The sequence below is a fragment of the Cupriavidus alkaliphilus genome (assembly GCF_014191175.1).
GTDB lineage: Bacteria > Pseudomonadota > Gammaproteobacteria > Burkholderiales > Burkholderiaceae > Cupriavidus > Cupriavidus alkaliphilus.
The window spans coordinates 166,812-222,400 of record NZ_JACHWE010000006.1; the positions used below are offsets into that span (position 1 = coordinate 166,812).

At 69.1% G+C, this 55,589-nt stretch carries 51 protein-coding genes (2 of these 51 cut by a window edge); 20 read left to right on the plus strand and 31 right to left on the minus strand.

Annotation, left to right across the window (positions count from 1 at the left end; all coding sequences use genetic code 11):
- The 11 genes from FHX60_RS20935 to FHX60_RS20985 form a co-directional block, all read right to left on the minus strand.
- On the minus strand, positions 1–749 hold the 5' portion of the coding sequence (locus FHX60_RS20935) for a TerC family protein (protein WP_183284485.1). Its footprint begins 268 nt before the window's first position; 749 of the gene's 1,017 nt are visible here — the first part of the coding sequence; its start codon is at positions 747–749; its stop codon lies beyond the left edge, outside the window.
- A 75-nt stretch (positions 750–824) separates the two neighbouring features.
- Positions 825–3,707 (minus strand): AMP-binding protein, encoded by a 2,883-nt coding sequence (locus FHX60_RS20940; protein WP_183284486.1) that lies wholly within the window; start codon positions 3,705–3,707, stop codon positions 825–827.
- A gap of 204 nt (positions 3,708–3,911) precedes the next feature.
- Positions 3,912–4,469: a molybdopterin-guanine dinucleotide biosynthesis protein B gene (gene mobB / locus FHX60_RS20945; RefSeq protein WP_183284487.1), complete on the minus strand. Its 558-nt coding sequence runs from the start codon at positions 4,467–4,469 to the stop codon at positions 3,912–3,914.
- Positions 4,466–5,182, minus strand: coding sequence for a carbonic anhydrase (locus FHX60_RS20950; protein WP_112775843.1), 717 nt, complete (start codon positions 5,180–5,182; stop codon positions 4,466–4,468). The genes mobB and FHX60_RS20950 overlap by 4 nt, the downstream gene beginning before the upstream one ends.
- A gap of 15 nt (positions 5,183–5,197) precedes the next feature.
- Positions 5,198–5,950, minus strand: coding sequence for a peptidylprolyl isomerase (locus tag FHX60_RS20955; RefSeq protein WP_183284488.1), 753 nt, complete (start codon positions 5,948–5,950; stop codon positions 5,198–5,200).
- A gap of 27 nt (positions 5,951–5,977) precedes the next feature.
- Positions 5,978–6,661: a respiratory nitrate reductase subunit gamma gene (gene narI, locus FHX60_RS20960; protein ID WP_112775845.1), complete on the minus strand. Its 684-nt coding sequence runs from the start codon at positions 6,659–6,661 to the stop codon at positions 5,978–5,980.
- A gap of 192 nt (positions 6,662–6,853) precedes the next feature.
- Positions 6,854–7,519 (minus strand): nitrate reductase molybdenum cofactor assembly chaperone, encoded by a 666-nt coding sequence (narJ, locus tag FHX60_RS20965; RefSeq protein WP_112775846.1) that lies wholly within the window; start codon positions 7,517–7,519, stop codon positions 6,854–6,856.
- A gap of 27 nt (positions 7,520–7,546) precedes the next feature.
- The gene (gene narH, locus FHX60_RS20970; RefSeq protein WP_183284489.1) at positions 7,547–9,097 is read right to left on the minus strand and encodes a nitrate reductase subunit beta; all 1,551 of its coding nucleotides are present in this window, start codon (positions 9,095–9,097) and stop codon (positions 7,547–7,549) included.
- Entirely contained in the window at positions 9,094–12,831 is a 3,738-nt protein-coding gene (locus FHX60_RS20975; RefSeq protein ID WP_092314357.1) for a nitrate reductase subunit alpha, read from the minus strand. Before FHX60_RS20975 ends, narH begins: the two co-directional genes overlap by 4 nt.
- Positions 12,832–13,020: 189 nt before the next feature.
- Positions 13,021–14,406: a NarK family nitrate/nitrite MFS transporter gene (locus FHX60_RS20980; RefSeq protein WP_183284490.1), complete on the minus strand. Its 1,386-nt coding sequence runs from the start codon at positions 14,404–14,406 to the stop codon at positions 13,021–13,023.
- A 54-nt stretch (positions 14,407–14,460) separates the two neighbouring features.
- Positions 14,461–15,741 carry an MFS transporter gene (locus tag FHX60_RS20985; protein ID WP_183284491.1) on the minus strand — a complete coding sequence of 427 codons (1,281 nt, stop codon included), beginning with the start codon at positions 15,739–15,741 and terminating at the stop codon, positions 14,461–14,463.
- Between the two features lie 234 nt (positions 15,742–15,975).
- Between FHX60_RS20985 and FHX60_RS20990 the strand changes: the two genes are divergently transcribed.
- Positions 15,976–17,202 carry an NnrS family protein gene (locus FHX60_RS20990; protein WP_183284492.1) on the plus strand — a complete coding sequence of 409 codons (1,227 nt, stop codon included), beginning with the start codon at positions 15,976–15,978 and terminating at the stop codon, positions 17,200–17,202.
- A 17-nt stretch (positions 17,203–17,219) separates the two neighbouring features.
- Here the strand turns inward: FHX60_RS20990 and FHX60_RS20995 are convergent, their stop codons facing one another.
- Positions 17,220–18,446, minus strand: coding sequence for an MFS transporter (locus tag FHX60_RS20995; RefSeq protein WP_183284493.1), 1,227 nt, complete (start codon positions 18,444–18,446; stop codon positions 17,220–17,222).
- 106 nt (positions 18,447–18,552) lie between these two features.
- Between FHX60_RS20995 and FHX60_RS21000 the strand changes: the two genes are divergently transcribed.
- The gene (locus tag FHX60_RS21000; protein ID WP_092314347.1) at positions 18,553–19,473 is read left to right on the plus strand and encodes a LysR family transcriptional regulator; all 921 of its coding nucleotides are present in this window, start codon (positions 18,553–18,555) and stop codon (positions 19,471–19,473) included.
- 13 nt (positions 19,474–19,486) lie between these two features.
- Here FHX60_RS21000 and FHX60_RS21005 read toward each other — a convergent pair whose 3' ends face one another.
- A complete protein-coding gene (locus FHX60_RS21005) occupies positions 19,487–20,509 on the minus strand; it encodes an AraC family transcriptional regulator (RefSeq protein WP_260164324.1) in 1,023 nt (340 codons plus the stop codon).
- Positions 20,510–20,957: 448 nt separating this feature from the next.
- Between FHX60_RS21005 and FHX60_RS21010 the strand changes: the two genes are divergently transcribed.
- Positions 20,958–21,623 carry a hypothetical protein gene (locus FHX60_RS21010; protein ID WP_260164326.1) on the plus strand — a complete coding sequence of 222 codons (666 nt, stop codon included), beginning with the start codon at positions 20,958–20,960 and terminating at the stop codon, positions 21,621–21,623.
- A gap of 86 nt (positions 21,624–21,709) precedes the next feature.
- On the opposite strand, the gene FHX60_RS21015 is transcribed toward FHX60_RS21010, so the two are convergent.
- Positions 21,710–22,018, minus strand: a complete 309-nt coding sequence (locus tag FHX60_RS21015; protein ID WP_092314341.1) for an H-NS histone family protein — start codon at positions 22,016–22,018, stop codon at positions 21,710–21,712.
- Between the two features lie 327 nt (positions 22,019–22,345).
- On the opposite strand from FHX60_RS21015, the gene FHX60_RS21020 reads away from it, so the two are divergent.
- Positions 22,346–22,756 (plus strand): VOC family protein, encoded by a 411-nt coding sequence (locus FHX60_RS21020; RefSeq protein WP_112775853.1) that lies wholly within the window; start codon positions 22,346–22,348, stop codon positions 22,754–22,756.
- Positions 22,757–22,902: 146 nt separating this feature from the next.
- On the opposite strand, the gene FHX60_RS21025 is transcribed toward FHX60_RS21020, so the two are convergent.
- Positions 22,903–24,306 (minus strand): NCS2 family permease, encoded by a 1,404-nt coding sequence (locus FHX60_RS21025; RefSeq protein WP_112775854.1) that lies wholly within the window; start codon positions 24,304–24,306, stop codon positions 22,903–22,905.
- Positions 24,307–24,773: 467 nt separating this feature from the next.
- Here FHX60_RS21025 and FHX60_RS21030 point away from each other — a divergent pair, with 467 nt between their 5' ends.
- Complete coding sequence (locus FHX60_RS21030) at positions 24,774–24,983, plus strand: hypothetical protein (RefSeq protein ID WP_092314335.1); 210 nt, start codon at positions 24,774–24,776, stop codon at positions 24,981–24,983.
- Between the two features lie 15 nt (positions 24,984–24,998).
- Here FHX60_RS21030 and FHX60_RS21035 read toward each other — a convergent pair whose 3' ends face one another.
- On the minus strand, positions 24,999–25,622 hold the full coding sequence (locus FHX60_RS21035) for an N-acetyltransferase (RefSeq protein WP_183284494.1): 624 nt from the start codon (positions 25,620–25,622) through the stop codon (positions 24,999–25,001).
- Between the two features lie 577 nt (positions 25,623–26,199).
- Here FHX60_RS21035 and FHX60_RS21040 point away from each other — a divergent pair.
- The 3 genes from FHX60_RS21040 (at position 26,200) to FHX60_RS21050 (ending at position 28,795) form a co-directional block, all read left to right on the plus strand.
- On the plus strand, positions 26,200–27,372 hold the full coding sequence (locus FHX60_RS21040; protein WP_183284495.1) for a beta propeller repeat protein: 1,173 nt from the start codon (positions 26,200–26,202) through the stop codon (positions 27,370–27,372).
- 28 nt (positions 27,373–27,400) lie between these two features.
- Positions 27,401–27,661: a MoaD/ThiS family protein gene (locus tag FHX60_RS21045; protein WP_183284496.1), complete on the plus strand. Its 261-nt coding sequence runs from the start codon at positions 27,401–27,403 to the stop codon at positions 27,659–27,661.
- Between the two features lie 141 nt (positions 27,662–27,802).
- Positions 27,803–28,795, plus strand: a complete 993-nt coding sequence (locus FHX60_RS21050; protein ID WP_183284497.1) for a chemotaxis protein — start codon at positions 27,803–27,805, stop codon at positions 28,793–28,795.
- Positions 28,796–29,127: 332 nt separating this feature from the next.
- Here FHX60_RS21050 and FHX60_RS21055 read toward each other — a convergent pair whose 3' ends face one another.
- On the minus strand, positions 29,128–29,784 hold the full coding sequence (locus FHX60_RS21055; protein ID WP_183284498.1) for a peroxiredoxin: 657 nt from the start codon (positions 29,782–29,784) through the stop codon (positions 29,128–29,130).
- 103 nt (positions 29,785–29,887) lie between these two features.
- On the minus strand, positions 29,888–30,325 hold the full coding sequence (locus FHX60_RS21060) for a universal stress protein (protein WP_112775859.1): 438 nt from the start codon (positions 30,323–30,325) through the stop codon (positions 29,888–29,890).
- Between the two features lie 216 nt (positions 30,326–30,541).
- Between FHX60_RS21060 and FHX60_RS21065 the strand changes: the two genes are divergently transcribed.
- Positions 30,542–32,227 carry a SulP family inorganic anion transporter gene (locus FHX60_RS21065; RefSeq protein ID WP_183284499.1) on the plus strand — a complete coding sequence of 562 codons (1,686 nt, stop codon included), beginning with the start codon at positions 30,542–30,544 and terminating at the stop codon, positions 32,225–32,227.
- A 1-nt stretch (position 32,228) separates the two neighbouring features.
- Here FHX60_RS21065 and FHX60_RS21070 read toward each other — a convergent pair whose 3' ends face one another.
- The 7 genes from FHX60_RS21070 to FHX60_RS21100 form a co-directional block, all read right to left on the minus strand.
- Positions 32,229–32,423: a ribbon-helix-helix protein gene (locus FHX60_RS21070; protein ID WP_183284500.1), complete on the minus strand. Its 195-nt coding sequence runs from the start codon at positions 32,421–32,423 to the stop codon at positions 32,229–32,231.
- 279 nt (positions 32,424–32,702) lie between these two features.
- Positions 32,703–33,821, minus strand: coding sequence for a dihydrolipoamide acetyltransferase family protein (locus FHX60_RS21075; protein WP_183284501.1), 1,119 nt, complete (start codon positions 33,819–33,821; stop codon positions 32,703–32,705).
- A gap of 45 nt (positions 33,822–33,866) precedes the next feature.
- Complete coding sequence (locus FHX60_RS21080) at positions 33,867–34,844, minus strand: alpha-ketoacid dehydrogenase subunit beta (protein ID WP_112775863.1); 978 nt, start codon at positions 34,842–34,844, stop codon at positions 33,867–33,869.
- 69 nt (positions 34,845–34,913) lie between these two features.
- Positions 34,914–35,999, minus strand: coding sequence for a pyruvate dehydrogenase (acetyl-transferring) E1 component subunit alpha (pdhA, locus tag FHX60_RS21085; protein ID WP_092314313.1), 1,086 nt, complete (start codon positions 35,997–35,999; stop codon positions 34,914–34,916).
- 212 nt (positions 36,000–36,211) lie between these two features.
- Complete coding sequence (locus FHX60_RS21090; protein WP_183284502.1) at positions 36,212–37,120, minus strand: LysR family transcriptional regulator; 909 nt, start codon at positions 37,118–37,120, stop codon at positions 36,212–36,214.
- An 80-nt stretch (positions 37,121–37,200) separates the two neighbouring features.
- Positions 37,201–37,974, minus strand: coding sequence for an SDR family oxidoreductase (locus FHX60_RS21095; protein ID WP_112775865.1), 774 nt, complete (start codon positions 37,972–37,974; stop codon positions 37,201–37,203).
- A 118-nt stretch (positions 37,975–38,092) separates the two neighbouring features.
- Positions 38,093–38,914 (minus strand): MetQ/NlpA family ABC transporter substrate-binding protein, encoded by an 822-nt coding sequence (locus FHX60_RS21100; protein ID WP_183284503.1) that lies wholly within the window; start codon positions 38,912–38,914, stop codon positions 38,093–38,095.
- Positions 38,915–39,098: 184 nt separating this feature from the next.
- Here FHX60_RS21100 and FHX60_RS21105 point away from each other — a divergent pair, with 184 nt between their 5' ends.
- Genes FHX60_RS21105 through FHX60_RS21115 form a run of 3 tightly spaced genes read left to right on the plus strand, consistent with a single transcriptional unit; the run spans position 39,099 to position 41,725 of the window.
- Positions 39,099–39,467, plus strand: coding sequence for a hypothetical protein (locus FHX60_RS21105; RefSeq protein WP_183284504.1), 369 nt, complete (start codon positions 39,099–39,101; stop codon positions 39,465–39,467).
- A gap of 54 nt (positions 39,468–39,521) precedes the next feature.
- Positions 39,522–40,751, plus strand: coding sequence for a cardiolipin synthase ClsB (clsB, locus tag FHX60_RS21110; RefSeq protein ID WP_183284505.1), 1,230 nt, complete (start codon positions 39,522–39,524; stop codon positions 40,749–40,751).
- Positions 40,748–41,725, plus strand: coding sequence for a lysylphosphatidylglycerol synthase domain-containing protein (locus FHX60_RS21115; RefSeq protein ID WP_112775869.1), 978 nt, complete (start codon positions 40,748–40,750; stop codon positions 41,723–41,725). Before clsB ends, FHX60_RS21115 begins: the two co-directional genes overlap by 4 nt.
- A gap of 82 nt (positions 41,726–41,807) precedes the next feature.
- On the opposite strand, the gene FHX60_RS21120 is transcribed toward FHX60_RS21115, so the two are convergent.
- Complete coding sequence (locus tag FHX60_RS21120) at positions 41,808–43,082, minus strand: O-acetylhomoserine aminocarboxypropyltransferase/cysteine synthase family protein (protein WP_112775870.1); 1,275 nt, start codon at positions 43,080–43,082, stop codon at positions 41,808–41,810.
- Positions 43,083–43,453: 371 nt separating this feature from the next.
- On the opposite strand from FHX60_RS21120, the gene FHX60_RS21125 reads away from it, so the two are divergent.
- From FHX60_RS21125 to FHX60_RS21145, 5 genes are all read left to right on the plus strand, one after another.
- Positions 43,454–44,383, plus strand: a complete 930-nt coding sequence (locus FHX60_RS21125) for a TauD/TfdA dioxygenase family protein (RefSeq protein ID WP_260164336.1) — start codon at positions 43,454–43,456, stop codon at positions 44,381–44,383.
- A 79-nt stretch (positions 44,384–44,462) separates the two neighbouring features.
- Positions 44,463–45,473: an ABC transporter substrate-binding protein gene (locus tag FHX60_RS21130; protein ID WP_183284507.1), complete on the plus strand. Its 1,011-nt coding sequence runs from the start codon at positions 44,463–44,465 to the stop codon at positions 45,471–45,473.
- A 2-nt stretch (positions 45,474–45,475) separates the two neighbouring features.
- The gene (locus FHX60_RS21135; RefSeq protein ID WP_183284508.1) at positions 45,476–46,312 is read left to right on the plus strand and encodes an ABC transporter ATP-binding protein; all 837 of its coding nucleotides are present in this window, start codon (positions 45,476–45,478) and stop codon (positions 46,310–46,312) included.
- Positions 46,313–46,327: 15 nt separating this feature from the next.
- The gene (locus FHX60_RS21140) at positions 46,328–47,209 is read left to right on the plus strand and encodes an ABC transporter permease (RefSeq protein ID WP_183284509.1); all 882 of its coding nucleotides are present in this window, start codon (positions 46,328–46,330) and stop codon (positions 47,207–47,209) included.
- A 61-nt stretch (positions 47,210–47,270) separates the two neighbouring features.
- Complete coding sequence (locus tag FHX60_RS21145; RefSeq protein WP_183284510.1) at positions 47,271–48,041, plus strand: class I SAM-dependent methyltransferase; 771 nt, start codon at positions 47,271–47,273, stop codon at positions 48,039–48,041.
- 2 nt (positions 48,042–48,043) lie between these two features.
- Here the strand turns inward: FHX60_RS21145 and FHX60_RS21150 are convergent, their stop codons facing one another.
- Together FHX60_RS21150 and FHX60_RS21155 are read right to left on the minus strand one after the other, a co-directional pair.
- Complete coding sequence (locus tag FHX60_RS21150) at positions 48,044–48,409, minus strand: helix-turn-helix domain-containing protein (protein WP_183284511.1); 366 nt, start codon at positions 48,407–48,409, stop codon at positions 48,044–48,046.
- Positions 48,410–48,585: 176 nt separating this feature from the next.
- Complete coding sequence (locus FHX60_RS21155) at positions 48,586–48,819, minus strand: IclR family transcriptional regulator (RefSeq protein WP_232344686.1); 234 nt, start codon at positions 48,817–48,819, stop codon at positions 48,586–48,588.
- A gap of 416 nt (positions 48,820–49,235) precedes the next feature.
- On the opposite strand from FHX60_RS21155, the gene FHX60_RS21160 reads away from it, so the two are divergent.
- Positions 49,236–49,985, plus strand: a complete 750-nt coding sequence (locus FHX60_RS21160; RefSeq protein WP_092314285.1) for an IclR family transcriptional regulator — start codon at positions 49,236–49,238, stop codon at positions 49,983–49,985.
- A gap of 211 nt (positions 49,986–50,196) precedes the next feature.
- Positions 50,197–51,456, plus strand: a complete 1,260-nt coding sequence (locus tag FHX60_RS21165) for a GGDEF domain-containing protein (RefSeq protein WP_183284512.1) — start codon at positions 50,197–50,199, stop codon at positions 51,454–51,456.
- 33 nt (positions 51,457–51,489) lie between these two features.
- Here the strand turns inward: FHX60_RS21165 and FHX60_RS21170 are convergent, their stop codons facing one another.
- Both FHX60_RS21170 and FHX60_RS21175 read right to left on the minus strand, forming a co-directional pair.
- Positions 51,490–52,353, minus strand: coding sequence for a citryl-CoA lyase (locus FHX60_RS21170; RefSeq protein ID WP_183284513.1), 864 nt, complete (start codon positions 52,351–52,353; stop codon positions 51,490–51,492).
- Complete coding sequence (locus FHX60_RS21175; RefSeq protein WP_112775877.1) at positions 52,350–53,549, minus strand: CaiB/BaiF CoA transferase family protein; 1,200 nt, start codon at positions 53,547–53,549, stop codon at positions 52,350–52,352. The genes FHX60_RS21170 and FHX60_RS21175 overlap by 4 nt, the downstream gene beginning before the upstream one ends.
- A 229-nt stretch (positions 53,550–53,778) precedes the next feature.
- Here FHX60_RS21175 and FHX60_RS21180 point away from each other — a divergent pair, with 229 nt between their 5' ends.
- A complete protein-coding gene (locus FHX60_RS21180) occupies positions 53,779–55,044 on the plus strand; it encodes an Hsp70 family protein (RefSeq protein ID WP_183284514.1) in 1,266 nt (421 codons plus the stop codon).
- A gap of 41 nt (positions 55,045–55,085) precedes the next feature.
- Here FHX60_RS21180 and FHX60_RS21185 read toward each other — a convergent pair whose 3' ends face one another.
- Positions 55,086–55,589 carry the 3' portion of a phosphorylase gene (locus tag FHX60_RS21185; RefSeq protein ID WP_183284515.1) on the minus strand. The gene runs 189 nt beyond the window's last position, so 504 of the gene's 693 nt are visible here — the last part of the coding sequence; the start codon falls outside the window, past its right edge — the gene reads right to left on this strand; it ends in the stop codon at positions 55,086–55,088.

A 55,589-nucleotide genomic window follows, 5' to 3' on the forward strand; every position in this document is an offset into this window, starting at 1 on the left:
GCCCGCAGGCCCATGATCGCGAAGATGTTGGACGTGAAGACAATGAACGGATCGGTGGTCACGGCGAAGATCGCCGGGATGCTGTCGACCGCGAACACCAGGTCGGTAGCCTCGACCATCAGTACCACCACGAACATCGGGGTGGCATGACGCAGCCCGTCGATGCGCACGAAGAAGCGTTCGCCGTGGTACGACGAGGTGATCCGCATATGCGCGCACAGGAAGCGCACGATGGGATTGCGCGAGAGGTCGGGCGCGTGCCTGGAAATGAACAGCATCTTGATGCCGGTGATGACGAGGAACACGCCGAACACATAGAGGATCCAGGCGAACTGGCTGATCAGCCATACCCCCACCAGGATCATGGCGGCGCGCATCAGGATGGCGCCAAGCACGCCGAGCAGCAGCACGCGGCGCTGCAGTTCCGGCGGCACGGCGAAATAGCTGAAGATCATCGCAAACACGAACATGTTGTCGACCGACAGCGACAGCTCGATCAGGTAGCCGGTGTAGAACTCCAGCACCTTGCGATAGGCCGCGTCGTGCCCGGCGTCCTCGGCCACCACCCACCACAGCGCCAGGCCGAACAGCGTGGCCAGCGTCATCCAGGTCAGGGTCCATCCCAGCGCCTCGCGCGAGGAGACCCGGTGCGCGTGCCGCCCGCCAAGCACGAATATGTCCACCAGCAGGGTGCCCAGCACCAGGACGAAAAATCCAGCCCACATCGGGGCGGTGGCAAAGGTCTCCATTGCCTTATGGTGAGACGGCGAGTGAGACGGCGGGTGGGATGGCCGGCGGCTGGCGCCAGGTCCGGCCGGCGGGGATCATGGCAGCGGCCGCGCGAGGCGCCGCGCGACCTGCGCCTTCCCGCGCAGCGCGTCGGGTTCGCCGCAGTAGTGCAGGATTTCAGCGCGGGCCGCATTGCGCAGCCGCATTGCGGCCGACCAGTCCTGACCGTCAGGCGGCAGGGGCCGGCCGATGACGACGCTGACCGGTCCCCGGCGCGGCAGCCACTGGCCGTCGCGCAGCACCGAGCGGGTGCCCCGCAGCGCAACGGGAACCACCGGGGCGCCGGCACGGGCAGCGGCGACGAAGGCGCCGGAGCGGAAACGTTGCAGCCCGGACTCGCGACCGAAGGTGCCTTCCGGGAACAGCAGCACCGAGCGCCCGGCGCGCACCGCCGCGACCAGCCGCTCGATGGCCTCGGATTCACGCACGTTGTCGAAGCGGTCGATAAAGTCGGCCCCGATGCTGGACAGGTAGGCGGCCGGGATGCGTTGCGTTTGCAGCTCGCGCTTGGCCACGACACACACCGGCAGCGGGAGTGCGGCAACCAGCACGATGCCGTCCAGGTAGCTGGCATGGTTCGATACCAGCACGCAGGCGCGATGGCGCGGCAGGTGCTCCAACCCCTGCACGAACCATGGGACGGCGGCCAGCCGCAGCAGCAGCCGGGCGGCGTGGTGGCTGAGCGCCCATCCCATGGCTGGCCGGTGCATTGCCACCGATGCCAGGCACGTCACGGGCGCCATCGCGGCGAACAACAGCCACGCATACAGCGAATACGACAGGCCGGCAGCGGCATGCCGGCCGCGCCGCAGCTGCGGCAGCAGCGCCTGCCAGCCGAAGCGCGCGATCTGCAGCCACGGTGCGGCTTGGCCATGGCCGGTGCCGCCATGCTCGAACCGCTCGCGGCAAGCGGCGCGCCGGATCTTGCCGCTCGACGTCTTCAGGATGGTGTGCGGCGGCACCAGTACGACATGGTCCGGCGGCATGCCGAGTATATCGAGCGCGGTCTTCAGCGCCTGCCGTTGCAGCGCGCTGCGCGCGGCCTGGTCCGTTGCCGAGGTTTCCGCCATCACGACGATATGCTCGGTGCCGGTGTCCGGATCGGGGCTGCCGAACACCGCGACGCAGCCCTTGCGGATCCCGGGAATGGCGCCGATGGCCTGCTCCACTTCGTAGGGATAGAGATTGCGGCCGCCGCGAACGATGGTTTCCTTGGCGCGCCCGGTGACGTAGAGCTCGCCGTCGGCGATATAGCCATAGTCGCCGGTGTTGAGCCAGCCGTGGTCGAAGAGCTTGCGCGTCTGCACCGGGTTGCGGAAATAGCCGCTGGTGGCCGAGGGCCCGCGGAACTGCAGCAGGCCCTCCCGCCGCTCGGGCAGTTCGCAGCCGCTGGCGTCGACGATGCGGATATCGTGGCCGGGCAGTGGCCGGCCGCACGAAGGGATCTCCAGCACATCGCGTTCGGCTGCCACGTCCTGTCGGTCCGCCGCGGCGGGAATGGCGCGCGATGTGTGTACGAATGCGGCGCGGTCGATGCGGTCGGCAGTCAAGGCGCGTCCCGGCGGCGGGAACGTCAGGCCCACCGATGCCTCCGCCAGCCCGTAGACCGGCGCCGCCGCCTGTGCGCGCAGGCCATGCGGGGCAAAGCGCGCTGCGAACTTGCGCATGGTCTGCAGGCTCACGGGCTCGGCGCCGTTGAAGGCGAAACGCCAGCTCGACAGGTCCAGCCCCGCCAGGTCCGCGTGTGCCAGCCTGTGCAGGCACAGTTCATAAGCGAAATTGGGCCCGCCCGACAGCGTGCCCCGGTACTTGTGGATCGCCCAGAGCCAGCGCTCGGGCCGTGCCAGGAACGTCAGCGGCGACATCACCACCAGCGGGAAGGCATAGTACAGGCTGCCCAGCCAGGCGCCGATCAGGCCCATATCGTGATACAGGGGCAGCCAGCTGACAAAGACGTCGCGCGAGTCGACCGACAGTGCCATGCCCATGGCGCGCAGGTTGGCCAGCAGGTTGGCATGCGTCAGCACCACGCCCTTGGGCGAGCCGGTGCTGCCCGAGGTGTACTGCAGCAGCGCGATGTCATGCGCGCCCGGCATCGCATTAACGGGCGCGGCGGCGGTGTCCTCCACTTCCTGAGGCGTCAGCACGCTATGCAGCGTGCCGGTGCTGGCCTTGAGCAGGGTGGCGAGCGGCCGGGCTTCGGCCACCGTGATCAGGATCGGCGCCTGCGCGTTGGCCAAGATGCCGGCGTGGCGCTGCAAGTGGTCGCCGATCTGCGCCAGCCGCACTGGCGGGTAGAGCGGCACGGGTATCCCGCCTGCCATCAGGATGCCGGTAAAGCAATAGAAATACTCCGCGCTGGTTGGCAGCATCAGCGCCACGGTGGTACCGGCGCGCACGCCGCGCGCGGCCAGGCCGGCGGCGACGCTGCCGGCGCGCCGGTGCAGTTGCGCAAAGGTGATCGACGTCTCTTCGCCTTCGCCGCCATGCAGGATGATGTGAGTATGGTCAGGGTGGCGGTGCAGGTGCCAGTGCAGCACGTCCGTGACCGTGGCGGCGCCTTCCGGCGCCTGCGCCGCGGCTTCTGCCGATGCCGGGCTGGCCGGCCCGGCGGCCCCGTCCTCGGCGCCGGGCGGCAGGTCCCTGGCGGCGAGCACGGCGCGCAGCAGCGCGCGCGGCGTGTCCGCCTGGGCCAGTACCTGCTCCGGCAGGCTGACGCCGAAACGCTGCTCGATGCGGGTCAGCAGTTCGGCGCGCGTCAGGCTGTCGAAGCCCAGGTCGGCTTCGAGCGCGCTGTCCATCGAGGCGCCGGTCGGTGCACCGGATTCGGCCTGCGGCCGCATAGCGGTAGACATCTCCCCCACGATGCCGAGCAAGGCATCCTCGTAGTTCTGCCGCGGGGGCGAGTCCTCGTTCATTCGCTTATTGCTGGGGGTCCGCGCGCATCCGTGGCTGCCGCCTGCCGCGCAGGGGCAGGCGGCAGCACCGACGGCGACGGTACTGGCACCCCTAAAGATAGGCGGCGTGCGGAAATTGTCGAGTTGGGTGGCGGGGCGGGCACTGGCGCCGGCGCTCCGGCCAGGCACAGGCGCGCCATCCTGCACAGGCCGTCGGGGCCGCCGTCAGATGGCGATCATCTCCATCGCTTTGAGGAAAGCGCCAGGGTCGAGCGGATCCGCCTGGTCGCGGTCGCGCAGGGCGAGGATGAACTGCCCCACTCGCGCGGTATGGTCCAGCGGCAGGCAGGGCAGCAAGGTGTCGAGCCGCGCATCGGTAGCCACCGCAACGATCGAAGGATCGCAGGGATAGTAGGGTGCACGTCCATGCGCCGGGCGATACACCTCGATGCGCGGAATATCCTCGCTGCGGAAGCCTTCGACCAGCGTGATGTCCGCAGGCCGCAGCCGCGCCACCTGCTCAGCAAGCGTCGGCTCGGCTTCGTTGGCCAGCTCGCGCACGATGGCGTAGCGATAGGGCGAGGCCACCATTACTTCCGTGGCACCGGCTGCGCGAAAGCGCGCGCTGTCCTTGCCGGGGGGCTCGAGTTCCAGCGGATGATGGCTGTGCTTGATCACGTTGACGGTCAGGCCGTGGGCGCGAAACCACGGCAGCAGCGCGGTAATCAGCGTGGTCTTGCCGCTGCCCGAGGTGCCGGCGATGCCGAAGATAAAGGGATTCATGTTGTGACGGATTCGGTTGGTGCGGCGGGTGCGGCGCTGGCTGGCAAAGGACATACCAGCGGCAGGAAGGCATCGGCGCGCTGCGAATAGGCCAGCAGCGCGCCGGCCTGGAGATCGAAATACCAGCCGTGCAGCGTCAGCGCGCCAGCTTCCAGGGCGCGCCGCACGAACGGGAAGGTCTGCAGGTTGCGCAGCGACACCAGGATCGCCGCCTGCTCGCAGGCGCGCTGGCGCTGCGCGGCGCTGGCCCCGGCGAGGGTTTCCTCCACCTGCCGCCGCGCCGGCGCGGCGATGCGGACCCACGCGCCAAGGTAGTCCGGATCCTCGCCCTCGTCGGGCGCATGGTCGCCGGCGTCGGCCGGCTGCGCCAGCAGCGCGCGGATGCCGCCGCAGCCGCCGTGGCCCATCACGATGATGCGGGCCACGCGCAGCTGCTGCACCGCGAACTGGATCGCCGCGGACACGCCGTGCAGGCTGCCCTCTTGGCGGCCGGTGCAAGGGGGCACCAGGTTGCCGATATTGCGCACGGTAAACAGCTCGCCCGGATCGCAGCCGAGCAGCAGGCCGGGGTCGACGCGCGAGTCGCTGCAGCCGATCAGCAGCGTCGGCGGACGCTGGCCGGTGCGCAGGCTGTCGAACAGCCCGGGCTCGTCGTCGAAATAGCGTTGCTGGAAGCGTTCGAAACCCTTGAGCAGATGTTCGATGTGATGCACGGCCGCCTCCGCTCGCTATTGCACCAGCGGGCTGTCGGCGCCCTCGAGCTCGATGCCTTCGATGCGCGCGCGGCCGATCAGCAGGCTGGCGTACTGCTTCCAGGCGCGGTCGCGCGCCGCGGCGCCGAGGGCGCGCGCGATCTCGCCGCGCACCGCCTCGAACGGCAGGCGCGTGCCCGGGCAACGCTCGAGGATGCGCACGATATGCAGGCCATAACGGGTTTCAAGCAACTGCGGCAGCACGCCGTCCTGCTGCGCCGCGAACAGTGCGCGCTCGAACTCCGGCGCGGTTTCGCCGCGGAACACGCGGCCCAGCCGGCCGCCGTTGGCGCCGCTGGGGCAATTGGACAGCGCGCTGGCATGATGAGCAAAGCTCGCGGGATCGCCGCGCACCAGCGCCAGCGTCTGCGCCGCGACCTCGCGCAGCGCGTCGAGCGGCACCCGCGGCGTGATCTGGAACAGGATATGGTCGGCTTCCACCCATTCGCCTTCGCGGAAGCGCTCGGGGTGGCTGTCGTAGTGGCGGCGGCAGCTGGCTTCGTCGGCTTCGGGCGTGGCGGCCTCGCGCGCCAGCAGCGTCTGCGCCAGCGCGTCGTCATCCATGGCTTCGGCGTCCAGGCCGGTGCGCGCGGCTTCGGCCCGCATCAGCAGGCGCAGGATCGCCGAGATGGTGGCCAGCCGCGCCGGGTTGGCGGCGTCGTGATGGTGGTCCAGTTCGCGCTCGATATCGGCGTCGCGCAGTTCCACGCCGTTGACGGTGACAGGCATCGGATTCTCCTTGTGCGCTTGCGGCGCTCAGCGGCTGCGCACCAGCTGCCAGGCGCGGCCGAGGTAGCCGAGCGAGGCAAAGCCGCTCCACACATGCACCAGCCGCGTGAACGGGAAGATCACGAACAGGGTCATGCCCATGAACAGGTGCGCCTTGAACAGCAGCGGGGCGTCGGCGATAAAGCCGGCGGCGTCGCCGCGCAGCGTGACGATGTGCTGTGCCCAGTTCATCAGCTGCACCATCATGTGGCCGTCCATATGGCCAGCCGATTCAAAGATGGTGGACAGGCCCAGCAGCAGCGTCACCAGCAGCCACAGCAGCAGCACCTTGTCGCCGGTGCGGGTCACCGCGGACACGCGCGCGTTGCTCAGCCGGCGGTGCAGCAGGATCAGCAGGCCGGCCAGGCACATGGTGCCCATCACGCCGCCGGCGGCCATCGCCACGCCCTGCTTGAAGCCGTGCGAGACGCCCAGCGCGTCCCACACCGCCACCGGAGTCAGCAGGCCCACCAGGTGGCCGAAGAACAGGCCCAGGATGCCGACATGGAACAGGATGTTGCCGGTGCGCAGGTTGCCGCGATACAGCACCTGCGAGCTGTCGGTCTTCCAGGTGTATTGCTCGCGCTCGAAGCGGGCCAGGCTGCCGAACAGGAAGATGGCAAGCGCGATGTACGGGTAGATGCCGAAGAGGAATTGGTGGAGGGTTGCCATGGTGTGAGCTCGTTGAGAGGATTGGGCTGGCTGGGCGCCGTCTATGCCTGCTGTTTTCCCCTCTCCCCGCAGGGGAGAGGGTAGGGTGAGGGGTGGTTTAAGCACCGGCGTTTCATTGAAGCTCCCGCCCCCACCCCCGCCCCTCTCCCGCACGCGAGAGAGGGGCGCAAAGAGTCGGCTCGCGTAAGCACTTCAGCAAGGCGCCGGCACCGGCGCCGTGCCACGCGGGTAGAACTTCACCGCCTGCGGCCCGGTGTGCGGGGCCAGCAGCGGCTCCACGCCATCGGCGCCCGGGCCGAAGGTTTCCAGCGCCTCGTCCATGTCCCGCACCGGCGGCTCCTGCTGCGCTTGCGGCTGCACGTCGGTGAGCGTGCGCAGCACGGCGAACGCGCCGGCGTAGGGACTCTGGTTGCGCGCGAGCCGGTCGCCGATCGCGGCCAGCACGTGGATGGCTTCGCCCAGCAGCTGCTCGGCGCGTGCCTCGTTGCCGTCGCCCGCGAGCGCGCCGAGGAACTCCAGGAACAGCGGCACGTAGTCGGGCAGCTCGGACGCCGCGGGTTCGAAGCCCGCGCGCCGGTACTCGTCGATCAGGTCGACCATGGCCTGGCCGCGGTCGCGGCTTTCGCCGTGTACATGCTCGAACAGGTGCAGCGAGTGCGCCGGGTTGCGGTCGAAGGTGGCGACATAGTTTTCCTGCAGCGTGATCAGCGTCTCGCTGCGCAGCAGGCCGGTCACCGGCGCCAGCAGTGCGCGCGCCTGCGGCCATTCGCCCAGCGCGGCGTCGATCTCGGGCAGCGCGTCGAGCAGTTCCTGCTCGGGATAGCCGAGCAGCGCGCTGAGGATGGGATAGAGGGGCATGTTGTTCTCCGGTTCGTTCGCGGGCGTTCAGCTCATCACGGCCTTCTTGCGCGACCTGGGCATGTCGACGAAATGCACGCTGCCTTGCGGCTTCTTGCCGAACAGCGCACCGTCCGAAGTGCCGCCCGAGCAGCCGTTGCCGAAGGTGAAGCCGCAGCTGGCCTTGTCGTTGAAGCTGTCCTCGACCATCTCCTTGTGCGAGGACGGGATCACGAAGCGGTCCTCGTAGTTGGCGATGGCCATGGTCTTGTACATGTCCTCGACCTGCGCGGGCGTCAGGCCCACCTGCTTCAGCACGTCGAGGTCCTGCACGCCGTCCACCACCTGCGAGCGCTTGTAGGCGCGCATCGCCAGCATGCGGTCCAGTGCCGACAGCACCGGCATCACGTCGCCCGCGGTCAGCAGGTTGGCCAGGTACTTGACCGGGATGCGCAGGCTCTTGACGTCGGGGATGATGCCGTTCATGCCCATGTGGCCCGCTTCGGCCGCCGACTGGATCGGCGACAGCGGCGGGATGTACCAGACCATCGGCAGCGTGCGGTACTCGGGGTGCAGCGGGAAGGCGACCTTCCACTCGCACGCCATCTTGTAGACCGGCGACTTGCGCGCGGCGTCGAGCCAGCTTTGCGGGATGCCCTGGCGCAGCGCCTCGGCCTGCACGGCCGGGTCGTGCGGATCGAGGAAGACGTCGAGCTGCGACTGGTACAGGTCGCGCTCGTCGGCCACCGACGCGGCCTGCTCGATGCGGTCGGCGTCGTACAGCATCACGCCGAGGTAGCGGATGCGGCCGACGCAGGTCTCGGAGCAGATCGTAGGCTGGCCGGCCTCGATGCGCGGATAGCAGAACAGGCATTTCTCGGCCTTGCCGCTCTGCCAGTTGAAATAGATCTTCTTGTACGGGCAGCCCGAGATGCACATGCGCCAGCCGCGGCACTTGTCCTGGTCGACCAACACGATGCCGTCGTCCTCGCGCTTGTAGATCGAGCCCGACGGGCACGAGGCCACGCAGGCCGGGTTCAGGCAGTGCTCGCACAGGCGCGGCAGGTACATCATGAAGGTGTTCTCGAAGGTCGAGTACATCTCCTTCTGCACGTCGTCGAAGAGCTTGTCGCGGCCGCGCGAGCTGAACTCGCCGCCGAGGTCGTCTTCCCAGTTCGGGCCCCACTCGATCTTTTCCATCTTGCGGCCGGTCAGCACCGAGACCGGGCGCGCGGTGGGCGGAGTCTGCGACAGCGGCGCCTTCTGCAGGTGCTCGTAGTCGAAAGTGAAGGGCTCGTAGTACTCGTCGATCGCCGGCAGGTTGGGATTGGCGAACAGGTTCGCCAGGATCTTCAGCTTGCCGCCCTGGCGCGGCTCGAGCGTGCCGTCGGCATTGCGCTTCCAGCCGCCCTGCCACTTGTCCTGGTTCTCCCATTCCTTGGGATAGCCGATGCCGGGCTTGGTCTCGACGTTGTTGAACCACGCATACTCGACGCCGTCGCGGCTGGTCCACACGTTTTTGCAGGTCACGGAGCAGGTATGGCAGCCGATGCACTTGTCGAGGTTCAGCACCATGGCTACCTGGGCGCGGATCTTCATTGCGTTGCTCCTTCCTTGTTCGATTCCACGAGCGGCCCTTCGAGCCAGTCGACCTTCTTCATCTTGCGCAGGATCACGAACTCGTCGCGGTTGCTGCCGACGGTGCCGTAGTAGTTGAAGCCGTAGGCCAGCTGCGCGTAGCCGCCGATCATGTGGGTGGGCTTGGTCACGGCGCGCGTGACCGAGTTGTGGATGCCGCCACGCATGCCGCTGGTCTCGGCGCCCGGCACATTCACGATCTTTTCCTGGGCGTGGTACATCAGGCACATGCCCTTCGGCACGCGCTGCGACACCACCACGCGCGCCGTCAGCGTGCCGTTGACGTTGAAGACCTCGACCCAGTCGTTGTCGCGGATGCCGTTGGCCTTGGCCTCGGCTTCCGAGATCCATACGTGCGGGCCGCCGCGCGACAGCGTCAGCATGCGCAGGTTGTCGGAGTAGGTGGAGTGGATGCCCCACTTCTGGTGCGGCGTGATCCAGTTCAGCACCAGCTCCGGGTTGCCGTTGGGCTTCTTGCCCAGCATCGGCGCCACGGTCTTGGTGTCGATGGCGGGCTTGTACACGCACGCGCCTTCGCCGAAGTCCAGCATCCAGCGGTGGTCTTGCCAGAACTGCTGGCGGCCGGTCAGCGTGCGCCAGGGGATCAGCTCGTGCACGTTGGTGTAGCCGGCGTTGTAGCTGACCTCTTCCGATTCCAGCCCCGACCATGTCGGCGCGGAGATGATCTTGCGCGGCTGCGCCTGCACGTCGCGGAAGCGGATCTTGTCGTGCTCGCGCCCTTCGGCGAGATGGGTGTGGTCGCGGCCGGTGATCTTCGACAGCGCTTCCCACGCCTTGACGGCGACGTGGCCGTTGGTTTCGGGGGCGAAGGTGAGGATCATCTCGGCGGCGTCGATGGCCGTCTCGAGCTTCGGGCGGCCCTGGCTCACGCCAGGCTCCGTCACCGTGTGGCTCAGGTCGCCGATCTCCTTCACCTCATGCTGGGTATTCCAGTTGATGCCCTTGCCGCCATTGCCGAGCTTGTCGAGCAGCGGGCCGATCGAGGTGAACTTCTTGTAGATGTCCGCGTAGTTGCGCTCGACCACCGTCATCGACGGCGCGGTCTTGCCCGGGATCAGGTCGCACTCGCCGGCCTTCCAGTCCTTCGGCTCGAACGGCTGGCCGAGTTCGCCCGGGGTGTCGTGCAGCAGCGGCGTGCAGACCAGGTCTTTGCGCGTGCCCAGGTACGGTCCGGCGATCTCGCTGAACTTCTTCGCGATGGCCTTGTAGATCTCCCAGTCGGTCTTGCTTTCCCACAGCGGCTGCACGGCTTCGGACAGCGGGTGGATGAAGGGGTGCATGTCGGACGTGTTGAGGTCGTCCTTCTCGTACCACGTTGCCGTCGGCAGCACGATGTCGCCGTACAGGCAGGTGGTGCTCATGCGGAAGTCGAGCACGGTCAGCAGGTCGAGCTTGCCTTCGGCGGCCGGGCGCACGTTGACTTCGCTCGGCGTGATCGCGTCGGCCTCGTCCCCGAACACGGCGTTCTGCGTGCCCAGCAGGTACTTCAGGAAATACTCATGTCCCTTGCCCGAGCTGCCCAGGATGTTGGAGCGCCACACGAACATGTTGCGCGGAAAGTTGGCCGGGTTGTCGGGATCGTCGCAGGCGAACTGCAGCGCGCCCGACTTCAGTTGCTCGACCGTGTAGGCCACCGGATCCTTGCCGGCCCGTTCGGCCGCGTCGACCACGTCGAGCGGATTGGTGCCAAGCTGCGGCGCCGACGGCAGCCAGCCCATGCGCTCGGACCTGGCGTTCAGGTCCAGCAGCGACAGGCCGTCATAGCGCTTGCGATCGGCGGTCGGCGACAGGATCTCGTCGACGGCCAGCTTCTCGTGGCGCCACTGGCTGGTGTGGTTGTAGAAGAACGAGGTGCCGTTCATCTGGCGCGGCGGGCGCGACCAGTCCAGGCCGAATGCCAGCGGGGCCCAGCCGAACTGCGGGCGCAGCTTTTCCTGGCCGACATAGTGGGCCCAGCCGCCGCCGCTCTTGCCGATGCAGCCGCACATCATCAGCAGGTTGATGATGCCGCGGTAGATCATGTCGTTGTGGTACCAGTGATTCAGCGCGGCACCGACGATCACCATGCTCTTGCCTTGCGTGCGATCGGCGTTGTCGGCGAACTCGCGCGCAACCTGTGTCACCAGGCGGGCCGGCACCGAGGTGTGCTTTTCCTGCCAGGCCGGGGTGTAGGGCACGTCGTCCTCATACGACGACGCCACGTTGGGACCGCCCAGGCCCTGGTCGACACCGTAGTTGGCCATCTGCAGGTCATACACGGTCGCCACCAGCGCGCTGCTGCCGTCGGCCAGCGTGATGCGGCGCGCCGGCACGCGGCGGCGCAGCAGCTCGTCGTGCTCGCCGCCGAAGTAGGGGAAGCCGACCTCGACCACTTCGTCACCGTGGCCGAGCAGCGACAGGCGCGGCTCGACCGCGCGGCCGCTGCCGCCGTCCTTCAGTTCCAGGTTCCAGCGGCCCACCTTTGCGCCGTCGTTGTGCGCGGCTTCGCCCCAGCGGAAGCCGATCGAGCCGTTGGGCGCGACGATCTCGCCGGTGGCGTCGTCGACCAGCAGCGTCTTCCATTCCGGATGGTTGGCTTCGCCGAGGTTGTCGGCCAGGTGCGAGGCACGCAGGAAATGGTCGGGCACCAGCGTGTCGCCATGCTCGCGCAGCAGCACCAGCATCGGCATGTCGGTGTACTGCTTCACATAGTCGCGGAAGTACGCGGACTTGCCGCTGGCATGGAATTCCTTGAGCACTACGTGGCCCATCGCCATGGCCAGCGCGGCATCGGTGCCTTGCTTCGGCGCCAGCCAGATATCGCCGAACTTGACCATCTCGCCGAAGTCGGAAGAGACCGCGACGGTCTTGGTGCCCTTGTAGCGCACCTCGGTGTAGAAGTGGGCGTCGGGGGTGCGCGTCTGCGGCACGTTGGAGCCCCACACCATCAGGTAGGTGGAGTTGTACCAGTCGGCCGATTCGGGCACGTCGGTCTGCTCGCCCCAGATCTGCGGGCTGGCCGGCGGCAGGTCGCAATACCAGTCATAGAACGACAGGCAGGCGCCGCCGAGCAGGCTCAGGTAGCGCGCGCCCGCGGCATAGGACACCATCGACATGGCCGGGATCGGCGAGAAGCCGATCACGCGGTCCGGGCCGAACTTCTTCACGGTAAAGGCGTTGGCCGCGGCGATCATCTCGGTGGCGGTGTTCCAGTCGGCGCGCACGAAGCCGCCCTGGCCGCGCACGCTCTTGTACCGTGCCGCCTTCTTCGGGTCCTGGCTGATCGACTCCCAGGCTGCGATCGGGTCCATGGTCTTGCGGGCCTCGCGCCACATTTCCATCAGCCGGCCGCGGATCATCGGGTACTTGACGCGCTGCGCGGAGTAGACGTACCAGCTGTACGATGCGCCGCGCGGGCAGCCGCGGGGCTCATGGTTGGGCAGGTCCGGGCGCGTGCGCGGGTAGTCGGTCTGCTGCGTTTCCCAGGTGATCAGGCCGTTCTTGACGTAGACCTTCCAGGAGCACGAGCCGGTGCAGTTTACGCCGTGGGTGGAGCGCACGATCTTGTCGTGCTGCCAGCGGCTGCGGTAGCCGTCTTCCCACTTGCGGTCTTCGTTCACCACCGCGCCGTGGCCGTCCGCATAGGTGGACTTGACGCGCGACATGAACTTCAGTCGATCCAGGAAATGACTCATTTGCTTGTTCTCCGCGAGGCTATTCTGCGGGGCTCCGACGGTTGCCCGGGAGCATTTGCAGGGACACCTCGAGCTTATGGGGGAGCGGGGCGGCGGCCAATTCGCTGGTGGAACAGCCGCCGGATGGCGATCGGGGGAGGTGTCCGGCGCGGGCCTAGTTCCGAAGAACTAGGCCGGCCGGCAAGGCGTTCAGCAGGGCATGGGGGCGTTGCGGCGCGCGTAGTACCACCACGTCACCAGCACGCAGCTGACATAGAAGGCGACAAAGCAATACAGCGCGGCGTCGGGCGCACCGGTCAGCTCCAGCGAGGTGCCGAAGCTCTTGGGGATGAAGAAGCCGCCGTAGGCGCCGATCGCGCCGGAAAAGCCCAGCACCGCGGCCGATTCCTTGCCGGCGTCCTGCAGCGCCTGGCGCTGCGCGGCGTCGCCCTTGCCCTTCGCGGCGCGCTGGCGCTCGGTCAGGAAGATCACCGGGATCATGCGGAAGGTCGAGCCGTTGCCGATGCCGGTCAGCGCGAACAATGCGATGAAGGCCGCGAGGAAGTACGTGAAGTTGCCTCCGGCGCCGTCGTGCGGCAGCGCCGCCAGCACCGCGAACACCGCCGCGATCATGCCGACGAAGGTCCACAGCGTGACGCGCGCGCCGCCGAGCTTGTCGGAGATCCAGCCGCCCACGGGACGCGTCAGCGCACCGACCAGCGGCCCCAGGAAGGCGTAGGCGGTGGGGTTTACGCCCGGGAACTGCGACTTGGTCAGCAGCGCCAGCCCGGCCGAGAAGCCGATGAACGAGCCGAAGGTGCCCACGTAGAGCCAGCACATCAGCCAGTTGTGCTTGCGCTTGAAGATCACCGCCTGTTCGGCGAACGAGGCCTTGGCGTCGGCGATGTCATGCATGCCAAACCACGCGGCCAGTGCCGACACCACGATGAACGGCACCCAGATAAAGCCGGCGTTCTGCAGCCACAGGTCCTGCGTGGCGCCGTTGGCCTGGTATTGCTGCGGCTCGCCGCCGAGCGCGCCGAACACCGCCAGCGACACCACCAGCGGCGTGACGAACTGCACCACCGACACGCCCAGGTTGCCGATCCCGGCATTCAGCCCGGTGGCCAAACCCTTCTTCGCCTTGGGAAAGAAGAAGCTGATATTGGCCATCGACGAACTGAAGTTGGCGCCGCCCAGCCCGCACAGCAGCGCCAGCACCAGCAGCGTGGGATAGCCGGTGGACGGGTCGCGCAGCGCGAAGCCCATGCCCAGCGCGGGGATCAGCAGCAGCGCGGTGGAGATCGCGGTGAAGCGGCGCCCGCCGAACACCGGCACCAGGAACGAGTAGAAGATGCGCAGCGTGGCGCCCGACAGCGCCGGCAGCGCGGTCAGCCAGAACAGCTGGTTCTTGGTGAACTGGAAGCCGGCGCGGTCGAGGTTGACCGCGACCACGCTCCACAGCATCCAGACCACGAAGGCCAGCATCAGCGCCGGGATCGAGATCCACAGGTTGCGGTAGGCGATGCGCTCGCCCTCGCTTTGCCAGAACGCCGCGTTCTCGGGCTCCCAGCGGGTGAGTACGGATGAGGTCATGATCAGTGTGCCTTGAGGAAGAATGCGCGCAGGCGCAGGGGGGTCAGTGCCGCGTCAGGCCGCCTGGGTCAGGCCGACGGCCTGGGCCTTGCGCTGGCGTTCGGCGCGGTGGCTGTAATGCATCCACACCAGGCTCACGCACACGGTGCCGTACATCAGCATGAAACAGCTGCTGCGCACGCCGGTCAGGTCGGCCAGCATGCCGAACAGGATCGGCAGCACGAAGCCGCCCAGGCCGCCGGCCAGGCCCACCACGCCGGAGACCGCGCCGATGTTGTGGGTGAAGTCGTTGGAGATGAACTTGAACACCGAGGCCTTGCCGATGGCGAAGGCGATGCCGACCACGAACAGCAGGATGGTGAAGAGCGTGGGCGTCAGCGCGATGCGGAAGGCCTGCGGGCCGCTGGTGGTCTGGACGATGAAGTCGGTCTGCGGATAGCTGAGCAGGAAGAAGCCGACCCAGCTCACCCACATCACCCACCAGGTGGTGCGGTGCGCGCCGTAGCGGTCCGAGATCCAGCCGCCGATCGCGCGCAGCACGCCGCCCGGCAGCGAGAAGCAGGCTGCGAGGAAGGCCGCCACCTTGATGTCGAAGCCGTATTCGCCGATGTAGTACTTGGTCATCCACAGCGACAGGCCGACATAGCCGCCGAACACCACCGAGTAGTACTGCGAGTAGCGCCACACGCGCGGGTCGCGCATCACCGCCAGCTGCTCGCGCCAGCCGACGCTGGACTTGACCATGTGCGCCGGGTTGCTGCGCGAGAACACCCAGAACAGCAGCGCGGTGACCAGCATCGCCACCGAATACACGCGCGGCACGACGGTCCAGGTGCCGGCCGCCAGGATCAGCGCCGGCGCGACGAACTTGGTCAGCGCCGCGCCCGAGTTGCCGGCGCCGAAAATGCCCATCGCCAGCCCCTGGCGCGAGCGCGGGAACCAGCGCGCCACGTAGGGCGTGCCGACCGAGAACGAGCCGCCCGCCAGGCCGACGAACAGGCCCAGCACCAGCAGCTGCCACAGCGTGGTCGCGTACGAGATCAGCCAGATCGGGATCACGGTGGCCAGCATCAGCACGAAGAACACGATGCGGCCGCCGAAGCGGTCGGTCCACAGCCCCAGCGGCACGCGGATCAGCGAGCCGCTCAGCACCGGGGTGGCGGCGAGCAGGCCGAATTCGGTGTCGTTGAGGCCGAGCTGTTGCTTGAGGGGAATGCCGAGGACCGCGAACAGCATCCACACGGCAAAACAGATGGTGAAGGCAAAAGTACTGGACGCCAGTGTCAGTGCGGCGCCGGGCGGGATCGGCTCCGGCGCGCGGGTTTGGGTGGCCATGGCCATGCTCCTGTGTCAACTTTGGCGGGGGTGATGCCAGAGTAGGGGCGGGCGCTGGTGCTGCCTATTCGCCGGCCGCACAGCGCAGGCGCGGGCGCTGACTGCCTTTGGAGGTAGTTCTACCGGGGGAGGTCGCCGGCGCGGCGGCGGTGCTATCGTGGGGACGACTTGCGGTGCATCGCTTTGCGCCGCCGCGGCGAACCCCGCGCCGCCCCCTCATTGCTCTCTCCAGTCATGGACACCATTCCCATCCTTCCCGCGCGGCGCACGCCGCCTTCCGGCAAGGCCCCTGCGGGCCCGCCGCCACGTGGCTTTGCCCTGTTTGCGCTGGGCTTCCGCCCGTTCTATCTGGGCGGCGCGGTGTTTGCCGCGCTGGCGATCGCAGCGTGGTCGGCAATGCTGGCCGGCGTGCACGCGTTCGCGCCGGCACCGGGGCTGCCGGCGATGTTCTGGCATGCGCACGAAATGGTGTTCGGCTTTGGCGCGGCGGTCGTGGTGGGTTTCCTGTTCACGGCGGGACGGGCCTGGACCGGGCAGCCCACGCCGACCGGCGCGGCACTGGCCGTGCTGTTCGGGCTGTGGCTGGCCGGACGCGTGGGCCTGTGGGTGGCGCCGGGCACCGTTGCCTTCGCCATCGAAGCCGGGTTCCTGCCGCTGGCGGCGCTGGCCTTCACGCGCACGCTGGTGCGCGGCGGCAATCGCCGGAACTATCCGCTGGCGCTCGCGCTATGGCTGCTGGCGCTGGCCGATATCGCCAGCCTGTGGCTGCAGGCGCGCGGCCATGACGTCGGCGCGATGGTGGCCTGCCGCGCCGGCGTGGCGCTGGTGACGCTGTTCGTGGTGGTGATCGGCGGGCGCGTGATCCCGATGTTCACCACCAATGCGATTCCCGGCTTCCGGTTGCGCCAGTACCGGCAGGTGGATCGGCTGGCGATTCCCGCTGCGGTGCTCGGGCTGGCGGCGGGCCTGCTGCCCGTACCCGGATGGCTGGTGGCGGCGCTGTCGTTGCTGGCGGCGCTGGTGCTGGGTGCGCGCGTGGCGGGGTGGCGCGGCCATGCGGTCGGCAACCGGCCGATCCTGTGGGTGCTGCACCTGGCCTACGCGTGGCTGCCGGTGGCGCTGCTGCTGCAGGCGCTCGGTGCGCTGGGCCTGGTGATGGCCGGGCTGGCGACGCACGCGTTCACCGTGGGCGTGCTCGGCGTGGCGATCATCGCCATGGTTACCCGCACCGCGCTGGGCCACACCGGCCGCATGCTGGTGGCCGGCGGCGCCGAGACCGCGGCGTACTGGCTGGTGGCCGCGGCGGCGGTGTTGCGCGTATTCGGGCCGATGGCCTGGCCCGCCGGCTACCTGCACTGGGTATGGGGCGCGGGCGCGTGCTGGGTGGCGGGCTTCGGACTTTATGCGCTGACGTATGCGCCGCGGCTGGCGCGTCCGCGGGTGGACGGCAAGCCGGGCTGACGATATCGCGCGGGCGCTCAGGGGCAGGCCGCCATCGGCGCGCGGGCGCGCGCGCCTTGTTCCCGCTTCACGCTCAGCCACGCCACCGCCAGCGCCGCCATCGGTGCCAGTGCCGCAACCCAGGGCAGTGCCGTCAGTCCCGGGCCATGGTCGACCACCACCCCGCCCATCCACGCGCCCAGGCCGTTGCCCAGGTTGAACGCGGCGATATTGAAGCTCGACGCCAGGTTCTCGCCGGCGCCGTGGGCGTGGCGCAGCACGCGCAACTGCAGCGGCGACACCGTGGCAAAGGCTGCGACGCCGAGGACACCGACGAAGGCCACCACCAGCACCTGGCTGTGGATGGCCAGCGTCATCGCCGCCAGCACCAGCGTCAGTGCCGCCAGCGTAGTCAGCACGGCGCGCGTCGGGGCGCGGTCGGCAAAGCGGCCGCCCAGCACGTTGCCGATGATCATGCCGGCGCCGAACAGCAGCAGGATCGGCGATACCGCCGCCTCGCCAAAGCCCGACACGCGCGTCAGCAGCGGCTGCACGTAGGTGATCACGGCGAAGATCCCCATCGACTGCAGCACCGTCATCAACAGCCCCAGCAGTACCTGCGGGCGGCCGATGGTGGCCAGCTCGTCGCGCAGCGCCACGCGCGCGCCGTGGTCCTGGCTCTTCTGCACCAGCAGCGCGATCACCGCCAGCGACAGCAGCCCGACCAGCGTCATGGCCCAGAAGGTCGAGCGCCAGCCCAGGTGCAGGCCCAGCCAGGCGCCGGCGGGCATGCCCAGCAGCGTGGCCAGGGTCAGGCCCGAAAACATCACGGAAATCGCCGAGGCACGGCGGTCCTCCGGCACCAGCCCGGTCGCGACCACCGCGCCGACGCCGAAGAAGGTGCCATGCGTGAGCGAGGTCAGCACGCGCGCGATCATCAGCGTGGTGTAGTCGGGCGCCAGCGCGCACGCGGCGTTGCCGACGGTATAGATCACCATCAGCGCCAGCAGCACCGCCTTGCGCGGCATGCGGCGCGTCAGCAGGGTCAGCACCGGCGCGCCGGCGAACACCCCCAGTGCGTAGCCGGACACCAGCATGCCGGCGGCGGCGATGGTCACCTGCAAGTCAGCCGCAACCTGCAGCAGCAGGCCCATGATCACGAATTCGGCGCAGCCGATGCCGAAGGAACCGGCCGTCAGCGCGTACAACGCCATCGGGAGCCGGCCCCGGGCGGGAGTGGCGAGGGTGGAAGGGAAGGAAGCCATGGTCGGAGAGGGTCGCGAGGGAGGACGAAGCCCGCAGTCTGGCCCTTTCCGGCTTCAGCAAAAACCGGCATGATCCATAATCAGCTTCAATAAATCATTGAGAATCATGGACCGGATCGGCGATATCGGGCTGTTTCTGCGCGTGCTCGACCTGGGCTCGATCAGTGCTGCGGCGCGCAGCCTGGACCTGTCGGTGGCGGTGGCCAGCCAGCGCTTGCAGCGGCTGGAACGCGAGCTGGGCGTGCGCCTGCTGCATCGCACCACGCGGCGGCTGCACGCGACCCCTGAGGGCGCAGTGCTGGCCGAGCAGGGGCGCGCGCTGGTGGACGACCTGGAGGCGCTGGGGGCGTCGTTGCGGCAGGCCGGCACCGGCATCACCGGCACCTTGCGGGTGACGACGTCGTCGTCGTTCGGAAGGCTTTACGTCTCGCCGCTGCTGCCGGAATTCCTGGTGCGGCATCCCGGGGTATCGCTCAGCGTCAACCTGAGCGACCACGTGCTCGACCTGGTCAGCGCGGGCTTCGACCTGGCGATCCGCATCGGCGCGCTCGACGACTCGGCGCTGGTCGCGCGCCGGTTGGCCAACAACCGTCGGCTGCTGTGCGCGTCGCCCGACTACCTGCGCCGGCGCGGCACGCCGCGCACGCCGCAGGACCTGGCGCGGCACGATTGCCTGCTGCTGGTGGGCAGCCAGGGTCGGCAGGATGTCTGGCGGCTGGGCGATGGCGCCGGCGGCGAGATTGCCGTGCGCGTGCGCGGCCGGATCGAGGCCAATACCGGCGAGTTGCTGTCCGACGCGGCGCTGGCGGGCTTTGGCATCGCACTGCATTCGGCCTGGCATGTCTGTGCCGACCTGCAGGCCGGCCGGCTGGTGCAGGTGTTGCCCGATTATCCGCTGGCCGACACCGGCATCTATGCGGTGATGCCGCAGCGGCGGCTGGTGCCGCCGCGCGTGCGCGCCTTCGTCGATTTCCTGGCCGAGCGCTTTGGCGACAACCCGCCGTGGGAGCGGCCCCGCGGCGGGTGAGCCAGCTCCCTCGCTACGCCGGCGGCTGGGCCGCGGGCATGGCGTGGCGCCGGTAGTCGCCCGGCGTCATGCCGGTCCAGCGGCGGAACGCGCGGAAGAACGAGTTGGCATCGTCGAAGCCGAGCCGGAACGCGATCTCGCCGAGCGACAACGCGCCTTCGCTCAGGTAGTGGCCGGCCAGCTCGCGCCGCGCGTCTTCGCACAGCGTGCGGAAGCTGGTGCCGGCGGCCATCAGCCGGCGCTGCAGCGTGCGCTCGCTGATGTCGAGGTGGCGCGCCACCGCGGCCAGGCTCAGCGCGCGGTCGCCGGCCAGCTGCTGCAGGGCGCTGCGCACATCGTAGAGCGAGGCCGCTGCCGGCCGCAGGTCGCGGCTGGCGGGCGGTGCCGCGGGGCTGGAGCGGTCGCGCGCCATCAGCCGCAGCGCCAGGTCGCGGCGGCCGAACACGATCGCGTCTTCGGGCTCGCCGAAGCGCACCGGGCAGTCGAAGGCCTCGGTATAGCGCAGGTGCCAGGCCGGCTGGCCGATGCGCAGCGATACCCGCAGCGGATGCAGCGGCTTGCGCGTGAAGCGCCGGCCGAAGGCCAGCAGCGAGCACAGCTCCATGTCGATGCGCGGCCGGCTGTCGGGCGCCTCGGGATCGCTCGGGCGGATGCAGACCCAGGCTTCGTCGCCCTGGCGGCGCAGTTCCACGCGGTCGCCGGCGAGCAGCTTCTGGTAGCGCGCGATGCGCCGCAGGGCCGTGCCCAATGACGGGCCGGCCATGGCGGGCAGGCCGGCCAGGCCGAGCAGGTCGGGCGGCATCCGGCTGCCCAGCCACAATCCGATGGCGGGGTCGCCGGTGGCGTGATAGACGGCCAGCAGCAGGTGGATGGCCTGTTGCGGGTCGGCCGCGTGCGCGGCGGGTTGGTGGTCGCAGGAGTCGGAGTCGGATTCCGGGGCAGGCGCGAGTGCCGATACGTCGTAACCGCCTTCACGCAGTGCGTGCAGCAGGTCACGAGGCAACGGCCCGGCCTGGATAGGCTCTTGTTGTGGCATCGTCGTTTTCTGGCTGGCAAAGTGGCGCAAATGCGCCCGTGCAGCCCCCGGTACGAAAGAGATTACGCGGTGACGATGGGCCCTTCAAGGGTGCGGGGCGGCCGGAAGTGTGGGCCAGGCAGCTTAACGGACGCTCACGCAGGCGTCCTTGGATGCCAGGCGACAGTGAGGCCCGCGTCGTTGCTGGCTTGGCGGTCCGCTGCAACCCGTTGCTTAAATTTTGGGCAGTCCGGTGCGGTGGCGCACAGACCGCGGTTTTCGGACAGGGCACGGCAGGATATCCACAGATTCTGTGGATATCACGTCGGAGTTTTCAACATGGGTTTGTGCGGCTGCCAGCGGGCGGCGGAAGCGGGTATGCTGGGTGGCTTTGACGACATGGCGGGACTGCTCCGGCACCAGCGGCCGCCGACAGTTGGGTTGGCCGCAGCGCGATCTGACGGTATCCATGGCCCATGTTGCGTCATCGTGCCACCAACGCTTCACCAAGCCCGGCATCCACGTTCCGCGACTCAATCTGCCCGCCGCCATGCGCCATGACCGGTCGTTCGCCTTCCCGCCCCGCCTTGCCGTGTTGCCATTGCTTGCCGCCGCCGCGGCGGTGTCGGGTTGCGTGGCGCAATACCGGGTACCTGCCGGTGCGCCGTCCGCCAGCGTGCGGCTGGTGACCAGCACCGACGAAAACACCTCGTTCACCGTCGTCGATCCGGCCAGGTGTCCGGATCCGGCCCGCCCGCTGGTGCTGGCGGGGATGGGCAGGCAGTTGTCGGCGATGGGAAGGGAGCGCAGCCTCGACATGGCCGGGCGTTCGCCGGAGCCGGCCGCGCGCACCCGTGAACGGCTGGTCGAGGCGGGCCGGCGCATCTATGTGGCGGTAACTTCGGCGGCCGCGCCGCCGCTGCCCGAGATGCGCTGTGCCGCGGGCGTGTCGTTCGTGCCGGTGGCTGGCGCGCAGTACGAGATCCGCTACCAGCGGGACGAGACCGCCAGCCAGTGTTCGGCGCGGATCTTGCGCCTGCAGCCGCTGGCCGATGGTGGCGCGCGCCTGACGGCCGAGCCGACGCAGCAGGGCTTCAGGGCGCTGCGCAAGGATTATGTCTGCCAGGCGTTGTGAAACCCGTCCGGGCCCTGCGGCTGCGGACGGGTTGGCGGGGCAGCGGGCAACCGCATCGGCCCCCTGAGCCCCGCGGCAGGACTGGCTTACTGCTCGATCAGGAAGCGCTCCGGGCGCTTGCCCAGCCAGGCCGGGGCACGGCCGCGGCCCGACCAGGTCTTGCCGGTCTTGGGGTCCATGTACTTCGGGGGCAGGGCGGCGGCAGTCTTGCGCGCGCTGCTGCCGGCAGGGCGGCCGCGCTTGCGCCGGGGCAGGATGTCTTCCGCGGTCAGGCCATATTCGGTCATCAGGTCGCGGATTTTATCGATCACGCCCGCTACTTCGGTCGCGCGCACTTCATTCAGCTTGGCTTCCAGCGCTTCCTTCTCAGCCAGGAGTTGCTTGTATGTCGCCATTTATATCCCCTTTCTGCAATTAGGCCGCTGCATGGTACTAGAAATTCCGGTGACAGAGCACCTGGAAAAATTTTACAAAAAATAACGCAGATTGCACGGACAGATTGTCGGGCGGCTTGTCGCTATGATTGTCACGCCCAATGCGGGAACGATTGGCGCGTCCATGGCCGCGACATTGCCCCATCAATGACGGTTTTGCTGCGCCGGGCTTCCTATTTTTTTCCCCTCATTTAGGGCCAATCGAATTACGCGCGCCGCCTGGCTTTAGCGCCTAGACTGTTTGTCTGCGCCCCGCGCAGTGCCACGCCACGACTACCGGAGCCCCCCATGAGTCAGCAGATCTTTGTCAATTTACCCGTGCGCGACCTGCAAAAGTCGATTGCCTTCTTTACCCAGCTGGGCTTTACCTTCAATCCGCAATTTACCGACGATACCGGTACCTGCATGATCGTCGGCGAGAACATTTTCGTGATGCTGCTCACCGAAGCCAAGTTCCGCACGTTCTCGCCCAATGACATCTGCGATGCGCGCAAAGCCACCGAAGTCCTGGTTTGCCTGTCGATGGAAACCCGGGCCCGCGTCGATGAAATGGTCAATGCCGCGGTGCTGGCGGGCGGCAATACCTACAAGCCGCCAATGGACCTGGGCTTTATGTATGGACACGGCTTCCAGGACCTGGACGGCCATGTCTGGGAGCTGGTGTACATGGATATGGCGGCAATGCAGGCGTCGCAGTGAAGGTGCCATCGCGACCGGCCAGCGCCAAAAAAAACAGCCCGGGAAAGCAGGAAGCCCGGGCTTGAAATCCACCTGGATCGCGGTGGAGGAGACATCTGGTTGTCAGCGTCCCGGCAGCAGCCGGGACGCGGTCATGCACGGTGGCGTCAGATCGCCCAGCCGCCGGCGTAGAACCCAGCCAGCACCACCGCGATCGCCACGGTGCCGAGATTGAGCTTGCGCCATTCGCCGGCCACGACACGGCCCACCACCAGGGTGCAGAAGCCGAGCATGATGCCGGTGACGATATTGCAGGTCAGCACGATGAACACGGCGCAGACCAGGCCGGCCAGTGCGTCGACCAGGTCATCCATGTGCAGGCGGCTGACGCTCGACAGCATCAGCAGGCCGACGTACATCAGCGCGGGCGCGGTGGCGTACGACGGCACCAGCGCGGCCAGCGGCGAGAAGAACATCACCGCGACGAACAGCAGGCCCACCACCACCGCGGTCAGGCCGGTCTTGGCGCCGGCGGCGACGCCGACGGTCGACTCGATATAGGCCGCGGCCGGGGCGCCGCCGAACATGCCCGAGAAGATCGAGCTGACCGAGTCCGCGGTCAGCGCGCGTCCGCCGTTGTGGATATGGCCGGCGGCATTGAGCTGCCCGGCCTGCCCGGCGACGGCGCGGATGGTGCCGGTGGCGTCGAACACCGCGGTCATCACCAGTGCCAGCACGCTCGGCAGCACGGCGGCGGTCAGCGCGCCGCGCACGTCCATGGCGCCGATCAGCGACTCGTGGCCCGGTGCGCTCAGCGACGGCAGCGCGAACACGCCGGTGAACTTCACCGCCGGATCGAAGGCCAGGCCCAGCGCCGAGATGGCGATGATCACCAGCAGGATCCCGCCCGGCACCTTGCGGCGCTCCAGCCCGAAAATCGCGGCCAGGCCCAGCACCGACATCACCACCGGGAACGAGGTGATCTTGCCCAGCGCCACCGGCAGGCCGGCATGCGTGTTCTTGACCACCAGCCCGACTTCATTCGAGGCGATCAGCAGCAAAAACAGGCCGATGCCGATGCCGGTGCCGTGCGCCACGCCGGCCGGCAGGTTGCGCAGGATCCAGCTGCGCACGCCGGTGACCGAGATCGCGGTGAAGATCAGGCCCATCAGGAACACCGCGCCGAGCGCGACCGCCGGCGACAGGCCCTGCCCCAGCACCAGGCCGAAGGCCATGAACGCGGTCAGCGAGATGGCGCAGCCGATGGCGATCGGCAGCTTGGCCCACAGGCCCATCAGCAGCGAGCCGAAGGCCGTGGTCAGGCACACCGCGACAAAGACCGCGCTGGTGTCGAAGCCGGCCTTGCCGAGCATGCCCGGCACGACGAAGACAGCGTAGACCATGGCCATGAAGGTGGTGACGCCGGCCACCACTTCCTGGCGCTGGGTGCTGCCGCGCGCGGTGATCTCGAAGAACGCGTCGAGCCGGCCTTTGACTTCCGGAACATGGGGGGCGTGGGGGCGTGCGGGATCGGCCTCCGCCGCGGACGACGGATAGGGTTGTTCGATCATGATGAGCTGTCTCCTTGCGGGCGCTGCAACGTCCGTCGTGCGGAACGTCGTCAGGCGGTCTCACGTGGTTCTGGTCTGGGCTGGAGGCGGAAATCCTGGCCAACCCCGCTGTTATCGGTGTGCCGCTTGTCGGTGCCTTCTGTGGGCGTGATCCGGGCAAGGCTGAAGGCTAGGTGAGGCGGCGCGTGCCATCATCACCGACGCTCAATGCGCGGCATGTGCGACGGAGAATATCGAATGTGATGCGTGAGTATCTCCAGGTGTCGCGGCCGCTGCAGGTGGCGTTTTCGGCGGCTGCCGTTATCAGGCGATGCATATACGGCCTATAGGGAATGACCCGGATGCCCGGCGGTCGACTTCTCTATACTAGGGATAACCCTGAATCGTCTCGCGATCCACGCCGAATCCCGGCCAGAAGTGCTTCACGAGACACTAAACCTGTTTCCGACCGAAAAAGGAAAATCGCCATGCAAGCACTCGCCGACACCCTCTATCGCCAGCCCGCACAGCCGAAGGCCTCGCAGCCCGTGGCGGCGCAGCCGACGCGCGATGTCGCCTATTACGCCCGCATGGGCGGCGGCCAGTCGCTGGCCGCGCGCGTGCGCGCTTACTTTGCGCAGGGCTGGACGCTGTACGCGGCCAATGCCCGCGAGGCCGCGCCGATCCGCTGGCTGTAAGCCAACCGCGCTGCGTCAGTACATGCCGGTGCGGGCCATGAACGCCTCCAGCGTCCAGCCGCGGCCGAGCAGCAGCATCCGCGTATGCAGCCCATCGCGCGTGGCGGCATCGACGGCTTCGCCGAGCCACGTCAGCGTCTTGCTGCGCAAATCGACATAGCCCATGGCGTAGTCGGGGGCCAGCGCCAGCCATAGCGCGTGGGCGCCGGCCGATTGCCGCGCGCCGCTCAGAAGGCATAGCCCGCCGTCCAGCGCCCAGCGATAGAGCGCCCGGGCCAGGCCGCGGCGCTGGTAAGCGGGCGCAAACTTGCTATGCGGCGCCCGCACCCACGGGTCGGCCCGGCGGCCGACCTCGATCAGCCGGTTGAAGACGGTATAACCGGCCAGCCGGCGCTGCATCACGTCTTCCACATACACGTAGTACTCGCCGTCCGCCTCGCGGTAGCGCAGGCGCAGGCCGGGTGCGCCGGCCGGCAGGGCGGGCATCGCATGGAGGCGGTCGCCCGGCCGGCCGATGCGGCCGTGCAGGGTGTCGAGTTCGCGCTCGATCTCGGCGGGTGCCAGGTCAACGTCGATACGCAGCTCGAGCGCGCGCGGCACCGCCGGCGCCGGCAGGCGCAGGGCATGAAAATTCGCCATGGCAGTCTCCCACCCGCTCAGGAGTTGAGGAGCAGGTAGAGGGCGGCGAGCGCCACCATGGCGCAGAAGGTATGGCGGTAGAGCGGTGACATGTCTGGCTTTCTCCTGGCTGCATGATCGAGCGGGTGCCGGATGGCATCCGCGACATGGGCCGTGCGGGAAAGCTCAGGGCTGGAGGGTGGCGCCCCGAACTGCCCGCACGGCCAGGAAAAGCACGGCGCGACGGACCTGGTTGCAGGCGGGGAAGTGCCTGGCCAGGTCAGGGGCAAAGCCTTGCCGCGCGGTGCGCACGCGCGCGCCTGCCGCCGGCTGGGCCGGGCGGTTCAGGGTGGCGAAACGGGCGAAGCAAGGCATGGGGCTGGGGGCGCAAGGGTGCCAAGGAACATTGCTTATGCCACACTTTCCCGGGAATGTCCAGGCAAGTTGCCGGCTTCGGCAGTGAACTCCGTTCTACTTCGGGCGCACGCGGGTGCTTGCGAGAGGGCTGGCACGGGTCGTCCTGATCGTTCATTGTGAACACTGTCTACATGTACTAGACTCGGAAACATCGTTCACCGGCCTTCTTGCAGGAGCCAAGATGACGACTTCCCCCATTCCTGAATCTGCTGGCCACGGCGCGGATACCGGCCCGGTCCGCCTGCTGGTGGCCACCACCAAGGGCGCCTGGTTCCTGACCAGCGACGCCGCGCGCCGCAGCTGGCAGATCGACGGCCCGACCTTCCTCGGCCATACCATCCACCATATCGTGCAGGACCCGCGCGACCCGTCGCGCGTGCTGATGGCGGCGCGTACCGGCCACCTGGGCCCGACCGTGTTCCGCTCCACCGACGGCGGCCGCAACTGGACCGAGGCGGCGCGCCCGCCCGCCTTCGACAAGGTGCCCGACGGCGAGACCGGCCGCGTCGTCGACCACGTGTTCTGGCTCACCCCCGGCCATGCCGGCGAACCCGGCACCTGGTACGCCGGCACCTCGCCGCAGGGGCTGTTCCGCAGTGCCGACCATGGCGCGACCTGGGAGCCCGTGTCCGGCTTCAACGACCATCCGATGTGGCGCAGCTGGACCGGCGGCGAGCAGGACGGCACCCCCGACGGTCCCAAGCTGCATTCCGTGCTGGTCGACCCGCGCGATGCGCGCCACCTGTATATCGGCATGTCCAGCGGCGGCGTGTTCGAGAGCACCGACGCCGGCGCCGACTGGAAGCCGCTGAACCGCGGCAGCATCGCCAACTTCCTACCCGATCCCAATCCGGAATACGGCCAGGACCCGCACTGCATGCTGCAGCATCCTGCCAACCCCGACATCCTGTACCAGCAGAACCATTGCGGCATCTACCGGATGGACCGCCGCGAAGGCGTGTGGAAGCGGATCGGCGAGGCGATGCCTGCCGAAGTCGGCGACATCGGCTTCCCGATCGTGGCGCACCGGCGCGACCCGCGCACGGTGTGGGTGTTTCCGATGGATGGCAGCGATGTGTGGCCGCGCGTCAGCCCGGGCGGTCGGCCCGCCGCCTATGTCACGCGCGACGGCGGCGAGACCTGGCAGCGGCAGGACCGCGGCCTGCCCGCTGAACAGGGCTGGTTCACGGTCAAGCGGCAGGCCATGGCAACCGACGGCCACGCACCGGTGGGCGTGTACTTCGGCACCACCGGCGGCGAGCTGTGGGCCAGCGCCGATGAAGGCGAGGTCTGGCAATGCATCGCCCGCAACCTGCCGCAGATCTACGCGGTCAGCGTGGCGCGTCCGGCCTGATCGCTGCTGCCGCGCCGGAGGATTTCCCATGCAGGTCCGTATCGCGACGCCGCTGTTCTCCTATACCGGACAGCGCGAATATGTCGAGGCCCGGGGTGCCAGCATTGCCGAGTTGCTCGACGACCTCGAGCGCCAGTTTCCCGGCATGCGTTTTCGCATCGTCGACGAGCAGGGCAAGCTGCGCCCGTATATCCGCGTCTTCGTCAATCGCACCCAGCTGATGCGGCTCGATGCGCCGCTGCAGGACACCGACGAGGTCCATATCCTGCAGGCCCTGGCCGGGGGCTAGCCCCCGGCCGCGGCGCCGCTCAACTCCCCGTGCCCCCGGCCGATATCCAGTCATGAACCCTGCCGTGCGCCATCCGCCGCGGCCGCAGGCAGATGACAACGATGGCGGCAACACACCACACGCACGGCACGGGAGCGACGCATGAGCAGTTCCATGAGGGACATCGACGAACGGACTAACCTCACCAACAACAACCAGTTCGAGCTGCTGCTGTTCCGGCTCGGCGAGGCGGAACATTCCGGCCAGTCGGAGCTGTTCGGCATCAACGTCTTCAAGGTGCGCGAGATCCTGGTGATGCCGCCGGTGACGACCGTCGTCGGCGCCGACCCGTCGATCCTGGGCATGGCCGATATCCGCGGCCAGGTGATCCCGGTGATCGACCTGCCGCGGCTGGTCGGCTGCAAGCCGCGCGGCGGCCTGGGCATCCTGCTGGTCACCGAATACGCCCGCTCGACCCAGGGCTTTGCGGTCGAGGCCGTCGAGGAAATCGTACGGCTGGAATGGAACCAGGTGCATTCGGCCGAGGCCAGCGTGCGCACCGGCCATGTGACCAGCATCGCCAAGCTGGAAGGCGGCGCGGACGGGGCCGAGGGCGGTGCCGAAGGGGCGCGCCTGGTGCAGGTGCTCGACGTCGAGCAGATCCTGCGCGACGTGCTGCCGACGCGCCAGCCTGACGTGGATCCGGAGGAGGTCGGTCCGCAGCTGCACCTGCGCCCCGGCGCCAAAGTGATCGCCGCCGACGACTCCGCGCTGGCGCGCGGGCTGATCGAGCAGGGCCTGAAGGCGCTGGGCGCGCCGGTGGTGATGACCAAGTCGGGCAAGGAGGCCTGGGAACTGCTCGACCGTATCGCGGCCGAGGCCGCCAGCCATGGCCGACCGGTGCAGGACGACGTCGCGCTGGTCCTGACCGACCTGGAAATGCCCGAGATGGACGGCTTTACGCTGACCCGCAAGATCAAGGCCGACAGCCGGCTGAAATCGCTGCCGGTGGTGATTCACTCGTCACTGTCGGGCGAGGCCAGCGAAGAACATGTGCGCAAGGTGGGCGCCGACGCCTATGTGGCCAAGTTTGTCGCCAAGGAACTTGCCGACACCATCCGCGCGGTGCTGACCCCGCCGGTGCTGACCCGCTAAGCACGCCGCCCCGGGTACGGACGGCAGGCACAAAATGCAAGCGCCCGCAACCATTCCCGTACGCCGGTTGGTTGCCTATAAAACGGGCACTCCAGCGCGTTCCAGCGCGGGCGCGCCCTTTGCGGTTGTCAAGAGGGGGGATATCCACTGATCCTGTGGATATTTCCTGTGGACAAGTCGGGCCCGCCGGTGCGCTCCCGGCCGGCATCACGCGATGCCGGCCGGGAAGCCCCGACCGCGGCCTGGCGCGGGCTTCCGCGCCGCCGCGCTCCCTGGCGCCGCCGCTCCTCGCTCTCCCCTCTCCCTGTCCGCGCCCGTCCTTCGCCGTTGCGCTACTTGGGCTGTGCCACCGTGCGCAGGTAGGGCTTGTGCGTCTTGAAGCCCTGCGGGTATTTCTTGTTGGCTTCCTCGTCCGAGATCGAGGTCGGGATGATGACGTCCTCGCCCGGCTTCCAGTTCACCGGCGTGGCCACGGTGTGCTTCGCGTTGAGCTGCAGCGAATCCAGCAGCCGCAGCACCTCGTCGAAATTGCGTCCCGCGCTCATCGGGTACACCAGCATCGCCTTCACCTTCTTGTCCGGGCCGATGATGAACACCGAGCGGATGGTGGCGTTGTCCACCGCGGTGCGCGGCCCGCTGCCGCTGGCCTCGGGGTGGATCATGTCGTAGAGCTTGGCAACCTTCAGGTCGGCATCGCCGATCATCGGGTAGTTGACGGTACAGCCCTGCGTTTCCTCGATGTCCTTGACCCAGCGCTGGTGGTCGCCCACCGGATCGATGCTCAGTCCGATGATCTTGGTATTGCGCTTGTCGAACTCGGGCTTGAGCCGGGCCATGTAGCCCAGCTCGGTGGTGCACACCGGCGTGAAGTCCTTGGGATGCGAGAACAGGATGGCCCAGCCGTCGCCGATCCACTCATGGAAATTGATCTGGCCTTCCGTGGTCTCGGCGGTGAAATCAGGGGCTTGCTCGCCCAGTCGAATCGCCATGGTTGCGCTCCTTGCAGTTGGCTTGGTTTGGAATCGCGCGTTGCCGCGCACGCTTGCCCGCTATCCCGGCTGTCCCTCTGTCCCGCCATCGCCCGGTCCGCCGCTAGCGGAACACCAGCACCGGGATCGTGCTGTGGGTCAGCACCTTGTGTGTCTCGCTGCCGATCAGCAGGGCCTGCAGCCCGCGCTTGCCATGCGACGACATCACGATCAGGTCGCACTCGCGCTGCTGCGCGCACGCGACGATGGCCTGCCAGGGATGGTCGTCGGTGGCGGTGATGGTCTCGCAAGGCACGCCGGCCTGCGTCGCGGTGTGGCTGAGCGCGGCGAGGAAGGTGTCGGCGTGGCGCGCGGCTTCGGCCGCGAAGTTGCTCTTGGTGTCTTGCAGGCTGGTGAGCCGGTAGGTCAGCACGTGGTACTCGGGAAGCACATGCAGCCCGGTCACGCGGGCGCCGATGCGGCTGGCGAATGCCATCGCGCGGCCCACCATGGCATCGGCGCGCGCGGAGCCGTCGGTCGGTACTAGCAGGTGCCTGTACATGATGAGCCTCCGCTTGCAGAGAGGTGCCGCGCCAGCCTGGCGCGTCCGCGCACTGGCGGGCGAGCCAATCCAGTATAGGAATTGCGCGGCGTAAGGAACAGGACACCGGGCCACCGCGGCGCCGCCGTCAACCAGGGCCGGCGGCGCGGGCAAACATTAACATCCTGTTATCATCCGATGCACCTTTACCCCCGCAACGATGGAAGGGACCGACGCATGATTGCGCTGCGCGAAGCTTGGCTGGCCGGATTGTTCCGCCGCGGCAACTGGCTGCCGAACGTGGTGTCGGGCGTGATCGTGGGGGTGGTGGCGCTGCCGCTGGCGATGGCGTTCGCGATAGCCTCGGGCGCCAAGCCGGAGCAGGGCCTGTACACGGCCATCGTCGCCGGGCTGGCGGTGTCGCTGTTCGGCGGCAGCCGGCTGCAGATCGCCGGGCCCACCGGCGCCTTCATCGTGGTGCTGTCCGCGGTGACGGCGCGCCACGGCATCGATGGCCTGCAGATCGCCACGCTGATGGCGGGCCTGATCCTGCTGGCGATGGGGCTGAGCCGGCTGGGCAGCGTGATCCGCTACATTCCCGCGCCGGTGATCGTCGGCTTTACCGCGGGCATTGGCGTGATCATCTTTGTCGGCCAGTGGCGCGACTTCTTCGGGCTGCCGCCGGTGGCCGGGACGCATTTCCACGAAAAGCTCTGGCACCTGCTGCAGGCCCTGCCGCAATGGCAACCGGCCACCACCGCGCTGGCGCTGGGCAGCCTGGCGCTGGTGGTGGGCGCGCCCCGCGTGCGCTGGCTGCGGCGCGTGCCGGGGCCGCTGGTGGCGCTGGTGGCCGCCACCGCGGCGCAGGCGCTGTTCCATTTCGACGGCGTGGCCACCATCGGCTCGGCCTTCGGCGGCCTGCCGCGCGGCCTGCCGGTGCCGGCCTTGCCGGACATCACGCTGGCGCGGGTGCTGGAGCTGGCCGGACCCGCCTTCACCATCGCCATGCTCGGCGCGATCGAGTCCTTGCTGTCGGCGGTGGTAGCCGACGGCATGGCCGGCACCCGGCACGACTCCAACCAGGAACTGGTGGGACAGGGCATCGCCAATGTACTGGCGCCGCTGTGCGGCGGGTTTGCCGCCACCGGCGCGATCGCCCGCACCGCCACCAATATCCGCAACGGCGGCAACAGCCCGCTCGCAGGCGTGGTGCACGCGCTCACGCTGGTGCTGGTGCTGCTGTTCCTGGCGCCGCTCGCGGCCAGCGTGCCGCTGGCCGCGCTGGCGGCGATCCTGTTCGTGGTGGCGTACAACATGAGCGAGATGCGCCAGTTCGCGCGCATGGTGCGGCGCGCGCCGCGCGCCGATGTTGCGATCCTGCTGATCACCTTTACGCTGACGGTGCTGACCGACCTGGTGGTGGCGGTCAATATCGGCGTGATCCTGGCCATGCTGCAGTTCCTGCGGCGCATGTCGGCATCGGTGGAGGTGGCACCGCAGGCCGCCGAGGCCGTCGCGCGCGAGCTGGGCGATGCGGGCACCGGCGCGGCGGCGCCGATGCCTCCGGGCGTGCTGGTCTATGTCATCGACGGCCCGTTCTTCTTCGGTGCGGTCGAAGCGTGCGAGCGTGCGCTGGTGCAGACCCATACCGAGCCGCGCGTGCTGCTGATTCGCCTGGGCCGCGTGCCCTTCATGGACATGACCGGCCTGCAGACGCTCGAGGCGGTGATCGTCACGTTGCAGAAGCGCGGCGTCGCAGTGGTGCTGGCCGAAGCCAACGCGCGGGTCAGGGAAACGCTGGCGCGCGCCGGCGTGCTGGCGGCACTGGGCGAGGGCAACTACGCGGATTCGCTGGCGCAGGCGGCGCAGCGCTGCGCCGTGCTGGCCGGTGACGAGCCAGGCGCGGGCAACGCCCCGCGCTGAGCTACTTCTTCTGGCGCGTGCTGCCCGCGGGCCTGGGCTTGGTGTCGTAATCCACGCCATGCTGCGCCAGGTAGTCTCGGATCAGCTGGCGCACGACCTGCGACGGCGTCAGGTCCTGCGCGGCGCACAGCGTTTCAAAGGCCTTCTTCTTGACCGGGTCGATCAGGATGGTCAGGCGGGCGGTCTTGGATTCCATGAGGATGTGCGGCGGTCCGGGCCGGGGATGGCGGCGGGGATGGGATGGGCATTATATACAGGGGGAACCGGGGCCGAAGCCACTGGTTTGCTCCCCTCGCCCGCTTGCGGGAGAGGGGCCGGGGGAGAGGGCCGGCGTGTGGCAAGCACGATGCGCCTGACTTCGTAGGGGCTCCGGCCCTCTCCCCCACCCCTCTCCCACTTCGCGGGAGAGGGGAGCGATCACGAGGGGCGTTAGTGCCCGCAGAAGCTAACGGCGGGCCAGCACCTTCTGCCAGCCCTATTCCGCCATCTCCAGATCCGCGATCACCGCCGCCAGGAAGCGCGCGGCTTCCCCGCCCGTGACCACGCGATGGTCGAAGGTCAGGCTCAGCGGCATTACCCGGTGCACCGCGGGCGCGCCGGCGGCCGCGACCACTTCGTCGCGCACGCGTCCGGCGCCCAGGATCGCCACGGTGGGCGGCACCACGATCGGCGCCGCATAGCGCCCCGCGATCATGCCGAAGTTGGACAGCGTGATGGTGTTGCCGCGCATCTCCTCGGGGGCGATGGTGCGTGCGCGGATGTCGGCGCGCATGCGGTCGAGGCCGTGGCGCAGGTCGGCCGCGTCGCGGTTGCCCACGTCGCGCAGCACCGGCACGAACAGGCCCTCGGGCAGGTCGGCGGCAATGCCGACGTCGATTTTCTTCAGCACGTGGCGGCGCCCGGTCTGGCCTTCATACCAGGCATTGAGCCCGGGCTCGGCGCGGCATCCGGCCACCAGCGCGCGCACCAGTCGGATGGTGACGTCGGCGCCGGCTTGCCAGGCGTGGATGTCGGCGTCGTCCATCACGGTGGCGGCGGCCACTTCCGCCTGCGCGCGCGCCATGTTCTGCGCCATCGCGCGGCGCACGCCGCGCAGTTCCTCGGGCGCGCCCAGCTCGGCCAGCGTGCTGGCGACGCGTTCCACGTCGGCGGCGGTGACCACGCCTTCCGGGCCGGAGGCGGTGGCCATCGCCAGGTCCACGCCCAGCCGGCGCGCCAGCGCCCGCACCGCGGGCGTGGCCTTGACGCGCGCGGCCATGCCCGCCGCGGGTGCCGCGGTGCCGGGCGGCGCGGCTTCGCTGGCCACGTGCGTGCCGACCTGGACCGAGCCCACCACGGTGCCGGCGTCGGCATCCTCGCCGGCGCCCTCGAAGCCGACCAGCGGCGCACCCAGGTGCACGATATCGCCGGGCTGCGCGAACAGCTTGCCGATGCTGCCCGCATAGGGCGACGGAATTTCGACGATCGCCTTGGCCGTCTCCACCGACAGCAGCGGCTGGTCCGCCGCCACCGTATCGCCGGTGTTGACGTGCCAGGCCACGATCTCGGCCTCCTGCAGGCCCTCGCCCAGGTCGGGCAGCTTGAAGACTCTCATCGGTCCTCCTTGGCAGGCGTGAACGGTGTGCGCACTGGCGGGCGCCTACGCCGCCAGCGCCCGGCGCGCGGCATCGACGATGCGCGCCACGCCGGGCAGGTAGGTGTATTCCAGCCGCGCCAGCGGCACCACGGTATCGAAGCCGGTCACGCGCTGCACCGGCGCGGCCAGCGAATACAGCCCCGCATCGGCCAGTTGCGCCGCGATCTCGGCGCCGAAGCCGGCGGTGCGCGGCGCCTCGTGCACGATCACGCAGCGGCCGGTGCGCGTGACCGCGTCCAGGATGGTCTGCATGTCGAGCGGCTTGAGCGTGGCCACGTCGATGACGGTCGCGGTGATGCCTTCCGCGGCCAGCGCGTCGGCGGCGGCCAGCGTCTCCTGCACCATCGCGCCCCAGCTGACCAGCGTAAGGTCGCTGCCTTCGCGCAGCGTGAAGCAGGTATCGAGCGGCAGCGCCGCGCCGTCGTCGGCCACTTCCTGGCGGAACAGCCGGTACAGCCGCGTGGGCTCGAGGAAGATCACCGGGTCCGGGTCGGCGATCGCCGCCAGCAGCAACCCGTAGGCGCGCGCCGGCGATGACGGCACCACCACGCGGATGCCCGGCATATGCGCGAACATCGCCTCGGGGCTTTCGGAATGGTGCTCGGGCGCGTGGATGCCCGCGCCGCACGGCGAGCGCACCACCAGCGGGCAGGCCAGGCGCCCGCGGGTGCGGTGCCGCATGCGCCCGGCGTGGTTGATGATGTGGTCGACCGCCGGGTAGATGAAGCCGGTGAACTGGATCTCGGCCACGGGCTTGAGCCCCATCGCCGCCATGCCGATCGCCGCGCCGACGATGCCGCCTTCGGCCAGCGGGGTATCCATGACGCGCGCGGCGCCAAAGCGCGACTGCAGGCCTACGGTGGCGCGGAACACGCCGCCGTTGACGCCGATGTCCTCGCCCAGCAACAGCACATCGGGATCGTGCTCCAGCGCATGGGCCAGCGCCAGGTTGACTGCTTCGACCAGATTGATTTCCGCCATGGTTCGCTCGCTGTGGGCCGGTTCGATGGAGGAGTGCGCGCGCAGCGCCGGCAGCGCTCGCAGCGGCGGCTAGCCGTGCTGCGCCGGGAAGCGCCGCGCGATCTCCAGCTGCGCCTGCAGTTCGGCCGGCATGGCCGCGTACAGGCAGTCGAACATTGCGGCCGGATCCGGCGGCGGCATCGCCAGGTAGGTTTCGACAGCCTGCGCCACCTGCTGCGAACAGGCCCTGACCAGCGCCTCTTCACGCGCCGCGTCCCAGGCGTGCAGGGCCAGCAGGTGGGTGCGCAACCGCAGCAGCGGCTCGTGCTGCCAATGCGCCTTGACGCTGGCCTCGTCGCGGTAGCGCGAGGCATCGTCGGCGGTGGTGTGGTCGCCCAGCCGGTAGGTGATGGCCTCGATCAGCGCGGGACCGCCGCCGTCGCGCGCGCGCGCGATCGCTTCGCCGACGCGGTGGCGCACCGCGACCACGTCGTTGCCGTCGACCTGCTCGCCCGGGATGCCCGCGGCAATGGCCTTCTGCGCCAGCGTCTGCGCCGCGGTCTGGCCGCTGCGCGGCATCGAGATCGCCCACTGGTTGTTGTTGATCACGATCACCAGCGGCGCGCGCCAGGCGCCGGCCATGTTCATGCCTTCATAGAAGTCGCCCTTGGAGGTGCCGCCGTCGCCCAGCAGGCAGACCGCCACGCGTGGCTCGCCGCGCAGCTGGAAGGCGTAGGCGGCGCCGGCCGCGTGGCACACCTGGGTGCCGATCGGCACGCAGTTGGCAAAGTCGTGCGGCGCCGCGGCAAAGCCGCTGCCGCGCTCGTCGCCGCCCCAGTAGAGCAGGCTCTCGGTCATCGTGACGCCGCGCACAAACTGCGCCGCGTGGTCGCGGTAAGAGGGCACCAGCACATCCTCGGGCCGCATGGCGTAGGCCACGCCCACGCCGATCGCCTCCTGGCCCAGCGCCGACGCAAACGTGCCGATCTTGCCGGTGCGCTGCAGCGCGATCGCCTTCAGGTCGAACTGGCGCGTCAGCACCATCGCCTGGTACAGCGGCACCAGCGCGTCGGGGTCGGTGGCGAATGGTGGAGGCGAAGCAGTGGGAGGAGTGGTGTCGCCCGGCGGGGCAAGGTAGCGGGTATAGCCGATCTCAAAGCGCGCAACCGTGGACATGGCAGGTCTCTCGATGCGGTTGTCTCGACAGGATCCGCGCGGACCGGGGGCGAGGATCTTCGCGCCCTCCGCGGCAATGATCGCGTTGTGATCCCTGCCGTGCTTTTTGGGCGCGGGGGACTTGAGCTTGAGTGTAGGGCATTTGCGCGGCCGGCGCGGCGCGAAATTGTCTTGCTGCGCACAATGCGGCGATGCCCCGCGCCGGCCGCCGCTCAGCCTTCCAGGTGCGGCTGCATCAGCGCGCGGAACCAATCCAGGAACACCGCGAGCCGTGCCGAGCGCTGGCGGCGGTGCGGATAGAGCAGCGACACCGGCATGCTCGCCGGGCGCCAGTCGGGCATGACTTCCAGCAGCTGTCCGGTGTCGAGCAGGTGCTGCACGTCGAAGCGCGGAATCTGGATCAGCCCGATTCCGGCGAGACAGCAGGCGATATAGCTCTCGGCATTGTTGACCGAGACGCGGCTTGCCACGTCGGCCTCGCGCCCGCTGCCATCGGCATCCAGGAATTCCCATGGCAAGTCGCGGCCGGTGCGGGGGCTGGCGTAGCCCACCGCGAGGTGGCCGCGGCGCAGGTCGGCCGGGTCACGGGGCTCGCCGTGTTCGCGCAGATAGGCGGGGCTGGCACAGTTGACCAGCGCGATCCGGCCCAGCGGCCGCACTACCAGGCTGCTGTCGGCCAGCACGCCGAAGCGCACCGCGCAGTCCACGCCCTCCTGCACCAGGTCGATGGCGCGGTCGCTGGAGCCGAGCGACAGCTGCAGCCGCGGATGGCGCCGCAGCAAGGCGGGCAGCGCGGGTGCCACCAGCCGGCGCGCGATGCGGCTCGGCATATCGACGTTCAGGCGGCCGCTGGCCTGGCGCTGCCCGGCCTGGAACAGCTGGTCGATATCCTCGACCTCGGCCAGCAGCGGGCGCAATCGTTCAAGCAATTGCGCGCCATCGGCGCTCAGCCGCACCTGCCGCGTGGTCCGGTGCAGCAGGCGCGCGCCCACCTGGGCCTCCAGCTCCTGCACCGCCGCCGACACCGACGCGCGCGGCAGCCCGAGCGCATGGGCGGCCTTGATGAAGCTGGCCATCTCGGCCACCTGCAGGAATACGCGGTACTGGTCGAATCTGTCCATGCGCCTCGCTCGTCGATGGCGCAAGCATACCTGCAATGCGTGCGCGCGCCGCAGCGGTGGCCTGCCTGGTGGCCTATTTCTTACTTGGTCGTGTACCCGCCGTTGATGAGGATGGTCTGGCCGGTGATCCACCAGCCGTCGCTGACCAGATGGCGGATAAAGGGCACCACATCCTCGATATGCGTCAGTCCCGTCGGCGAGAACGGCGACAGCGCCGCCGCGCTCTTGTGATAGGCCACGGCGTCGTCGCCTTCCTGGCCGTAGAAGAAAGGCGTATCCATCGGGCCGGGCCCTACCGCCGTCACCGAGATGCCGCGCGCACCAAATTCCTTGGCCGCGGCGCGGGTAAAGTGTTCGACCGGCGCCTTGGTGCCGGCATAGGCGGCATAGAAGGGCGTGAACGCGCCCAGCAGCGAGGTCACCAGCGTCACGATCTTGCCGTGGTCGTTGACGTGGCGGCCGGCTTCCTTCAGGAAGAAGAAAGCGCTCTTGGCGTTGACGGCCGACATCTCGTCGTACTCGGCCTCGCTGATCTCGGCGAACGGCTTCTTCAGCACCTTGCCGACCGTGTTGATGGCGATATCGGGACGGCCCACCGCGGCCACGGCATCGGCAAACAGCCGCTCGACCGCGCCCGCGCTGGTCAGGTCCGCCTGCAGTGCCACCGCCTGGGCGCCGCTTGCCTGGAGCGCCCGGACCGTGGCCTCGGCGTCGGCGCGCGAGGCCGCGCTGTTGTAGTGGATGGCGATGGCCCGCGCGCCCTGGGCGGCCAGGTCGCGCGCGATCAGCCCGCCCAGGTTCTTGGCGCCGCCGGTGATCAGCGCGACCTTGCCGCGGATGGAATGGTCAGCCATGAAAACTCTCCTGTGGATGCGTCGAAGGAGGCTTCAGCTTAGGCGGCCGGGACTGTGGAATAAATCGGCGGCGACTGGATAGATCATCCAGGAAACCAGAACAATACGCCCGGGGGACTCAGCGCTGGTACGGCGGCGGCACGAAGCCGGCAAAGCGCTGTTGCGTCACCGCCTTGAATTCGGCGGACTGGTAGGCCTCGCGGATGTCCCTGACGAAGGGCTTGTTCAGGTCGGCGGTCTTCACCGCGACCAGGTTCATGTAGTAGTCCGGAATCTTCTCCAGCGCCAGCGCGGAGGTCAGCTTCAGGCCCGAGGCCAGCGCATAGTTGCCGTTGACGAAGGCATAGTCGACATCGTCGAGCGAGCGCGGCAGCTGCGCGGCTTCCAGCTGGATCAGCTTGAGCTTGTGCGGATTGGCGTCGATATCGCGTTCGCTGGCGCGGATCGGGTCGGTGCCGGGCTTGAGCGTGACCCAGCCGATCTGCTGCAGGATGGCGATAGCGCGCGCAAGGTTGGTCGGGTCGTTCGGCAGCGACACGGTGTTGCCCGCCTTCACCTCGGCCAGCGCCTTGTGCTTGCGGCTGTAGATTCCGATCGGCGCGGTCGGCACCTGGATCACGTCGCTCAGCGCCAGCTTGCGGTCGGCCGAGAACTTCTTCAGGTAGGCCACGTGCTGGAAGGCGTTGGCGTCGATGGCGCCGTCGGCCAGCGCCAGGTTGGGCTGCACGTAATCGCTGAACTCGACGATGGTGACCTTGTAGCCGCGCTGCTCCAGCACCGGCTTGACGCCATAGCGGATCTGGTCGGCATACGGGCCGGCGGTGGCGCCGAAGCGGATTTCCTTCTTGTCCGGATCGGCCGCGCAGACGCCTTGTACCACGCCCAGCGCCAGCACGGCTGCCGCCAGCCGCGCGGCCAGGCCGAATTTCCCGTATTGCATCGGATGCTCCCCTTTGATGTGGTGGTGTGCCCGCGGCGTCGCGCCGTGGCATCGGGCCATTGTATGGAAAAGCAGCCAATGGACGAACGAGCGTTTACGCATGGCGATATGCCGGTGCGGAATAAGGAATAAGGCCTACGCTGTAGGAACGCGTCACGCGTTTGCCAAGCCATGGGAGGCCGCCATGCCCGAACAACTGACCAAGCATCCCGACGTCACGATCCAGGTGCTGCGCAGCGCCGGCGCCCGCTGCGGGGAGGGCGAGGCGCAAGCCATCCTGCGCAGCTGTCCGCCGGCGCGCTTTTGCAAGCTGCCGGGCGGAGAGGTCTGCGTGTACGGCCTGGATGGCGCGCCCGCGATGACGCAGTTCACCGCCGCCGATTGGCAGTCGCTCGCGCCGCTGGCGCGGGGCGGCGCCGACGATGCTGGCGCGGGCGCTGCGGCGGGCGCGTGGGGCGGCATGGCGGTGGTGATCTTCATTGCGGGGTTGGTTGCCGGTGCGGTGGCCGCCGCGGTGCTGGCGCGCTGGCGGCGCGGCCGTCGCCGGGGTTAGCCGCGGCTGGCGTGTGGTTTTCGCTGGCATGGTGTTTGCGGCGATTCGCCGGCCATGACACCGCTGCCATCCGCTTCCGACCACTTCCGCCTGCTGGAGAACGGCGAGGAGTATTTTCCGTGCGTGTTCGACGCCATTGCGCGCGCGCGCGAAAGCGTACTGCTGGAAACTTTTATCCTGTTTGAAGACGAGGTAGGCCACAAATTGCACGCGGCACTGCTCGCGGCCGCGCGCCGCGGCGTGCGTGTGGCGCTGACGGTGGACGGCTTCGGCTCGCATGACCTGTCGCCGGCCTTTATCGCCGGGCTGGTCGACGCAGGGGTGCAGTTCTGCACATTCTCGCCGCGGCCGCGGTTGTTCGGCGTGCGCACGCATATCTTCCGGCGCATGCACCGCAAGCTGATCGCCGTCGATGCCGAGGTGGCATTCGTGGGCGGCCTCAACTTCTCGGCGGAGCACCTGTACCAGTTCGGGCCGCTGGCCAAGCAGGACTATGCGGTGGAAATCCGCGGGCCCTTTGCACGCCAGGTGCACGACTTCCTGGTGCGCGCGATGCCTGGCGCGTGTCCGCCGGCGCCCATGCACGAGCCTGTGGCCGAACGCGAGGCGCCGGATCCGCGCATGCAGGCCGCACGCGCGATCCTGGTCACGCGCGACAACCACCGCCACCGCAACGACATCGAGTTTGCCTACCTGGACGCGATCCGCGCGGCGCGGCGCGAGGTCATGATCGCCAACGCTTACTTCCTGCCGGGCTACCGGCTGCTGCATGCACTGTGCGAGGCCGCCGCGCGCGGCGTGCGGGTGCGGCTGCTGCTGCAGGGCAAGCCCGACATGCCGTGGGTGGCGCGCGCCGGCGGCCTGCTCTATGCGCACCTGCAGGACGCCGGGGTGCAGATCCTCGAATACGTCGAGCGGCCCTTCCACGGCAAGGTCGCGGTGGTGGACGACACCTGGGCCACGGTCGGCTCCAGCAACCTCGATCCGCTGAGCCTGTCGCTGAACCTCGAGGCCAATCTCGTGATCCGCGATGAAGTCTTCGCGAGCCACCTGCGCGGCCGGCTCGAAGCGCTGATCGGCGCGCGCTGCCGCGCCGTGCCGCCCGGGCAGAAGTCACCGCGCAGCCGCCTCGACGCGCTGGGCGCGACGGTGATGTTCCACTTCCTGCGGCGCTTCCCGGCCTGGGCGGGCTGGCTGCCGGCGCATGCGCCGCGGCTGGTGCAGCCGATGCCGGGGCGCCGCAACGCGCGGCGCGTGGTGGTGTTGCGCGGAGGCGCGGAATGACGGGCGCCGAGGCCTTGTCCGCCATCCGCCAGCATGCGCACTGGCCGGCCTGGCGCCGTGCCATCGGCATCCTCTTCATTGCCGCCGTGCTGGCGCTGATCGCGCGCAAGCTCGGCACCATCGACTGGGACGCGGTGCTCGAAGCGCTGCGCGGTTTCAACGCGCGCACGCTGCTGCCGGCGGCGGGCTTCGTGGCACTGAGCGGGCTGCTGTACAGCCAGTTCGACGTGCTGGGCTGCCGCTATGCCGGGCACCCGCTGCCGCTGCGCCGCGTGATGGCGATCTCCTATGTCAGCTACACGCTCAGCCTCAACCTGGGCGCCACGCTGGGCGGCGCGGGCGTGCGGTACCGGCTGTACTCGCGCGCGGGGTTGAGCGCGCCGCAGATCTGGAGCCTGTTCGTGGTGGTGGTCACGACCAACTGGCTCGGCTATGCGGTGCTGGCTGGCGCCATCCTCGCCGGCGAACTGGTGGTGCTGCCGCCGGAGTGGGGCATTCCCGCGGCGCTGACGCGGGTGTTGGGCGTGCTGATGCTGGCGGTCCCGGCCGGCTACGTGGCCGCGTGCGCGCTCTGGCATGGCCGTCACCGCACCGTGCGCGACCATGACATCTATATGCCCACGGTGCGCTTCGCAGCGTTGCAATGCGCGCTGTCGGCGGCCCACTGGATGTCGATGGCGGCGATCCTGTATGCGCTGCTGCATACGCATGCGACCTACTTCACGGTGCTTGGCGTGCTGCTGGCGTCGGGGCTGGCGGGCGTGGTGGTGCGCATCCCCGGCGGGCTGGGCGTGATCGAGACGGTGTTCCTGACAATGCTGGGCGACCAGGTGCCGCACGGGCTGCTGCTCGCGGCGCTGATCGCTTACCGCGCGCTGTACTACCTGATCCCGCTGATGATCGGCGCGATCGGCTATTTCGTGCTGGAGGCGCGCGGCAAGCGGGATGGCGGGGAGGGGAGTGGGGTGAGGTGAGCGGCGAAACCGAGCGCGCCCCCGGCTCCTCTCCCGCTGGCGGGAGAGGAGCGCAAGCCGAGCGAACTGGATCGGCGGCAGGTCAGGCCGCTGCCAGCGCGCGCTCCAGGTCCTCGATCAGGTCGTCGATATGCTCGATGCCAATCGACAGCCGCACCATGTCTTCGCTGACGCCGGCCGCCTGCAGTTCTTCGGCGTTGAGCTGGCGGTGCGTGGTCGACGCCGGGTGGGTGGCCAGCGACTTGGCATCGCCGATATTGACCAGCCGCGTGAACAGCTGCAGCGCATCGAGGAAGCGCGCGCCGCCCTCGCGGCCGCCCTGCTTCAGGCCGAACGACAGGATGCCGGGGCCGCGCCCGCCCAGGTATTGCTGCACCAGCGCGTGATCGGCGTGGTCGGGCAGGCCGGCAAAATTGACCCACGCGACCTTGGCGTGCTGCTGCAGGTGGCGTGCGATCGCCAGCGCATTGTCGGTGATGCGGTCCAGCCGCAGCGCCAGGGTCTCGATGCCCTGCAGGATCAGGAACGCGTTGAACGGCGACAGCGCGGCGCCGGTATTGCGCAACGGCACCACGCGCGCGCGGCCGATATACGCGGCCGGCCCCAGCGCTTCGGTATAGACCACGCCGTGGTACGACACGTCCGGCTCGTTCAGGCGACGGAAGCGCTCCTTGTGCTGCGCCCACGGGAACTTGCCGCTGTCGACGATGGCGCCGCCGACGCTGTTGCCGTGGCCGCCCAGGTACTTCGTCAGCGAATGCACGACGATATCGGCGCCATGCTCGAACGGCCGGCACAGGTAGGGCGACGGCACCGTGTTATCGACGATCAGCGGCACGCCGTGGTTGTGCGCCACGCGCGCGATCGCGGCGATATCGACCACGTTGCCAAGCGGGTTGCCCACCGACTCGACAAACACGGCCTTGGTTCGTGCATCGATCAGGTCGCCGAAGCTGGACGGATTGCGGCCATCGGCAAAGCGGGTCTCGATGCCGGACTGCGGCAGCGTGTGCGCCAGCAGGTTGTAGGTGCCGCCGTAGAGCTGGCTGGACGAGACGATGTTGTCGCCGGCCTCGGCGATGGTCTGGATCGCATAGGTGATCGCGGCCATGCCGGACGCCAGCGCCAGCGCGCCCACGCCGCCCTCGAGCGCGGCCAGGCGCTGCTCGAGCACGTCGTTGGTCGGGTTCATGATGCGGCTGTAGATGTTGCCCGCCACCTTCAGGTCGAACAGGTCCGCGCCATGCTGCGCGTTATCGAAGGCGTAGGCTACGGTCTGGTAGATGGGAACGGCCACCGCGCGCGTGGTGGGATCTGGCGAATAACCGCCGTGGACGGCCAGGGTTTCGAGTCTCATCGTGTTCTCTCTGTTGTGTGCCGGACCGGCGCGTCGGGGAGGCCCCGCTGCGGCGCCGGGCATGCCGGGCGGTGCGCCCGCACGGGCGTACCAGGCTGTGCGATGGTACCAGCGCCGTAGCGGGCAGCGCCGCCATCGTCGCCCACTGCCGGTGCGCGCGGCAAGGAAGGTTATTGCATGTGGTTATGCGCAGCATGGCGCGAAGGTCGAGTCCGGTCGTGCGAACCGCGATATGCGATAAGCGGATAAGCGTCGGCGCTTTGATTCGTTGACCGTGCCAGCGGCGGCTCCCTACAGTGCGAGCTTGCACGCGGCATCCCCTGCATCGAGCAAGGGACCGCGCCGGCTTTCTTCCTATGCCCGAGCCTGCCATGACGACCGCAACCGCCCCCGTCAGTGTTTCGCGCCAGCACAGCGCCCCGCATCCTGCCATCCACGCTTGCGACGCAGGCCGCTTCGAGATCCGCCCGCTCGCTGCGCCGCTCGGCGCCGAAGTGATCGGGCTGGACCTGTCACAACCGCTGACGCAAGCGGATTTCGCGCGCATCCATCGCGCCCACCTCGACCACCATGTGCTGGTGTTCCGCGACCAGCGCATCACGCCCTCGCAGCAGATTGCCTTCAGTCGCCGCTTCGGCCCGTTGCAGGTCCACGTGCTGCACCAGTTCCAGCTGCCCGGCCATCCGGAGGTGCTGGTGGTCTCCAACGTGGTCGAGAACGGCAAGCCGATCGGGCTGGGCGATGCCGGCCACTTCTGGCATTCGGACCTGTCGTACAAGGAACGGCCCAGCCTGGGCTCGCTGCTGCATGCGCGCGAGCTGCCCGCCGAGGGCGGCGATACGCTGTTCGCCAACATGCACCTGGCGTGGGATACGTTGCCGGCCGCGCTGCAGCGTGCTGTCGATGGCCGGCAAGCCGAACACACCTACCTGGCCCGCTACGCCGAGCTGCAGCAGCGCAGCCCGTGGCGGCCCGACCTGACGCCCGAGCAGGTGGCGCAGGTCCGGCCGGTGCTGCAGCCGGTGGTACGGACCCATCCGGAAACCGGGCGCAAGGCGCTGTTCGTCAGCGAACACTTCACCACCCGCATCGTCGGCCTGCCCGAGGACGAAAGCCGCGCGCTGCTGGACCAGCTATTTGCGCACAGCGTCAGGCCCGCGCATCTCTATCGCCACCGCTGGCAGCCGCACGACCTGGTGTTCTGGGACAACCGCTCGCTGCTGCATCTTGCGGCCGGCTGTCCGCCGCATCTGCGGCGCGTGATGTACCGCACCACCATTGAAGGCGACGTGCCGCGCTGACCGCGCAGCGCGATCGCCAGCCACCCCGTGGCGCTCGCTTGCGCGAGTGCCAGTCCAACGCATCCCCGGAGTCCGGAACATGTTTTCTCGTCTTTCCCGCAGGCTCGGCCTGCTGGCGCTCAGCGCCGGCCTGGCCCTCGCCGGCACCGCGCACGCCGAAGGCCGGCTGCGCATTGCCGAACAGTTCGGCGTGGTCTACCTGCTGCTCAACGTAGCGCGCGACCAGCAACTGATCGAAAAGCACGGCCGCCAGCAGGGCGTCGATATCAAGGTCGAATGGACCCGGCTGTCCGGCGGCGCCGCGGTCAATGACGCGCTGCTGTCGGGCGCCATCGATATTGCCGGCGCCGGCGTGGGGCCGCTGCTGACGCTGTGGGACCGAACCCATGGCAAGCAGAACGTGCGCGGCGTCGCCTCGCTGGGCAACTTCCCCTACTACCTGGTCAGCAACAATCCCAGGGTCCGGACCATTGCCGATTTCACCGACAAGGACCGCATCGCGGTGCCGGCGGTCGGCGTCTCGGTGCAGTCGCGCGTGCTGCAGCTGGCCGCGGCCAGACAGTGGGGCGACAAGGAATACAACCGCCTCGACAAGTGGACCGTCGCGGTGCCGCATCCGGATGCGGCGGCGGCCATCATTGCCGGCGGCACCGAGATCACCGGCCACTTCGGCAACCCGCCGTTCCAGGAGCAGGAGCTGGCCGGCAACCCGAACGCGCGCATCGTGCTGAACTCGTACGACGTGCTGGGCGGACCGAGCTCGTCCACGGTGCTGTACGCCACCGAGAAGTTCCGGAATGACAACCCGAAGACCTATCGCGCCTTCGTCGACGCGCTGGCCGAGGCCGCCGCCTTCGCCACCGCCAATCCCGAGGCCGCCGCCGACATCTACCTGCGCCAGAGCAAGGCCCGCACCGACCGCGCGCTGCTGCTGCGCGTGTTGAAGAACCCGCAGGTGCAGTTCCGCGTCGCGCCGCAGAACACCTTCGCGCTGGCGTCGTTCATGCATCGCGTCGGCGCGATCCGCAACCAGCCGAAGTCCTGGCAGGACTATTTCTTCCCGGACCCGGTCACCGCGCAAGGGAGCTGAGCATGGCCAGCCACAACCTGCGCGTGGTTTCGGACCGCGCCGCGCCGCTGCTGCAGGTGGACGGCGTGTCGCTGGAGTACCGCACCCCCGAACGCATCGTGCGCGCCACGCACCGCGTCAGCTTCGACGTGCACGCGGGCGACCGCTTCGTGCTGCTGGGCCCGTCGGGCTGCGGCAAGTCCACGCTGCTGAAGGCGGTGGCGGGCTTCGTTACCCCCAGCGAGGGCGAGATCCGGCTCGAAGGCCGGCGCGTGCAGCAGCCTGGCCCGGACCGCATCGTGGTGTTCCAGGAGTTCGACCAGCTGCCGCCGTGGAAGACCGTGCTGCAGAACGTGATGTTTCCGCTGCGGCAGGCGCGTGGCCTGTCGCGCGCCGCCGCGCGCGAACTGGCGCTCGATAGCCTGCACAAGGTAGGCCTGGCCGAATTTGCCGGCGCCTATCCGCATACGCTGTCGGGCGGCATGAAGCAGCGCGTGGCGATCGCGCGCGCGCTGGCGATGCGGCCCAAGGTGCTGCTGATGGACGAACCCTTTGCCGCGCTGGACGCACTGACGCGCCGGCGCATGCAGGAGGAACTGCTGGCGCTGTGCGATGGCGCCGCGCTGACGCTGCTGTTCGTCACCCATTCGATCGAAGAGGCGCTGGTGGTGGGCAGCCGCATTCTGCTCCTGTCGCCGCATCCGGGACGCGTGCGCGCGGAGCTCAACAGCCACCAGTTCAACCTGGCGAGCCAGGGCAGCGCCGAATTCCAGGCCGCGGCGCAGCGCATCCATGGCCTGCTGTTCGACGCGCCAGGCACCACGGACCTGCCGCAGGCGCGCAGCGCGGCGGCACGCTGAAACCGACATTGCATCATGACCCAACCCTCCCTTAACCTGGCCGACCCGGTGCGGCCGGAATACGAGCGCGAGCCCGAGCCCTTCACCGAAGCCCCGCTGGCGCGCGCACTGCCGTGGCACCAGCGCGCGTGGCAGCAGGACTGGCTGCGCAAGGCCCTGATCCTGCTGGCGCTGGGACTGATCTGGGAAGCGGTGGCGCGCATCCAGGACAACGACCTGCTGCTGCCGTCCTGCCTGGCCACGCTGCGCGCCTTTGGCGCGGCTGTGGTGAGCGGCGAGCTGCCGGGCAAGGCGGCGATCTCGCTGTCGGTGCTGCTGCGCGGCTACGCCGCCGGCATCGTGCTGGCGTTCGTGCTGACCTCGCTGGCGGTATCGACGCGCCTCGGACGCGACCTGCTGGACACGCTCACCGCCATGTTCAACCCGCTGCCGGCGATTGCGCTGTTGCCGCTGGCGCTGCTGTGGTTCGGGCTTGGCACCGGCAGCCTGGTGTTCGTGCTGATCCATTCGGTGCTGTGGCCGCTGGCACTGAACATGTACGCCGGCTTCCGCGCGGTGCCGCCGACGCTGCGCATGGCCGGACGCAACTACGGGTTGCGCGGCCTGCGCTATGTCGCGCTGGTGCTGGTGCCGGCGGCGCTGCCCGCGATCCTGTCCGGACTGAAAATCGGCTGGGCCTTTGCCTGGCGCACGCTGATCGCCGCCGAACTGGTGTTCGGCGCGTCGTCAGGGCAGGGCGGGCTGGGCTGGTTCATCTTCCAGAACCGCAATGAACTCTATACCGACCGCGTATTCGCGGGTTTGGCCGCGGTGATCCTGATCGGCCTGCTGGTCGAGGGGCTGGTGTTCACCACCTTGGAGCGGCTGACGGTGCGCCGGTGGGGCATGCAGCACTAGCCTTGTCCGATGGGGCGCGCGCGCGTAGGCTACGGCTGCGGTAGCCAACCGGAGCCTGACCATGACCATCATCCATCAAGCCGCCGCCATGGGATTCGCCCGCCAGGCCGATACCTACGCACGCGGTCGACCCGAATACCCCGCCGAAATCGACACGTGGCTGCGCGGCGCGCTTGGCTTGCATGCGGGCCGCGTGGTGCTCGATCTCGGGGCCGGCACCGGAAAGTTCACGCGCCGGCTGGTGCAGACCGGCGCCACGGTGATTGCGGTGGAGCCGGTGGCGCAGATGCGGGCGCAACTGGCGGCCGCGGTGGGGCCGGTGCAAGTCCTGGAGGGCAGCGCCGAGGCGATCCCGCTGGCAGAGGCCAGCGTCGACGCCGTGGTCTGCGCACAGGCGTTCCACTGGTTTGCCAACGCGCGGGCACTTGCGGAGATTCGCCGCGTGCTGCGCCCCGGCGGCCGGCTCGGACTGGTATGGAACGTCAGGGATGAAAGCGTGGACTGGGTGGCGCAGCTCACGGCCATCATGGCGCCGTATGAAGGCGACGCCCCGCGCTTCTACAAGGGTGACTGGAGGCAGGTGTTTCCCGCCGAGGGCTTCGGGCCGCTGGTGCTGCAGAGTCTGCCCTACGCGCATGTGGGACCGCCGCAGCAGGTGATCGTGGATCGCGTCATGTCGGTAAGCTTCATTGCGTCGCTGCCAGAACCGGAGCAGGCGCGCGTGCGCGCGCGCCTGCACGCGCTCATCGACCAGCATCCGGCGCTGTCGGCGCGCGCCGAGGTTGCCTTCCCTTACCGCACCGAGGCCTATCACTGCGTACGGCTCGCCTGAGCCTACATGGTCGCCTGCCGCACCCAGAATGCCGCGCCAACGCGCACCGCGCAGTGCTCGCGCTGCCGCTCCGCTTCTGCACGGCGCCGCGCGCGGGTGCTGGCCTGGACCTGCTCCCAGATATCAAGCATGGCGCTGATCTTGGGCAAGGCATTGAACCCGGCCGCGGTCGGCAGCCAGCCCGTCCCGCAAGGCTGGAACAGCGGCATGCCGAGCGCGGCCTCGAGCTGGCGCAGCTGGTAATGGAGCCGCTGCGGCTGGATGCCGAGCGCCTGGGCGGCGCGGCCGGCGTCGCGATGCTGCATCAGTGCGACAAAGACACGCAGGGAGAGAAAGGAGACGCGCCGGTTGATGAGTCGGTAAGCCATGCCCATGTCATGGCCGGGGGGCGGTGTCGCGCTCGCGCGCTGCTACGGGTCCCCGGCGGATCGAAGTGGATCGATCGTAGCGGGGCGGCGCGGGGCAGGTGAGCAGCCGGATTCAGAAATGCAGCGCGGAATCTTCCGGCGAGGCGTGCGGCAGTTGCGCAGTCAGTGCATCGGCCTCAGTGCATCGGCAACTGGCCGATCGCGGTCAGTGCCAGCACCACGTCCGGCGACAGGCGGCGCTCGCTGCACGGCACGCCCGCGGTTTCGAGCGTGGTCCACAGGTCTGCGTCGCCGGTGACGATGCGTTGCCGCAGCTGGGCCAGGTATGCATATTCCGCGGAGGTCAGCGGGCGCGGAGCGCTGCGCAGGTCGTCCAGGATGGCACTAAGCGAGAGTGCGGGAACGGTCATACCAAGGTCGGGAATAGCACGGCGATGAGACATTGCGGCGGAAACAGCAGGATGGTGCGGAGTTGAGCAACGCATGATTCTATCCATCCGGTGCAGCGGCCGCTAAAGCAAAAGCCGGGGCGATTTACCCCGCTGATTCCGCTTGCAAAGCCAGGAGTGGCGAATAGGCTAAGCGCGCGGCATGCGATGTGGCGCATGCGTCGGTCCAGAGGGCGCAAAAGGCGCTTGCGCGGACCGGCAATGCCGCCGGGCAGCAGCCAGGGTGTTGCAGAAAAACGCCACCATGCAAGCTTGCGCGCGTCGAGGCCACCGCACATCAGCCTGCCGGGGACACGGATTGACAACCCTCACAGCGTTCTATACGGTGGCGCATCGTTTCGACCCAACGCCGCCAAGGTTCCTCCTCGCCGCCCGCCATGCCACGCAAAGCCGCACAGGTTTCCGAAGCCGACAAGCACGCCGCCGCCGGCGGCGCCATCGCCGTGGACCGGGCCTTGTTCGTGCTGTCGGTGTTCCGCCTGGGCGATGGCGCGCTGGCGCTGGCCGAGCTGGCGCAGCGCAGCGGCCTCTACAAGAGCACGCTGCTGCGCCTGCTGGCATCGCTCGAACACGCCGGGCTGGTGCTGCGCCATGCCGACGGCCGCTATGGGCTGGGGCCGGAGGTGGCGCGGCTGCACGCGGTCTATGCCGCGTCGTTCTCGCTCGAGGCGGTGGTGATGCCCGCGCTGCGCGAACTGGTCAACGTGACGCGCGAAAGCGCGGCCTTTCATGTCGAGCAGGGCGAACACCGGTTGTGCCTGTACCGCGTGGATTCGCCGCAGCCGGTGCGCGACCACGTGCGCGCGGGCGAACTGCTGCCGCGCGACCGCGGCGCCGGCGCGCGCGTGCTGCGGGCCTTCGCCGGCGAGCCCGGCGAGCTCTATGACCGGATCCGGCAAGACGGCGTGGCGGCGCTGGTCGGCGACCGCAGCCCCGATCTGGCCGGCGTGTCCGCGCCGGTATTCGGCCCGGACGGCGTACTGGCCGGCGCGCTGACGCTGACCTGCCCGGCGGCGCGCTACCGCGACGGTTTCCGCGACGATGTGCTGCAGGCGGCGCGCTCGCTGACGCGCGCGCTCGGCGGCACGGCGCCGCACGGCACCCCGGGACCGGCCGTCCCGGACTGACGGTAAACCGCGGCCGGGTGCAGCGCACCCGACCCGGCTTGCAGGGGGTGCCAAGCTGGCGCCGGCACGGGCTATCATGCGGCTGGCATGAAAAACAGCGCACGTCACATCTGGTGAAATCAGCGCCCGCATGCCTCCGTCGCGCCCCCCGTGACCTGATGCCCGCCGATCGGTATTGACGGCAGGCGGACGGCATCCTTGAGGAAATCCCTTGCACCTGGACCAGCAGACCATTGCGGTGGTGATGATGGTGTTTTTCTGCGGCACGCTGATCATTGCGGCGGGGCTGGTGTTCGCGTTGCGCGCGAGCATGGCGGGGCGGCTATGGGCGTTCGGCCATGTGCTGGTGTCGGCCGCGGGCCTGGCGCTGGCGGTCAGCGCGGCCAGCGGCACCGGCCAGCTCGGCACGCTGGGCGCGTTCGCCTTCGTCGCCGGCTGGCTGCTGATCTACCGCGGCGTGCGGGTCTACTACGGCGTGCCCGCGCATCCCGGCGCGCTGGCAGGGGCGGGCGCGATCGTGCTGGGCCTGATGGCGGCCTCGAGCGGCCTGCCTGACGGCCCGCAGCTGGTGCTGCGCATTGTCTATGGCGTGCTGGCGCTGGTGTCGCTGGCCACCTTCGCCACGCTGGCGCGCGCCGGGCGCGGGCGCCGCAGCATCGGGGCGCCGCTGGTGCTGGTGGCCAGCCTGGTGCAACTGGCCACGCAGCTGGCGGGCTTCAGCCACGCCACGAGCCTGCCCGCGGGCGGCACGGCTGCCGGCGCTGCCGCGGCGCCGCTGACCCTGTTCTTCGCCGGCCCGGCCGATTCGGCATGGGTGCTGGCGCCGCTGATCGCCACGCTGCTGGGGCTGTTCGGCTTCACCGTGATGGCGATGGAGCAGATCGTCGCGCACAACGAAAGCGGCGCGCGCATCGACGCCCTGACCGGGCTGCTCAACCGCGGCGCGCTGGACATGTCGGCGCTGTCGCTGGTGGCGCGCTGGCAGCGCGACGGCCAGCCGCTGTCGTGCCTGGTGATCGATATCGACTACTTCAAGCAGGTCAACGACAGCTGCGGCCACCACGCCGGCGATGCGGTGCTGCGCGAAGTGGCGCAGGCGCTGGACAACTCGCGCCGCGCCTCGGACGTGGCCGGGCGCTATGGCGGCGAAGAGTTCTGCGTGCTGTGCCCGCATACCGACGAGCAGCAGGCCTCGGCACTGGCCAACCGCGTGCTGCGCAAGGTGCATGGGATCGCCTTGCCTGCCGGGCGCGGCCATGCCAGCGTCAGCATCGGCGTGGCGCAGCTGCGCGGCGGCGCGGGCAGCAGGGAGGCGCTGTGGCGGACCCTGTTCGCCGATGCCGACCGCGCGCTCTACCACGCCAAGGCGCAAGGGCGCGACCGCTATGTGCTGGCATCGTCGATGGCGGAGCCCGCCGCCGGCGCGGCGGCTGCGCCGCTGCTGGAGCCGGCACCCGACCTGGCCGCCTGAGCGCGCGATCCGGTCTGCCGGGGGTGTTGCCGCTTAGGCGGGCGTATCCGGCACCGGCACGTCGCGCGGCGGCGCGCCGTCATAGCGCCACAGGAACTGGCGCGGCATCGGGCCCTTGTTGCGCCCGCCCTCGCACTGCTGCTCCCACGCGTGCGCGAGGATGCCGACCGAGCGCGACAGGCAGAACAGCCCGCGCGCCAGCGGCGCGGCAAAGCCCAGTTCGGCGTAGATCACCGCGGTGGCGCCATCGATGTTCATCGGGATCGGCTTGCCGCGCCCGGCGCCGAGCGCGGCCTCGACCGCGCGCGCGATGGCCGCGTAGCGGCCGCTTACCACCCCGTCTTTCGCCGCCTGCGCGACCAGCGCCAGCAGCCGCGGCGCGCGCGGATCGACCGGATGGAAGCGGTGGCCGAATCCGGCCACGTACTTGCCGTGCAGGTCGCGGTAGCGCTGCAGCGCGTCTTCGACGGCCAGCGCCATCGTGTTGCCGGCGTCCAGCCGCTGCGCCACGTCCTGGTACAGCGCCACCGCCTGCTCGCCCGCGCCGCCATGCACGTCGCCCAGCACGTTGACAGCCGACGCCATGGCATTGTTCAGCCCCACGCCGCAAGTCGCGGCCATGCGCGCGATGGCGATGCTGGGTGCCTGCGGGCCATGGTCGACGGCGGCCATCAGCGCTGCGTCCAGCAGTTCGCCCTGGCCCGGGCCGGGCAGCTCGCCACGCAGCATCAGCCAGATCATCTGCGCGAACGACACCCGGCCGATCAGCTGTTCGATCGGGTAGCCACGGTAGCGGATCTCGCCCGGGCGCATGTCGATGATGCCGGTGCGCCACCAGTCCTGCGACAGGCGCTGGCCGGCGTCCATGCCGTCGTCGTGTGTGGGGCTGCCGCTCATATCGCACCCTCCCGGTTCAGTTCATCGATGTCCGCATCGCTGTAGCCCAGGCTGCCCAGCACCTGGCGCGTATGCTGGCCAAGTTGCGGCGGCGGCGTGTCGACCGCCGGCGCTTCGCGGTTGAGCTTGAAGCCGGTGCGAACCACGCGGATGTCGCGGTCCACGCCGGGGGCATCGGCAAACTCGCCGATCATGCCGCGCTCGCTGACCTGTGGATGGGCCAGCGTCTGCGGCACGTCCAGCACCGGGCCCGCCGGCACGCCGGCCGCGGTCAGCAGCGGCCACCACTCGGCGGCCGGCCGGGTTGCCAGTTCGGCTTCGAGCGCCTGCGTCAGCGCGGCCCGGTTGGCCAGCCGCGCCTGCCGCTGCGCGAAGCGCGCATCCTCAGCCAGCGCCGGGCGCCCCACCACGCGGCACAGCGCTTCGAACTGTTCCTGCTTGTTGGCGGCGATATTGAGCAGGCCGTCGGCGGTGCGGAAGGTGCCCGAGGGGCTCGCGGTCATGTTCTCGTTGCCCATCGGCGTGGGCGCCCGGCCTGCGATCAGGTGGTTGGATACCGCCCAGCCCATCGTCGCCAGCGTTGCTTCCAGCATCGATACGTCGATGAAATAGCCCTCGGTGCGCCCGGTATCGGCCAGCGCCGCCGACACCGCCAGCGCCGCGGTCAGCCCGCCGATGGTGTCGGACACCGGATAGCCCACCCGCAGCGGCGCGCTGTGGGCGTCGCCGGTGATCTGCATCACGCCGGCCATGCCCTGGATGATCTGGTCATAGGCGGGCAGCCCGGCAAGCGGCCCGTCCTGGCCAAAGCCCGAGATCGCGCAGTAGATCAGCCGCGGGTTGTCCTGCTTCAGGGTGTCATAGCCCAGTCCCAGGCGCGTCATCACGCCCGGCCGGAAGTTCTCGACCACCACGTCGGCGCTTTGCACCAGCTTGCGGAACACGGCCTTGCCCCTGGCGTGCTTCAGGTTCAGGGTGACCGACTGCTTGCCGGGGTTCTGCGCCAGGAACGACACGCCCATCAGGCGCTGGTTCAGCTCCGGGTCCGCGCCCAGCTGGCGCGCCAGGTCGCCGCTGCCGGGGGTTTCGACCTTGATCACTTCGGCGCCGAGGTGGGCCAACTGGTGGCAGCAGAACGGCCCGGCCAGCACATTGGTGAGGTCGAGCACGCGGATATGGCGTAAAGGTTTTTGCATGGCTGGGGTCAGATCTCCGTTGCCCGTGTGTTCTGTACAACAGAACAGTGATCTTTTGTAAAGAACAAACGCAGCATAGGAGCCGCCCCGCATCTCTGTCAAGGTTGCCCTCAACGGCCGCGCCGGCATGACGGCGAAGTCCGACCGGCACGGACCCGGCCGCTGCCCTACAATAGCGCCCCCGCCCGCGACCCCCTTGTGTCGCGCGGACCACTTTGCTGGCAGGAAAATGGAATCGAAGATGTCAAACGCATGCGGCCTGGATTTCGGCACGTCCAACTCGACGGTGGGCTGGAGCCGCCCCGGCAGCGCGCCCGCGCTGCTGCCGCTGGAGGATGGCAAGGCGACGCTGCCGTCGGTGATCTTTTTCCATGCCGAGGATCCGCTGGTCAGCTACGGCCGCGCCGCGCTGGGCGATTACCTGGCGGGATACGAGGGCCGGCTGATGCGGTCGCTCAAGAGCCTGCTGGGCACCTCGATGATGGACGACAGCACCGAGGTGATGGGCCAGGCCATGCCGTTCCGCAAGCTGCTGGCGCATTTCATCGGCGAGCTGAAGACGCGCGCCGAGCAGGCCGCGGGGACCGGCTTCTCGCGCGCGGTGCTGGGGCGCCCGGTGTTCTTTATCGACGAAGACCCGGTGGCCGATCAGCTGGCCGAAGACACCCTGGCCGGGATCGCGCGCGACGCGGGCTTCAGCGAGATCGCGTTCCAGTATGAGCCGATCGCGGCGGCGTTCGACTACGAGGCCGACATCACGCGTGAGGAACTGGTGCTGGTCGCCGATATCGGCGGCGGCACCTCGGACTTCTCGCTGGTGCGGCTGTCGCCCGAGCGCGCCGCGCGCAGCGACCGGCGCGACGACATCCTGGCCAACGGCGGCGTGCACATCGGCGGCACCGACTTCGATCGCGCGCTCAGCCTGGCGCGCGCAATGCCGCTGCTGGGCCTGGGCAGCGCGCTGCGCAACGGCAAGGCGATGCCGTCGAGCCAGTACTTCGACCTGGCCAGCTGGCACACCATCAACCTGCTCTATACGCGCAAGGCGTGGTCGCTGGTGATGGACAACTATCGCGACGCCGCCGACACGGTCAAGCTCGACCGCCTGGTGCGGCTGATCCGCGAGCGCGCCGGGCACTGGCTGGCGATCCAGGTCGAAGCCGCCAAGATTGCGCTGTCGGACTCGGGCAGCACCGAGGTGGACCTGCACCGGCTGGAACCGGACCTGTCGCTGACCATCACGCGCGACGAGTTCGACGACTCGATCGACAAGCTGGTGACGAAGACCGAGCAGACCGTGCACAAGCTGCTCGCCGACGCCGGCGTGGCCGGTTCGGCGGTCGATACCATCTTCTTCACCGGCGGCTCCAGCAGCGTGCCGCTGCTGCGCCAGCGGCTGGCAGCGCTGCTGCCCGAGGCGCGCTGCGTCGAAGGCGACCGGTTCGGCAGCATCGGCAGCGGGCTGGCGCTGGATGCGGTGAGGAAGTTTGGGTGAGCGGAGGATACAAGCGGGAGAGGCAGTCCCCCTCAGCCGGTTCAGAAGTCTGCTTGCTGCGAGCGCATATCCCGCAAGCCAAAGGCATCCCCCAGCGCCAGCCGCGCCGCGCGTAGCGCCCCGCGCGCGGCCGCGGCATCGCCGGCCAGGCGCAGCAGCGCCGGCAGTTCCCGCGGCGCACGCAGCAATCCGCCCAGCACCGCGGGCACATCGGTCTTGCCGTCATCGCCCATGCCCGCTGCTGCGGCTGCCGGCACGGCACGGGAAGCCGGATCGATGACCACCCGGCAAGCCGCGAACGGCAGCCGGCACGCCGCCGCCATGCGCGCCGACAGATGCGATTCCATGTCGACGCACAGCGCTCCCGTGGCCCGGTGCAGCGATGCCTTGGCCGCCACCGACAGGACCGGCTGGTCGGCCCCGGCCGCGGTGCCGATGCGCGCTTGCGGCAGCGCCGCGTGCATGGCGCGCAGCCAGGTGGTATCGGTGTCGTAGCGCTCGCCGGGCGCGCACACCGCATCCGCCAGCACCACATCGCCCGGCGC

Excerpts from the sequence above, each read along its gene's own strand:
- FHX60_RS20940 (WP_183284486.1), bottom strand. The coding sequence starts at position 3,707 with ATGAACGAGGACTCGCCCCCGCGGCAGAACTACGAGGATGCCTTGCTC.
- mobB (WP_183284487.1), bottom strand. The coding sequence starts at position 4,469 with ATGAATCCCTTTATCTTCGGCATCGCCGGCACCTCGGGCAGCGGCAAG.
- FHX60_RS20955 (WP_183284488.1), bottom strand. The coding sequence starts at position 5,950 with ATGCCTGTCACCGTCAACGGCGTGGAACTGCGCGACGCCGATATCGAG.
- narI (WP_112775845.1), bottom strand. The coding sequence starts at position 6,661 with ATGGCAACCCTCCACCAATTCCTCTTCGGCATCTACCCGTACATCGCG.
- narJ (WP_112775846.1), bottom strand. The coding sequence starts at position 7,519 with ATGCCCCTCTATCCCATCCTCAGCGCGCTGCTCGGCTATCCCGAGCAG.
- narH (WP_183284489.1), bottom strand. The coding sequence starts at position 9,097 with ATGAAGATCCGCGCCCAGGTAGCCATGGTGCTGAACCTCGACAAGTGC.
- FHX60_RS20975 (WP_092314357.1), bottom strand. The coding sequence starts at position 12,831 with ATGAGTCATTTCCTGGATCGACTGAAGTTCATGTCGCGCGTCAAGTCC.
- FHX60_RS20980 (WP_183284490.1), bottom strand. The coding sequence starts at position 14,406 with ATGACCTCATCCGTACTCACCCGCTGGGAGCCCGAGAACGCGGCGTTC.
- FHX60_RS20985 (WP_183284491.1), bottom strand. The coding sequence starts at position 15,741 with ATGGCCACCCAAACCCGCGCGCCGGAGCCGATCCCGCCCGGCGCCGCA.
- FHX60_RS20990 (WP_183284492.1), top strand. The coding sequence starts at position 15,976 with ATGGACACCATTCCCATCCTTCCCGCGCGGCGCACGCCGCCTTCCGGC.
- FHX60_RS20995 (WP_183284493.1), bottom strand. The coding sequence starts at position 18,446 with ATGGCTTCCTTCCCTTCCACCCTCGCCACTCCCGCCCGGGGCCGGCTC.
- FHX60_RS21000 (WP_092314347.1), top strand. The coding sequence starts at position 18,553 with ATGGACCGGATCGGCGATATCGGGCTGTTTCTGCGCGTGCTCGACCTG.
- FHX60_RS21005 (WP_260164324.1), bottom strand. The coding sequence starts at position 20,509 with ATGCCACAACAAGAGCCTATCCAGGCCGGGCCGTTGCCTCGTGACCTG.
- FHX60_RS21010 (WP_260164326.1), top strand. The coding sequence starts at position 20,958 with ATGGCCCATGTTGCGTCATCGTGCCACCAACGCTTCACCAAGCCCGGC.
- FHX60_RS21015 (WP_092314341.1), bottom strand. The coding sequence starts at position 22,018 with ATGGCGACATACAAGCAACTCCTGGCTGAGAAGGAAGCGCTGGAAGCC.
- FHX60_RS21020 (WP_112775853.1), top strand. The coding sequence starts at position 22,346 with ATGAGTCAGCAGATCTTTGTCAATTTACCCGTGCGCGACCTGCAAAAG.
- FHX60_RS21025 (WP_112775854.1), bottom strand. The coding sequence starts at position 24,306 with ATGATCGAACAACCCTATCCGTCGTCCGCGGCGGAGGCCGATCCCGCA.
- FHX60_RS21030 (WP_092314335.1), top strand. The coding sequence starts at position 24,774 with ATGCAAGCACTCGCCGACACCCTCTATCGCCAGCCCGCACAGCCGAAG.
- FHX60_RS21035 (WP_183284494.1), bottom strand. The coding sequence starts at position 25,622 with ATGGCGAATTTTCATGCCCTGCGCCTGCCGGCGCCGGCGGTGCCGCGC.
- FHX60_RS21040 (WP_183284495.1), top strand. The coding sequence starts at position 26,200 with ATGACGACTTCCCCCATTCCTGAATCTGCTGGCCACGGCGCGGATACC.
- FHX60_RS21045 (WP_183284496.1), top strand. The coding sequence starts at position 27,401 with ATGCAGGTCCGTATCGCGACGCCGCTGTTCTCCTATACCGGACAGCGC.
- FHX60_RS21050 (WP_183284497.1), top strand. The coding sequence starts at position 27,803 with ATGAGCAGTTCCATGAGGGACATCGACGAACGGACTAACCTCACCAAC.
- FHX60_RS21055 (WP_183284498.1), bottom strand. The coding sequence starts at position 29,784 with ATGGCGATTCGACTGGGCGAGCAAGCCCCTGATTTCACCGCCGAGACC.
- FHX60_RS21060 (WP_112775859.1), bottom strand. The coding sequence starts at position 30,325 with ATGTACAGGCACCTGCTAGTACCGACCGACGGCTCCGCGCGCGCCGAT.
- FHX60_RS21065 (WP_183284499.1), top strand. The coding sequence starts at position 30,542 with ATGATTGCGCTGCGCGAAGCTTGGCTGGCCGGATTGTTCCGCCGCGGC.
- FHX60_RS21070 (WP_183284500.1), bottom strand. The coding sequence starts at position 32,423 with ATGGAATCCAAGACCGCCCGCCTGACCATCCTGATCGACCCGGTCAAG.
- FHX60_RS21075 (WP_183284501.1), bottom strand. The coding sequence starts at position 33,821 with ATGAGAGTCTTCAAGCTGCCCGACCTGGGCGAGGGCCTGCAGGAGGCC.
- FHX60_RS21080 (WP_112775863.1), bottom strand. The coding sequence starts at position 34,844 with ATGGCGGAAATCAATCTGGTCGAAGCAGTCAACCTGGCGCTGGCCCAT.
- pdhA (WP_092314313.1), bottom strand. The coding sequence starts at position 35,999 with ATGTCCACGGTTGCGCGCTTTGAGATCGGCTATACCCGCTACCTTGCC.
- FHX60_RS21090 (WP_183284502.1), bottom strand. The coding sequence starts at position 37,120 with ATGGACAGATTCGACCAGTACCGCGTATTCCTGCAGGTGGCCGAGATG.
- FHX60_RS21095 (WP_112775865.1), bottom strand. The coding sequence starts at position 37,974 with ATGGCTGACCATTCCATCCGCGGCAAGGTCGCGCTGATCACCGGCGGC.
- FHX60_RS21100 (WP_183284503.1), bottom strand. The coding sequence starts at position 38,914 with ATGCAATACGGGAAATTCGGCCTGGCCGCGCGGCTGGCGGCAGCCGTG.
- FHX60_RS21105 (WP_183284504.1), top strand. The coding sequence starts at position 39,099 with ATGCCCGAACAACTGACCAAGCATCCCGACGTCACGATCCAGGTGCTG.
- clsB (WP_183284505.1), top strand. The coding sequence starts at position 39,522 with ATGACACCGCTGCCATCCGCTTCCGACCACTTCCGCCTGCTGGAGAAC.
- FHX60_RS21115 (WP_112775869.1), top strand. The coding sequence starts at position 40,748 with ATGACGGGCGCCGAGGCCTTGTCCGCCATCCGCCAGCATGCGCACTGG.
- FHX60_RS21120 (WP_112775870.1), bottom strand. The coding sequence starts at position 43,082 with ATGAGACTCGAAACCCTGGCCGTCCACGGCGGTTATTCGCCAGATCCC.
- FHX60_RS21125 (WP_260164336.1), top strand. The coding sequence starts at position 43,454 with ATGACGACCGCAACCGCCCCCGTCAGTGTTTCGCGCCAGCACAGCGCC.
- FHX60_RS21130 (WP_183284507.1), top strand. The coding sequence starts at position 44,463 with ATGTTTTCTCGTCTTTCCCGCAGGCTCGGCCTGCTGGCGCTCAGCGCC.
- FHX60_RS21135 (WP_183284508.1), top strand. The coding sequence starts at position 45,476 with ATGGCCAGCCACAACCTGCGCGTGGTTTCGGACCGCGCCGCGCCGCTG.
- FHX60_RS21140 (WP_183284509.1), top strand. The coding sequence starts at position 46,328 with ATGACCCAACCCTCCCTTAACCTGGCCGACCCGGTGCGGCCGGAATAC.
- FHX60_RS21145 (WP_183284510.1), top strand. The coding sequence starts at position 47,271 with ATGACCATCATCCATCAAGCCGCCGCCATGGGATTCGCCCGCCAGGCC.
- FHX60_RS21150 (WP_183284511.1), bottom strand. The coding sequence starts at position 48,409 with ATGGCTTACCGACTCATCAACCGGCGCGTCTCCTTTCTCTCCCTGCGT.
- FHX60_RS21155 (WP_232344686.1), bottom strand. The coding sequence starts at position 48,819 with ATGACCGTTCCCGCACTCTCGCTTAGTGCCATCCTGGACGACCTGCGC.
- FHX60_RS21160 (WP_092314285.1), top strand. The coding sequence starts at position 49,236 with ATGCCACGCAAAGCCGCACAGGTTTCCGAAGCCGACAAGCACGCCGCC.
- FHX60_RS21170 (WP_183284513.1), bottom strand. The coding sequence starts at position 52,353 with ATGAGCGGCAGCCCCACACACGACGACGGCATGGACGCCGGCCAGCGC.
- FHX60_RS21175 (WP_112775877.1), bottom strand. The coding sequence starts at position 53,549 with ATGCAAAAACCTTTACGCCATATCCGCGTGCTCGACCTCACCAATGTG.
- FHX60_RS21180 (WP_183284514.1), top strand. The coding sequence starts at position 53,779 with ATGGAATCGAAGATGTCAAACGCATGCGGCCTGGATTTCGGCACGTCC.